A 57,671-nucleotide genomic window follows, 5' to 3' on the forward strand; every position below is an offset into this window, starting at 1 on the left:
AGCTACCTCGCAGGCCTCCACCTCCGCGCCTCAATGATCTGGATAGACGACCTCGTGCGACCACCCAACTGATCACAACATCACACAGGCCCTAGCCGCGACGACGGGTGCGGCGTGTCGCGAGCGTCAGGCCGCCGCCCAGGAGCAGGAGGCTCCCGGCCAGCTCGGCGAGCCGGGTGTCGGTGCCGGTGCCGGTGTTCGGCAGGTGCCCGTGTGCCTCCTTCGTGGTCACCGTGGTGGTGGACGGCGGGGAGGTCACCGGCGGGCCGGACGGCGGAGTACCCGTCGCCGTCGCCGTGTTGGTGACCTTCCCTCGGTCGATGTCCGCCTGGGTGACCGTGTAGGCGGCCGTGCAGGTGACCGACGCCCCGGGGGCGAGCGAGGCCGCACCCGCCGGGCAGGTCACCACCGGCGGCGTCCCGGCGCCCGAGAACGCCGTCTCGTTCACCGTCACGTTCGTCAGCGTCACGTTCCCGGTGTTCGTCACCAGGTACGCGTAGTCGACCGTCTGTCCGACCGCCGAAACCGTCGTCGGGGACGCCGACTTCGCGATGGTGAGCGCCGGCTCAGGGGTGTTCGGGACGGTGGTCGAGGACGGCGGGGAGGTGACCGGCGGGCCGGACGGCGGAGTACCGGTCGCCGTCGCGGTGTTGGTGATGCTGCCCGCGTTGATGTCCGCCTGCGTCACCGTGTACTCGGCCGTGCAGGTCAGCGACGCCCCGGGGGCGAGCGAGGCCGCAGCGGGCGGGCAGGAGACCACCGGCGGCGTACCGGCGCCCGAGAACGCCGTCTCGTTCACCGTCACGTCCGTCAGCGTCACGTTCCCGGTGTTCGTCACCAGGTACGCGTAGTGCAGCACCTGGCCCACCCCGGTCAGCGCCGTCGCGTCCACCGACTTGACGACGGTGAGCGCCGGTGCGGGCGTGACCGTGACGGTCACGGTGGACGGCGGGGAGGTGACCGGCGGGCCGGACGGCGGAGTACCGGTCGCCGTCGCCGTGTCGGTGATCTTCCCGCTCCGCAGGTCGCTCTGGGTGACCGTGTAGCTGGCCGTGCAGGTGACCGACGTGCCGGGGGCGAGCGAGGCCGCAGCCGGCGGGCAGCTCACCACCGGCGGCGTCCCGGAACCGGAGAACGCCGTCTCGTTCACGGTGACATTCGTCAGCGTCACGTTCCCGGTGTTCGTCACCAGGAAGCTGTAGTCCACGACCTGCCCGACCGCCGAAACCGTCGTCGGCGACGCCGACTTCACGATCGTGAGGGCCGGCTCGGGGGTGTTCGGGACGCTGGTCGAGGACGGCGGGGAGGTGACCGGCGGGCCGGACGGCGGCGTGCCCGTCGCCGTCGCGGTGTTGGTGATCTTCCCTCGGTCGATGTCCGCCTGGGTGACCGTGTAGCTGGCCGTGCAGGTGACCGACGCACCGGGGGCGAGCGAGGCCGCAGCGGGCGGGCAGCTCACCACCGGCGGCGTCCCGGAACCGGAGAACGCCGTCTCGTTCACCGTGACGTTCGCCAGCGTCACGTTCCCGGTGTTCGTCACCAGGTACATGTAGTGCAGCACCTGGCCCGCCGCCGTCAGCTCCGTCGCGTCGACCGACTTGACGATGGTGAGGGCCGGGTTGGCGGTGGCCGTGACGGTCACGGTGGACGGCGGGGAGGTCACCGGCGGGCCGGACGGCGGCGTACCCGTCGCGGTCGCGGTGTTGGTGATCTTTTCTCGGTCGATGTCCGCTTGGGTGACCGTGTAGGCGGCCGTGCAGGTGACCGACGCACCGGGGGCGAGCGAGGCCGCAGCGGGCGGGCAGCTCACCACCGGCGGCGTCCCGGTGCCCGAGAACGCCGTCTCGTTCACCGTCACGTCCGTCAGCGTCACGTTCCCGGTGTTCCTCACCAGGAAGCTGTAGTCCACGACCTGTCCGACCGCCGAAACCGTCGTCGGCGACGCCGACTTCGCGATGGTGAGCGCGGGCGTCGCCGGGACCGGGGTGTTCGTGAAGGTGCAGAGCACCATCGGGCTGTTCTTGTCCTCCACCGTCGCCGGGAACGGCAGGTTGAAGGTGGTCACGCCGCTGCCCGAGGCGACCGGGGCGTTGCCGTTGGCCGTGTCGACGCAGTCGTAGGTGGCGGTGTAGTCGGAGAGGCTTCCGGAGGCCGCCGTCTCGGTGAGGGTGTAGGTGGTGCCGGACAGCGCGATGACCGGGCCGGCCGGGGGCGACTGGACGCCCGTGCTGGTGCCGGTCGTGGTGGCGGTGTTGCCCTGGGTGACGCCACCGCCGGTGATCTCCAGCGTGAACTGGTCGTTGGACGTGGTCGACTCGGCGAACCGGCCGACGATGTCCTTCTGCAGGGTCAGGGTCGGGTTGGTGGAGCAGGCGCCGAGGTCCACGGAGAGGAAGGCGTTGTTGGTGTACGGCGTCGGACCGGCCGTGACCGCGCCGGTGTTCGGGTTGAGTCGCTCCAGGTAGGTGGTGGTCCCCGAGGTGAACTCGATGTAGAGGTTGCCGACGTTGTCGAAGGCCGCCCCGTTGAAGGACCTGTCCGTCGGGTTGTCCAGGGTGCTCAGCGTCGTGCTGGTCAGCGGCACACCGGTGGCCGACCCCGTGGTGGGGATCGGTGCGGAGACCCGGCCGATGGCGGCGTCGGTCCCGACGGAGGAGAGGATGTAGAGGTTGCCGCCCGCGTCGAAGGTGATGTCGCCGTTGGGGCCGGAGGTGCCGGTGACCGGCAGGTCGAACGTGCCGATCACGCCGGGGATCGCGGTGTTGGTGGTGGTGTTGAACCCGTAGAGGGTGGCCACGCCGGGCGTGGTCGCGGTACCGGGCTCGAAGCTGGCGTAGTAGTAGATGCCGTTGACCGGGTTCACCGCGCCGGCGACGAAGGAGTCGCTGGTGGGGCCGGCGGATCCGGTGTAGACGGTCCAGGCGCCGGTGGCCGCGTTGTAGCCGTACACGTTCACGGACCCGCTGACGGCCGGCGTCTGGTCGACCACGTAGGCGGCGGTGCCGCCGTCCGTGATGCCCAGGGCGTTGGTGAAGCCGGACCCGGCGGGGAGCGTGCTCACCGTCGTGGCGGTCACGCTGGCGCCGCCGACGGTGCCGGAGGCCAGGGCCAGCAGGGTGCCCGTACCGGCGCCCGAGGAGCCGCGCTGGACGGCGTAGATCGTGTTGCCGCTGCAGTCCAAGGGGGTGCCGGGTGCCCTGGGGGCGTGGCCGGCCGGGGCCGTGCCCGACGGGGGGACGCTCTCAGCGGACGCTGCGGCCGACGGGGGCTCGGGGGCGCTCGCGGCGGACGGCACCGCGGACGGCGAGGCGGACGGGGCCTGCGAGGCGTTGCCCTGGACGGGGGCGGCCTTCGCCGAGGCGGCGTCCGGGGCCTGCCACTCCAGCACCACGAGGCCGTTGCCGCCGTCACGTCCGTCGCGTCCGTCATGTCCGTCGCGGTCGCCGGGCTTCACCGGGGCGGCGGGGTGAGCGAAGCCGCCGAAGCCCGCCCCGGCGACGTACTGGCGCTCGGTCAGGTGGGAGACCAGGCCCGCCGGAACGTCGCCGCCCCCGGAGCCGACGGCCGCGCCGCCCGCGCTCGGGGAGGTGCCGCCGTCGGCCGCCAGCAGGGTGCGGGCCGAGGCGTGCGGCTCGTCGGCCAGGACGCTGGAGGCGCCGCCGCCGAGGGCCGTCCGAGCCGCCGGGGAGCTCGGGTCCTCGGAGTGCGCCCGCCCGCCCTGGCCGGGCACCACCGTCAGCCGCTGCCCCGGCGTCACGTCCAGCAGAGCCGTCGCGAAGGCGCCGGCGGCCCCCGGTCGGCTCCGGTGGTCGGCGCCGGCCGTTCCCGCGGGGCTGTCCGCTTCGGCGGCCGCGCCCGCACCCCAGGCCTTTGCCCGGACGGAGGTGACGCCGGGGGGAACGGTGAAGTCCTGGCCGCCACCGGTGTGGGTGAAGGCGAGGCAGTCGGTGTAGCCCGGGTCGGGCGGGCAGGCCTGGGCGGCGTGCGCGGCGGGGGCGGCCATCAGCGGGACGAGCGACAGCGGTGCCAGCGTCAGCGCCGCTGCCAGCGCTCCGGACCAGCCGCGCCGCTTCGACGCGGCACGGTTCGACGGACGAGCCGGGACGGTACTGCCCCGCACCCCGAAGGCCGGGGCCAGGCCCCGGCGACGTCTGACTTTGGGCATCGAGGACTCTCCAGGGTGTGCACGGGACTCTGGATGACGGAGTGAACACGCCATTGGGCGACGGGACGACTATGCCGTCTCCACCATCCGGGTCGGTCCGGCACGCTGGGGAGGTCATCCCGGCGGCCCACACGAACGGTCCGACCACCGCGCTCGACGCCCGTCGCGCGCCCCCTGCACGGGGTGCGACCGACCGCGACGACCTCGACCCGGGCCAGTGCAAAGTCTGTTGACGCATCGTCATATGAACTAACCGCGTCGAGCGGAGTCGTCCCACACCCGCGCCGGCGAGGGCGGTCCGGCCGGTGAACGCCACCGGACGCGGCGAGGCCGGTGCCATCCGGGAGCGGCGGCTCCCGGACAGCACCGGCCTCACGGTGCGGGAAGGGCTACCAACGGCGGCGCGGCGCCGGTGGGTTGAGCTTGGCGGCGAGCGCCGAGAGGAAGGTCGGAAGCTTGTCGACCATGGCCTTGGGGACCGGGGTGGTCTCGACGCTGCCGGTTCGCACGTCCTCGACGAGCAGCGTGTACGTGCCGTTCTCCTCGACGAGTTCGGCGGCGAAGAGCAGTGTCCTGGTGGAGGTTTCCATCGGGGTTCCTAGGCTTGGGTGTCGTTGAGCCAGGCGGTCCACGCCGCGGTGGCCCGCTGCTCGTCGGCGTCCTCGGCGAACAGGTGGTGGCCGAGCCAGATCGGCACGTTCCAGGTGCTGCCGTTGAAGAACCGGTAGAGCGCGTCCGGGCCGCGCAGGCCGACGAAGTCGGGGCTGAGCCAGTCCACGACCACCTCCTCCGGGCCGCCGTCCGTACCGGGGACGTCGAGTTGCAGGCGGTCGCCGACGGCCGCGTCGGCGGCGAGGCCGAGGCGCAGCCGCAGGGCGGCGAAGTCGGCCGGGTCGGCGGTGGGTTCGGGGCGCGGGGCCCTGACGTAGACGGCGGAGCGGCCGGCGAAGTGCCGCAGGTACTCGGCGAGGCCGTGCTGGTAGAAGTCGACGTGCTTCTCGGCCGCGTCCGACTTGGCGTCCCACATCCAGGCCTCGTCGACGACGCCCGTGTGCACCCAGTGGATGCCCATCCGCAGGTGGCTCGTTCCGCCGTCGGCGGGCTCGATGTGGTAGCTGAGCGTGTTGGAGAACCCGCCGTCCTGGGTCGCCCGGACGGCGAACCGCCGCGGCGGCTCCCACGCCACGACGGTGGAGTCGCCCCGGCTGGCCTTTCCGCCGACGCGCGGCTCGACCTCCATCGGGTACAGCCAGCCGAGGTTGCCGGCGCCGGTGGCGACCGCGTCCCAGACCTGTTCGGGCGTGGCGGGCAGGTCCTGTTCCCGGCGGACCTCGAACTCTCGGGCCATGATCGGTACTCCTTCGTCGTCGTTCATGGTCAGTGGTCGTCGTTCATGGTCAGTAGGTGACCGGGAGGGCGCTCAGCCGCCGTTGCAGCGGGTTGGGCCGCCAGTCCAGCGCCGCCTCGTCGGCCAGCCGCAGCCCGGGCAGCCGGCGCACCAGCGTGCCGATCGCCACCTCGGCCTGGAGCTTGGCCAGCGGGCCGCCGAGGCAGAAGTGCGGGCCGTGGCCGAAGGTCAGGTGCCGGTTGCCGGGGCGGGTGAGGTCGAGCCGGTCGGGGTCCTCGAAGCGGTCCGGGTCGCGGTTGGCCGCGGCGAGGAACAGGTACGCCAGTTCGCCCTCGCGCAGCTTCCGTCCGCCGATCTCCAGGTCCTCCGCGACGACCCGGACGATCGCCTGGGTCACCGTGTCGTAGCGGGCGAGCTCCTCGACGGCGCCGCGGATCAGCCCCGGATCCGCCCGCAGCCGGGCCAGTTGGTCCGGGTGGCGCAGCAGGGCGAGGACGCCGTTGTTGATCAGGTTGGCGGTGGTCTCGTCGCCGGCGGTGATCAGGACGAAGCAGGTGGACAGCAGTTCGGAGTCGGTGAGCCGCTCGTCCTGCGCCTGGGTGGCGACCAGGGCGCTGATCAGGTCGTCGCCCGGCGCGCGCCGGCGCTCCCGGATGAGCCCGGACAGGTACTCCTCGTACTGGTCGATCGCCGCCTCGGACTTGTCGATGTCCTCGGTGAGCCGGCCGAAGCGGCGGAACCAGCCCTTGACCCGCGGCCGGTCCTCCTCCGGGATGCCGAAGAGCTCGCAGACGACGGACATCGGCAGCGGGGCGGCGACCGCCTCGATCAGGTCCATGCTCCGCCCGGCCGCGACCGCCTCGTCGACGAGCCGGTCGACGATGCCCTGGACGCCGTCGCGCAGCGCTTCGACCCGGCGGGCGGTGAAGGCCCGGTTGGCCAGCTTGCGCAGTCGGCTGTGGTCCGGCGGGTCGGTGTTGGTCATCACCCGGCCGAGCCGGTCGGTGAGCCGGCTCAGGGCCTTCAGGTCGCCGCCGAGCGCGCTGTAGGCCCGGGTCATCCGGTCGCGGTCGTTGGACAGCCGCAGGTCGCCGAGAGCCGCCTCGATGTCGGCGTACCGGGTGAGGTACCAGATGCCCTGGTCGCTGCGGTGGACGGGGCTCTCGCGCCGCATGCGGGCGTAGAGGGGGTACGGGTCCCGCCGGGCCTCGGGGGTGAGCAGGTCCGCGGCGAAGTCGTGGGACGGGACGGGGTCGTGGGCCGGGGCGAGGCCCGCCGCGGGGCGGGCCTCGTCCGTGGTGTCGGTCGGGTTCACTACGGGCCGCGCTACTTCCGGGTGTCCATGGCGTCGGCGAGGCTCCTGGGCCGCATGTCGGTCCAGGACTTCTCGACGTACTCCAGGCAGGCGGCGTTGGTGTCGGGGCCGTGGACGACGGTCCAGCCCTCGGGGACGTCCGCGAACTGCGGCCAGAGCGAGTGCTGGTTCTCCTCGTTGACGAGCACGAGGAAGGTGCCGTCCTGGTCGTCGAAGGGGTTGGTCATGGGTCAGTCCTCCTGGTGGGAAAGGGTGGTGGTGCCGTCGGTGTCGCCGACGGCCTCGGTGATCCTGGCGGCCAGGACCGGTCCGATCTGGGCCAGCGAGCCGGCCTGGGTCATCCGGTCGTGCCGGGTGGTGATCTCGTGGGACTCGATCCGGCCGGTGACGTAGGGGCGCCAGGTCTCGGGCCCGGCGTTGTCCTCGGCGCGGTCGATCGTGGAGTTGAACAGCAGCAGGTCCCCGTCGAAGCCGCCGGGGACGAAGTCGACCGCCAGCTTCGAGTTGTTGATCATGATCTCGACGATCACCTCGACCTGCCGCTCGGTCAGGCCGGCCAGCGCGCTGCCCCGCCGGTTCAGCACCTCGGCGACCTCGGCGTAGGTGATCTCCCGGTCGCCCAGCTCGTCCGGGTCCACGTCGAGCACGCCGACGAGCACGTCCCGCACGGTGGGCACCGGAGCCACCTCGAACCGCACCTCCTTCACCGGGTAGGCGTCGAGGATCGCCAGCAGTGCGGTCCGTTCGCCGCGCGACTGCAGCTCGCAGGCGAGCGCGTGGGCGATCAGCCCGCCGGCGGACCAGCCGAGGAGCAGGTACGGGCCCTCCGGCTGGATCTTCTGGATCTGGTCGGCGTAGTCCGCCGCCATCTCCTCGTAGGACGTCGGCAGGGGTTCGGGCCGGCCGAGGCCGCGCGCCTGGATGGCGTAGACCGGGTGCTGCGGGCCGAGGTGGTTCAGCAGGCCGCTGTACGACCAGCTGATGCCGCCGCCGGGGTGGACGCAGAACAGCGGCGTCCCGGTCCCGGTCGAACGCAGCGGCAGCACCACGTCCAACGCGTCCTCGGGATTGTCCATGACCAGCCGCTCGGTGAGACCGGCCACGGTCGGCGCCTCGAACAGCATCCGCAGGCCCAACTCCAGGCCGAGGGTCTCGCGGACCCGGGAGGCCAGCCGGGCGGCCAGCAGCGAGTGCCCGCCCAGGTCGAAGAAGTTGTCGTCGATGCCCACCTGCTCCCGGCCGAGCACCTCGGCGACGAGGCCGCACAGCAGCTGCTCCTGCGGCGTCCGGGGGCCGCGCCCGGCGGTCGAGGACCCGTACTCGGGGGCCGGCAGGGCGGCCCGGTCGAGCTTGCCGTTGGCGGTCAGCGGCAGCGCGTCCACGGAGACGAACGCCGCCGGCACCATGTAGTCGGGCAGGTCGCGGCGCAGCCGGCCGGACAGCTCGCCCGCCTCGGGCGCCCCCTCCGGGGCGGGCACCAGGTAGGCGACCAGCCGCTTGTCCCCCGGCCGGTCCTCGCGGGCGACCACGGCCGCCTGGGCGACGCCCGGGCAGCCCGCCAGGACGGCCTCGATCTCGCCGGGCTCGATCCGCAGGCCGCGCAGCTTGACCTGGTGGTCGGCGCGTCCGGCGAAGTCCAGCGTGCCGTCGGTCCGCCAGGAGGCGAGGTCGCCGGTGCGGTACATCCGGCTGCCGGACGGCCCGTACGGGTCGGCGGTGAAGCGCTCCGCCGTCAGGCCGGCCCGTCCGAGGTAGCCGCGGGCCACGCCCGTCCCCGCGAGGTACAGCTCGCCGACCATGCCGGTCGGCACCGGGCGCAGCCGCTCGTCGAGCACGTAGGCGCGCATGTTCGCCATCGGCCGGCCGATCGGCACGGTCGCGGCGTGTTCGGGGAGGTCGTCCACCGGGTGCCGGGTGGCCAGGGTGGTGGCCTCGGTGGGCCCGTAGCCGTTGACCACCTCGATGCCGGGGCAGGCCTCCCGCACCCGGGCGACGGCGGCCGGGGAGACCACGTCGCCGCCGGTCCACACCTCGCGCACCCCGGCGAGCAGGCCCGGGCGCTCCTCGGCGACCAGGCGGAACAGTCCGGCCGTGAGCCACAGTCCGGTCACCCCGTGCGCGGTGATGGTGTGCTGGAGCAGGTCGAGGTCGAGCTGCTCCGGCGGCGCCACGACGACCCGGCCGCCGTTGAGCAGCGGCACCCACAGCTCGTAGGTGGAGAGGTCGAAGGCCGTCGGGGAGTGCATCAGCACCCGCGCGTGTCCGCCGCCCCGCCACTCGGGGGTGAGCGCGAGGCCCACCACGTCGCGGTGGGTGACGGCCACGCCCTTCGGCCGGCCGGTCGAGCCGGAGGTGTACATGATGTACGCCAACTGCTCTGGCACACAGGGGACTTCGACGTCGGACGGATCGGCGGCCGCGGACCGCTCCAGTGCGGTGAGCACCTCCCGGGTGAGCACCAGGGCGGCCCCGCTCTCCCGCAGGATCAGGTCGACCCGGGAGGAGGGGAAGCGCGGGTCGAGCGGCACGTAGGCGCCGCCAGCCTTGATGATCGCCAGGATCGCCACGACCAGCTCCGCCGAGCGGTCCAGCATGACCGCGACCGGCGTCTCCGGCCGTACGCCCTGGCGGATCAGCGCCCGCGCCAGGCGGGCGGCCCGCTGGTCGAGCTGCGCGTAGGTCAGCTCGGTGCCGCCCGCGACGACCGCGACCGCCTCCGGGGTGGCCCGCACCTGGCGGGCGAACAGCTCCGGCACCGCGGCCTCCGGCAGCTCGGCCGCGACGCCGGTGGACCCGGCGAGCAGTCGGCAGCGCTCCTCGGCGGGCATGATGTCGATCCGGCTGATCGGCCGGTCCGGGTCGGCGACCGCCGCGCGCAGCAGCCGGGCCAGGCGCTCGAACAGCAGCTCCACGGTGGGCGCGTCGAACAGGTCGGTGGCGTACTCCACCGCGCCGACCAGGCCGTCGGGGGCGCCGTCCGGGCCGAACCGCTCGGCCAGGCTGAAGGTCAGGTCGACCCGGGAGGTGCCGGTCGGCGCCGCCAGGTGGCCGGTCTCCAGCCCTGGCAGCGCGAACTCGCCGACCGGCGCGTTCTGCAGGGCCAGCATGATCTGGAACAGCGGGTGGTGGGCCAGCGACCGCGCGGGGTTGACCACCTCGACCAGGTACTCGAACGGCACGTCCTGGTGGTCGTACGCGCCGAGCGCCTTCTGCCGGACCCGGCCGAGCAGTTCGGCGAAGGTCGGGTCGCCGCCGGTGTCGGTGCGCAGCACCAGGGTGTTGACGAAGAACCCCACCAGCTCGTCCAGCGCCTGGTCGGTCCGGCCGGCGATCGGGCTGCCGACCGGGATGTCCGTGCCGGCGCCGAGCCGGGTGAGCAGGGCCGCGAGTCCGGCCTGGAGCACCATGAACATGCTGGCGCCGCGCGCGGCGGCCAGGTCCCGCAGGGCCTGGTGCAGTTCGGCGTCGAGCCGGACCGCGACCCCGTCGCCGCGCTGGGAGGCCACCGGCGGCCGCGGCCGGTCGGCGGGCAGCTGAAGTTGCTGCGGGACGCCGGCCAGCTCCTCCTTCCAGTAGGCCAGTTGCCGGGCGAACAGACTGTCCGGGTCGGCGGCGTCGCCGAGCAGGTCGCGCTGCCAGGCGCTGTAGTCGGCGTACTGCACCGGCAGCGGGGACCACTGCGGGGCCTCACCGCGGCAGCGGGCCGCGTAGGCCGCGGCGAGGTCACCGGAGAGCGGGCCCATCGACCAGCCGTCGGCGGCGATGTGGTGCACCACGACCAGCAGGGCGTGCCGGTCGGGGGCGAGCGCGTACAGCTCCGCCCGGACCGGCGGCTCCGCGGCCAGGTCGAAGCCGCACCCGGCCGTCTCCGCCAGGCGCCCGGCCAGGGCGCTCTCGTCGATCTCCACCACCGGCAGTGCGGGGCGCGCCTGCTCGGCGCTCAGCACGACCTGGTACGGCACGCCGTCCGTCTCGCGGAACACCGTCCGCAGGCTCTCGTGCCGGGCCACCACGTCCGCGAGCGCGGCGTGCAGGGCCGGGCGGTCCAGCTCGCCGGTCAGGCTGAGCGCGAGCGGCATGTTGTAGGTGGCGCTCGGCCCGTCCATCCGGTGCAGGAACCAGAGACGGCGCTGGGCGAAGGAGAGCGGCACCCGGTCGGGGCGGGCCTGGGCGGTCAGTGCGGGCCGAGCCGCTCCGGAGCCGTCCAGGCGGGCGGCCAGCCCGGCCACGGTGGGGGTCTCGAACAGCGTCCGGACCTCCAGCTCCGCGCCGAGGGTCGCCCGGACCCGGGAGGCCAGGCGGGTCGCCAGCAGGGAGTGCCCGCCCAGGTCGAAGAAGCCGTCGTCGACGCCGACCTGTGCCAGGCCGAGCACCTCGGCGAACAGCTCGGCGAGGAGCTGCTCCTGCGGGGTGCGCGGCGCCCGTCCGACCGCGACCGGGCCGAGGTCGGGGGCGGGCAGAGCACGGCGGTCGAGCTTGCCGTTGGCCGTCAGGGGCAGCGCCTCCAGCGCCACGAACGCCGAGGGGACCAGGTAGTCGGGCAGCCGGTCCCGCAGCCAGTCGCGGAGTTCGCCCAGGAGGGCGCTGGTGCCCCGGTTGCCGGTCGGGCGGTTGGTCAGCGAGGACAGCGGCGCACCCGTGGCCCGGGCCGGCCGGTACGCCTCGACCGGGGAGCCGTGGAGCGCCCGGGGGTCGGTGAAGACGACGTCCACGGCGTCCGCCGCGGCGGCCGACCAGGTGACGGCCGTCGAGCGGCCGAACTCCGAGCCGAGGGCATGGAAGTCCTCCGGGTCGGGGAGGCCGCCGTCCTCCGGGGCGTACAGGCGTTCCAGCAGCTCGGCGAGCGAGCCGTCGCCGTCCTGCACCGCCCGGGCCAGTGCGGCCTCCCGCGCCACCCGGCGGTTCGGCACCCCGGTGATCCGCAGCGCTCCGAGGGGCGACTGGCCGAGCAGCTCGCGCAGTTCGGCCGGTCCGGCGACCTGCCGGCCCCAGGCCAGTTCGACGGACCGCTCCGGGGCCGCCGGGGTGACCGGCGGCTTGTGCAGCGTCACGTCGTAGCGGTAGCGGGTCAGCTCGTTGTGGTGGCGGCCGCGCTTGACCTCCACGGCCGCCGTGCCGATGTCCGTGCCGTGCTCCCGCAGGGCGGTGAAGAAGTCCGGGTCGACCAGCAGCTCCTTCTCCACCCGCAGGGCCTGCTCCACCGTGCGACGCACCGACGTGAGGTCCGCGGCCTCGGCGACCCGGTGGAGCTGGACGGCGGTGGCCAGCGGGCGGAGCAGCCGCAGGTTGCGGACGTCGCCGACGAAGAGCGCGCCGCCGGGGGCGAGCAGCCCCATCAACTTCGCGATCACGTCGGCGAGGTAGTCGGCGGACGGGAAGTACTGCACCACCGAGTTGATCACGATGGTGTCGAACTCCCCGGCCGGGAGCCCGTCGGTGTCGTGCGCCGGGCGGGTCTGCAGGACGACCCGGTCGGCCAGCTCCTTCTGGTCGGCCACCTGGGCGGCCAGCGCGTCGATCGCGGTGGCGGAGAAGTCGGTCGCGAAGTACGTCTCGCAGTGCGGTGCGACCTGCGACAGGAGCAGGCCGGTGCCGACGCCGACCTCCAGCACCCGGCGGGGGCGCAGGGCCAGGATGCGGGCCACCGTGGCGTCCCGCCACTCCCGCATCTGCTCGACCGGGATCGGGCTGGCGTCGTAACTGCTGTTCCAGCCCACGAAGTTCTGGCCGAAGCCGGCGTCCTCGGGAACGATCGGCAGGGCGTCGTAGATGTCCTGCCACTCGCCCACGTGGTCCGCTTCCAGGGCGCTGTCGCGGGCCTCCTCCTGGCGGGGGACGACGTAGCCGACGAGGCGGTCGTCCTGGGCGAGGACGGCGGCCCGGGCGACGGCGGGGTGCTCGGCCAGGGCCGCCTCGACCTCGCCGGGCTCGACCCGGAAGCCGCGCACCTTCACCTGCTCGTCGGCGCGGCCGACGTATTCCAGCTGCTCGTCACCGAGCCAGCGGACCAGGTCGCCGGTGCGGTACATCCGGGCGCCCGGCTCGAACGGGCAGGCCACGAACCGTCCGGCGGTCAAGCCCGGCCGGTCCAGGTAACCCCGGGCCAGACCCGCGCCCGCAACGTAGAGCTCGCCGGGCACACCGGGCGGCACCGGCCGCAGCCGGTCGTCCAGCACGTACACCCGGGCGTTGGCGATCGGCCGGCCGATCGGCGGCACACCCGACCCCGCCGTCAGCGGGTCGCTCATGGTCGCGCAGACCGTGGTCTCCGTCGGACCGTACGCGTTGATCATCCGCCGGCCCGGCGCCCAGCGCGCCACCAGCTCCGGCGGGCACGCCTCCCCCGCCACCACCAGCGTCGACACCGCCACCGAACCCTCCGGCACGGCGGCCAGGACGGACGGCGGCACGGTCACATGGGTGACCGCGAGGCCCGGGTCGGCCAGCGCGGCGACCGGGTCCCCCGCCGGGGGCAGCACCAGGGCCGCGCCGCGCAGCAGCGCGGTGTAGATCTCCGACACCGACGCGTCGAAGCTCGGCGAGGCGAACTGCAGCACCCTGCTGCCGGGTTCGATCGCGAACCGCTCGATCTGGGCCGCGACCAGGCTCGCCACCCCGGCGTGGCTCACCACGACGCCCTTGGGCCGACCGGTCGAACCCGAGGTGTAGATCACGTACGCCGGGTGCCGGACGTCGAGAGCGACCTCCGGGTCGGTCTCCGGCCCGTCGCCCCCGGCCACCATGGCGGGGTCGTCGACCAGCAGCGCCGGGCGGGCGTCCGCCAGCATGAAGTCGATCCGCGCCCGCGGGTACGCCGGATCCACCGGCAGGTACGCCGCCCCGGCCTTCAGGACGCCCAGGACGGCGACCACGGCTTCCACCGAGCGCGGCAGGGCCACCGCCACCAGCTGCTCAGGCCCCACCCCCTGGGCGATCAGCGCGTGAGCGAACCTGTTGGCCCGGGCGTTCAATTGACGGTACGTCAGCTCGATGTCGCCCCGAACGAGGGCGACCGCGTCCGGCGTCGCCGACACCTGCGCCGCGAACGCCTCCGGCACCGGTACGGCGGCCACCTCACGGGCCGTCGCGTTGCCCCGCTCCAGCAGCCGGTGCCGCTCCTCGCCGTCGAGGAGGTCGACCGCGCCGATCGACCGGTCCGGGTCGGCGGTGACGGCCTCCAGCAGGAGCGTCCAGCGCCGTACCAGGGCCTCGACCGTCGAGCGGTCGAACAGGTCGGTGGCGTACTCCGCCGCGCCGACGATCCCGGCCGGGCTCCCGTCCGGACCGAACTGCTCGACGAGGCTCACCCCGAGGTCGAACTTGGCCGTTCCGGTGGCCACCGCGTAGGTGGCCACCTCCAGGCCCGGCAGCGAGAACCGGCCCATCGGGGCGTTCTGCACGGCCAGGATGGTCTGGAACAGCGGGTGGTGCGACAGCGACCGGGACGGGTTCAGCACCTCCACCAGGTGCTCGAACGGCACGTCCTGGTGGGCGTACGCCGACAGCGCCGCCTCCCGGACCCGGCCGAGCAGTTCGGTGAAGCTCGGATCACCACTGGTGTCCGTCCGCAGCACCAGGGTGTTCACGAAGAACCCGACCAGCTCGTCCAGCGCCTCGTCGGTCCGGCCCGCGATCGGCGAACCGATCGGGATGTCCGTGCCCGCGCCAAGCCGCGTGTACAGCGCCGCCAGCGCCGCCTGCAGCACCATGAACAGACTGGTGCCGGTGGTCCGCGCCAACTCGGTCAGCGCGGCGTGCAGTTCGGGGCTCAGCTCCAGGCCGACGTGGTCCCCGTGCCAGCCGGCGACGGCCGGCCGCGGCCGGTCGGCGGGCAGCTGGAGCAGCTCCGGGAGGTCGGACAGCTGGCGCTTCCAGTAGTCGAGCTGCTCGGCGAACCGGCTCTGCGGGTCGGCGGCGTCGCCGAGCAGGTCGCGCTGCCAGAGCGTGTAGTCGGCGTACTGCACCGGCAGCTCCGACCAACCGGGCGCGCGGCCCGCGCTCCGGGCGGCGTACGCCTCGGCGAGGTCGCGGGCCAGCGGGCCGATGGACCAGCCGTCACCGGCGATGTGGTGCATCACCAGCAGCAGCACGTGCTCGTCCGGCGCGACCGCGAACAGCTCCGCCCGCAGCGGCGGCTCCGCCGCCAGGTCGAAGGGCCGCCGGGCGAACTCGGCGAGCCGGCCGTGCAGTTCGTCCTGCGGGACCTCGGTCAGCCCGGCCCGGGGCCGGGCCTCGGCCGGGTCCAGGACCCGCTGGCACGGGACGCCGGCCACCTCCGGGAAGACCGTCCGCAGGCTCTCGTGCCGGGCCGCCACGTCGGCCAGCGCCTCGTCCAGCGCCGCCCGGTCGAGCGTCCCGGTCAGCTGGAGGGCCAGCGGGATGTGGTAGGTCGCGGCCGCGCCGTCCATCCGGTGCAGGAACCAGAGCCGGCGCTGGGCGAAGGACAGCGGCACGGCCTGCGGCCGCTCCCGTACGGCCAGCGTCGGGCGTGCACTGCCCGCCTCGGCCAGCGCCCCGGCCAGACCCGCCACCGTGGACGTCTGGAACAGCGCGCGCAGTCCCAGCTCCACGCCGAGCACCGAGCGCACCCTGGCGGCCAGCCGGGTGGCGAGCAGGGAGTGCCCGCCGAGGTCGAAGAAGTCCTCGTCGACCCCGACCTGCGGCCGGCCCAGCACCTCGGCGAACAGCTCGCAGAGGATCTGCTCCTGCGGAGTGCGCGGCGCCCGGCCCGCCGCCGTGGCCACGGACTCGGGCGCGGGCAGCGCCGCCCGGTCCAGCTTCCCGTTCGGCGTCAGCGGCAGCGCCTCCAGCAGCACGAACGCGGACGGCACCAGGTAGTCCGGCAGGCGCTCGCGCAGGTGCGCCGCCAGCTCCGCCGGACGGGCCGAAACGCCGGGCCTCGGAACCACGTAGCCGACGAGGCGCTCGTCCCGGGCCAGGACCGCCGACTGCGCGACGGCGGGGTGCCCGGCCAGGGCCGCCTCGATCTCGCCGAGTTCGATCCGGAAGCCGCGCACCTTCACCTGGTCGTCGGCGCGGCCGACGTACTCCAACTCCCCGTCGGCGCGCCGAAGCACCAGGTCTCCGGTGCGGTACATCCGCTCCCCCGGCTCGAACGGGCAGGCCACGAACCGCCCGGCCGTCAGCCCCGGCCGGTCCAGGTAACCCCGGGCCAGACCCGCACCGGCGACGTACAACTCCCCCTGCACACCCGGCGGCACCAGGCGCAACCGGTCGTCCAGCACGTAGACCCGGAAGCCCGCGACCGCACGGCCGATCGGCGGCGCACCCGCTCCCGGCGCCAGCGGGTCGCTCATCGTCGCGCAGACCGTGGTCTCGGTCGGGCCGTACGCGTTGATCATCCGCCGCCCCGGCGCCCACCGCGCCACCAGCTCCGGCGGGCACGCCTCCCCCGCCACCACCAGGGTGCCGGCCGTGACCTCGGCACCGTCCACGGCCGCCAGGGCCGAAGGCGGCAGGGTCACATGGGTGACGCCGAGCCGGCGGTCCGTCAGCGACTCCAGCGGGGCCTCGGCCGAGGCCAGGACGAGGGCGGCGCCGCTGAGCAGGGCGCTGCAGACGTCCCAGAACGACGCGTCGAAGCTGGGCGAGGCGAACTGCAGCACCCGACTGCCCGGCCCGACGCCGAGGCGCTCGACCTGCGCCGCTGCCAGGCCCGCCACACCGCCGTGGCTGACCACGACGCCCTTGGGGCGCCCGGTCGAACCCGAGGTGTAGATCACGTAGGCCGGGTGCCGGACGTCGAGAACGACCTCCGGGTCGCTCTCCGGCCCGTCGCCCTCAGCCACCGTGGCGGGGTCGTCGACCACCAGCACCGGCCGGGCGTCCGCCAGCATGAAGTCGATCCGCGCCCGCGGGTACGCCGGGTCCACCGGCAGGTACGCCGCTCCGGCCTTCAGCACACCGAGGACCGCCACCACCGACTCCACCGAGCGCGGCAGGGCCACCGCCACCAGCTGCTCCGGGCCCACGCCCCGGGCGATCAGCGCGTGAGCGAACCGGTTCGCCCGGGCGTTCAGCTCCCGGTACGTCAGCTCGGCCTCGCCGCAGACCAGCGCGACCGCGTCCGGCGCCGCCGCCACCCGTGCCGCGAACAGCTCCGGCAGGCTCGCCCCGGCCGCCCCGCCGTCGACGGCGGGCAGCAGCTCGTGCCGCTCCTCGGCCGACAGCAGGTCGACCGAGCCGATCGGCTGCTCGGGTGCGGCAGCGACCGCGGTCAGCAGGCGGGTCCAGCGGGCGACCAGGGCCTCGACCGTCGAGCGGTCGAACAGGTCGGTGCTGTACTCCACCGCACCGCTGAGCCCGGCTGGCGCGCCGTCGGGCCCGTGCTCCTCCGCGAACCCGAAGGTCAGGTCGAGCCGCGCGGTCCCGGTGAGGACGTTCACCCCGGAGACCCGGACGCCCGGCAGCTCGAAGTCGCCGCCCGGCGCGTTCTGGACGACCAGCCCGGTCTGGTACAGCGGGTGGTGGGAGAGCGACCGGGACGGGTTCAGCGCCTCCACCAGGTGCTCGAACGGCACGTCCTGGTGCGCGTACGCCGACAGCGCCGTCTCCCGGACCCGGCCGAGCAGTTCGGTGAAGCTCGGATCGCCGCTGGTGTCCGTCCGCAGCACCAGGGTGTTGATGAAGAACCCGACCAGCTCGTCGAGCGCCTCGTCGGTCCGGCCCGCGATCGGCGAGCCGATCGGGATGTCCGTGCCCGCGCCGAGCCGCGTGTACAGCGCCGCCAGCGCGGCCTGCAGCACCATGAACAGGGTCGCACCCGAGCGTCGCGCCAACTCCACGAGTGCCGCGTGCAGTTCGGCGTCGATCCGGACGTCCAGCAGGTCGCCGCCGTACGACATGGCGGCCGGGCGCGGCCGGTCCGCGGGCAGTGGGAGCTGCTCGGGCAGCCCGGCCAGCGCCTCCTTCCAGTAGGCGACCTGGCGTGCGAACAGGCTGTCGGCGTCGTGCTCGTCGCCGAGGATCTCGTGCTGCCACAGGGTGTAGTCGCCGTACGTCACCGGCAGCGGCGGCCAGTCCGGCGCCCCGCCGCCCTGGCGGGTGGTGTAGGCGGTGGCCAGGTCGCGGGCCAGCGGGCCCATGGACCAGCCGTCCCCGACGATGTGGTGCATCACCAGCAGCAGCACGTGCTCGTCCGGCGCGACCGCGAACAGCTCGGCCCGCAGCGGCACTTCCGAGGTCAGGTCGAAGCCGCGCACCGCGGCCTCGCGCAGCAGCGCGGGCACCTCCGCCTCGCCGGCCGCGCGGACGGTCAGCGGGACGGCGGCCTCGGTGCTGTCCAGCACGCGCTGGAACGGGATTCCGGCGGTCTGCGGGAACACCGTGCGCAGCGTCTCGTGCCGGGCCACCACGTCGGCGAGCGCGGCGCTCAGCGCGGCCCGGTCGAGGCGGCCGGAGAGCCGCAGGGCCAGCGGCATGTGGTACGTGGCGCTGGGCGCCCCGAACTGCTGGAGGAACCAGAGCCGGCGCTGGGCGAAGGACAGCGGCAGCGGTTCCTCCCGGCGCGGCCTGGGCACCAGGGCCTGCCGCGCGGTGCCGGCGTCGTGCAGCCCGGCGGCCAGCCCGGCGGGTGTCGGGGTCCGGAACAGGCTGCGCAGCTCCAGCTCGACCCCGAGGGTCGCCCGGACCCGGGACACCAGCCGGGTGGCGAGCAGGGAGTGCCCGCCCAGCGCGAAGAAGTCCTCGTCGACCCCGACCCGGGCCAGGCCCAGCACCTCGGCGAACAGCTCGCACAGGATCTGCTCCTGCGGCGTGCGCGGCGCCCGGCCCGTCTCCCTGGCCGTGGCCTCGGGCGCGGGCAGCGCCGCCCGGTCCAGCTTTCCGTTCGGCGTCAGCGGCAGCGCGTCGAGCAGCATGAACGCGGAGGGCACCAGGTAGTCCGGCACCCGGCCGCGCAGGTACGCCGTCAGCGCCGCCGCGGTCGCCCCGCTCCCGGCCGACGGGACGACGTACGCGACGATCCGGTCCTCCCGGGCGAGCACCGCGACCTGGGCGACGCCCGGGTGGGCGGTCAGCTCGGCCTCGATCTCGCCCGGTTCGACCCGGAAGCCGCGCACCTTCACCTGGTGGTCGACCCGGCCGGCGAACTCCAGCTCCCCGTCGGCCCGCCAGCGCACTAGGTCGCCGGTGCGGTACATCCGGCTGCCCGCCGGACCGTACGGGTCGGCGACGAAGCGCCCGGCGGTGAGCCCGGGCCGGTTCAGGTAGCCGCGGGCCAGGCCCGCCCCGGCCAGGTACAGCTCGCCCAGCACCCCGGGAGAGACCGGGCGCAGGGCCGAATCCAGCACGTAGACGCGGCAGTTGGCGATCGGACGGCCGATCGGCACCGGCAGCGGGCAGTCCGCCGGGTCGGCCGGCAGCGGGTAGGCGGTGATCACATGGGTCTCGGCGGGGCCGTAGTGGTTGTGCAGCACCCGGCCGGGCCGACGGCCCTGGAAGCGGCGCACCGCACCGCTCAGGCGCATCGCCTCACCGGCCTGGGCGACCAGCCGCAGGTGCGGCAGCTCCAGCCCGGCCTCCTCGGCGGCCTCGGCGAGCGCCTCGACCACCAGGTTGGGCGCGAACAGCTCCTCGACCCCGTGCCGGTCCAGCCAGTGGGCGAACAGCTCGGCGCTGCGGCGCTGTTCCTCCGTCGGCACCACCAGGGTCTTGCCGTACAGCAGCGCGGAGAGCACCTCCTGCACCGAGACGTCGAAGCTGATCGCGGTGAACTGCGCGGTGCGTGTGCCGGGTTCGCCGCCGACGGCCTCGTGGTGCCACTCCAGCAGGTTCAGCAGCCCGGCGGCGGGCATCACCACGGCCTTGGGCCGGCCGGTGGAGCCCGAGGTGTAGATGACGTAGGCCGGGTGCCGTGCGTCCACGGTGACGACGGGGTCGGTCTCCGGGTGGTCCCCGTCCGGTGTGACGGCCGCGAGGTCGTCGAGCACGACGGCCGGCCGGGCGTCCTCCAGCATGTACGCGATGCGGGCGGCCGGGTAGTCCGGGTCGACCGGCAGGTACGCCGCGCCCGTCTTGAGCACGGCGAGGACGGCGACCACCAGCTCGGCCGAGCGCGGCAGCCGCAGGGCGACGGTCTGCTCCGGCCCGACGCCCCGCGCGATCAGCGCGTGCGCCAGCCGATTGGCCCGGGCGTTCAGCTCGCCGTACGTCAGCACGGTGGACTCGAACACCACGGCCGGGGCCTCCGGGGTCGCCCGGACCCGCGCCTCGAACAGCGCGGGCAGGCTCTCGACGGGCACCGGGCGGGCGGTGTCGTTGCACGCGACCAGCAGCTCGTGCCGCTCCTCGGCGGTGAGGACGTCGATCCGGCTCAGCGGCCGGTCCGGCTCGGCGACCACCGCCGCCAGCAGCCGCAGCCACCGGGCGAGCAGCGTCTCCACCGTGGCGTGGTCGAACAGGTCGGTGCTGTACTCGACCCGCCCGGCGATGCCCTCGGCCGGCCCGCCGGTGCCGCCGTGCTCCAGCAGGTGGAAGCCGAGGTCGAACATCGCGGTAGGCGTGCGCACCAGGAGGATCTCGGAGTCCAGACCGTCCAGCGCGAACTCGATGCGGGGCACGTTCTGCAGCGCGAGCAGCACCTGGAAGAGCGGCTGGCGGGCGAGCGACCGGGCCGGGTTGAGGGCCTCGACGACGTGCTCGAAGGGCAGGTCCTGGTGGGCGTACGCGCCGAGCGCGCCCTCCCGGACCCGGGCCAGCAGCTCGGCGAAGGTCGGGTCGCCCGAGGTGTCGGTGCGCAGCACCAGGGTGTTGACGAAGAAGCCGACGAGGTCGTCCAGCGCCTGGTCGGTCCGGCCGGCGATCAGGCTGCCGACCGGGATGTCGGTGCCCGCGCCGAGCTTGTCCAGCAGCGAGGCCAGGGCGGCCTGCAGCACCATGTAGACGCTGGCGCCGTGCTCCCGGCCCAGCCGGACCAGTCCGGCGTGCAGTTCGGCGTCCAGTTCGACGTCGAGGTGTCCGCCGGCGTAGGAGGGGGTCGCGGGGCGGTGGCGGTCGGCGGGGAGCCGGAGCTGCTCCGGCAGGCCGGCCAGTGTCCGCGTCCAGTGGTCCGCCTGGCGGGCGAACAGGCTGTCCGGGTCCGCCGCGTCGCCGAGCAGGTCGCGCTGCCAGAGCGTGTAGTCGGCATACTGCACGGGCAGCGGCGCCCACCGCGGCTCCTCGCCCCGGCGGCGGGCGGCGTACGCGGTGGCCAGGTCGGCCGCCAGCGGGCCCAGCGACCAGCCGTCACCGGCGATGTGGTGCATCACCAGGAGCAGCACGTGCTCCTCCGCCGAGAGCTCGAACACCTCGGCGCGCAGCGGCGGTTCGGCCGCGAGGTCGAATCCGCGCGCCGCTGCCGCCGCCAGCCGTTCCGGCAGGGCCGGTTCGTCGACCGGGGTGACCGACAGCGTCGGGCGTGCCGCTCCGGCGGGCAGCACCTGCTGGTGGGGAACCCCGTCCACGGCCGGGAAGACGGTGCGCAGGGTCTCGTGCCGGGCACTGACGTCGCCCAGCGCCGCCTCCAGGGCCGCCAGGTCCAGCGGTCCCGAGAGCCGCCACGCGAGCGGCATGTTGTAGACGGAGTCGGCGCCCTCCAGCTGGCGCAGGAACCACAGCCTCCGCTGGGCGGACGACAGCGGCACCAGCGCGGGCCGCTCCGCCCGCTCCAAGGCGAGCCGGGCCCGGCCGGCCCCGCCGAGGCCGGCGGCCAGCCCGGCCACCGTCGGCGTCTCGAAGAGGGCGCGCAGCTCCAGTTCCACCCCGAGGGCGGCCCGCGCCCGGGCGACCAGCCGGGTGGCGAGCAGGGAGTGCCCGCCGAGGTCGAAGAAGTCGTCGTCGGCCCCGACCTCGGCCACGCCCAGCATCTCGGCGAACAGCTCCGCGAGGACCTGCTCCTGCGGGGTGCGCGGTGCGCGGCCGGTCGTCGGCGCGGTGTGGACGGGTGCGGGCAGCGCGCGCCGGTCCAGCTTGCCGGTGGCGGTCAGCGGCAGGCTCTCCAGGGCGACGAAGGCGGTCGGGACCATGTACTCCGGCAGTCGCTCGCGCAGGTGCGCCCGCAGCTCCTCCGGCCGGAGTTCCGCCCCGGTGACGGGCACCGGGTAGGCGACCAGCCGCGCGTCCCCGGCCCGGTCCTCCCGGACCGTCACGGCGACCTGGGCGACCTGCGGGTGCTCCGCCAACGCCGCCTCGACCTCGCCGAGTTCGATCCGGAAGCCGCGCACCTTCACCTGGTCGTCGGTCCGGCCGAGGAACTCCATGTTCCGGTCGGCGCCCCAGCGGACCAGGTCGCCGGTGCGGTACATGCGCGTGCCGGTCGGACCGAACGGGTCCGCCACGAAGCGTCCGGCGGTGAGGCCCGGCCGGTTCAGGTAGCCGCGGGCCAGGCCCGCCCCGGCGAGGTACAGCTCGCCCGCCACGCCCGCGGGCACCGGGCGCAGCGTGCTGTCGAGAACGTACAGCCGGAGGCCCCCGAGCGGCCGGCCGATCACCGGGCGCGGACTCGATCCCAGCGGTGCGACGACGGCGTCCACCGTGCATTCGGACGGCCCGTAGTAGTTCAGGCAGGACACGCCCTCGACGGCCCGCAGCCGCTCCCACAGTCGGTCCGGAACGGCCTCCCCGCCCATCGAGACCACCGAGGGACGGCGCTCCGGGTCGTCCAGGAGTCCCCGGGCGACGAGCTCGTGCAGGTAGGACGGGGTGGCGTTGACGTAGTCCAGCCCGGCGCGCCTGACGTAGTCGACGAAGGCGTCCGGGTCGGACCAGGTCGCCTCGTCCAGGACGTGCAGTTCGTGGCCCGCGTACAGGCTGGACAGCTGGTCGCAGGAGGCGTCGAAGGACACCGAGGTGGTCAGCCCGATGCGCAGCCGCTCCTTCGTCCCCCGGGGGAACAGCAGCGGACGCTGGCTGACGAAGAGGTTGAGCAGGCCGCCGTGGGTCGACAGCACGCCCTTGGGCCTGCCGGTGGAACCGGAGGTGTAGATCACGTAGGCCGGGTGCCCCGGGTCGATGGCGACCAGCGGGTCCGTCGCCGGGCAGTCGGCCACCAGGGCGGCCGTCGCCGGGTCGTCGAGCACCAGCCACCCGGCCGGACCGGCCTCCGGCAGCCCGTCCCGGGTCCGGGCGTCGGTCACCACCAGGACCGGGCCTGCGTCGTCCAGCATGTGCCCTATCCGCGCGGCCGGGTACTCGGGATCGACCGGGACATAGGCCGCCCCGGTCCGCAGCACGGCGAGGATCGCCACGACCAGTTCGGCCGACCTCGGCAGGGCGACCGCCACCAGCCGCTCCGGCCCGGCGCCCCGGGCGATCAGGGCGTGCGCCAGCCGGTTCGCCCGCGCGTCCAGCTCCTCGTACGTCAGCGAGACGTCCCCGCTCACCAGCGCCACCTGGTCCGGCGTCGCCCGCACCTGCGCCCGGAACAGCTCCGGCACGCTCGCGGCCGGGAGCTCCACCTCCGGTCCGGTGCCCAGGGCCGCCAGGTCGCCGTGCTCCTCGGCGGAGAGCAGGCCGTACCGGCTGAGCCGCCGCCGCGGGTCGGCGACCACGGCGCGGAGCAGCCGCTCCAGGCGCCCGAACATCGTCTCGACGGTGGCCGGGTCGTAGAGGTCGCCGGCGTACTCGACGAGCCCGTCGATCCCCTCCGGGGAACCGTCCGGCGCCTGCCGCTCGGACAGGGTGAAGATCAGGTCGAGCTTGGCGGTGGTCGTCGTCAACGGCATGTCGTCGACGTTCAGCCCGGGCGGCGCGAAGTCGGCCCGGGGCGCGTTCTGCAGCACCAGCATGACCTGGAACAGCGGGTGGTGCGCCAGCGAGCGCACCGGGTTGAGGGCCTCGACCAGGTGCTCGAACGGCAGGTCCTGGTGGGCGTACCCGGCCAGCGAGGTGTCCCGGACCCGGTCCAGCAGTTCGGCGAAGGTCGGATCGCCCGAGGTGTCGGTGCGGAAGACCAGGGTGTTGACGAAGTAGCCGACCAACTCGTCCAGCGCCTGGTCGGTCCGGCCGGCGACCGGGCTGCCGACCGGGATGTCGTCGCCCGCGCCGAGCTTGCTCAGCAGCGCCGCCAGGCCGGCCTGGAGGACCATGAAGAGACTGGTGCCGTGCTCGCGGGCGAGCGCGCGCAGCGCACGGTGCAGTTCGGCGTCCAGTCCGGCGTGCACGAAGCCGCCCCGGTGCGAGGCGACGGCCGGGCGGGGCCGGTCGGCGGGCAGCTGGATCCGCTCCGGGAGGCCGGCCAACTGCCCTGTCCAGTAGGCCGCCTGGCGGGCGAACGGGCTGTCCGGGTCGGTGGAGTCGCCGAGCAGCTCGTGCTGCCACAGGGTGTAGTCGGCGTACTGGACCGGCAGGCCCTCCCACCGCGGTGCCCCGCCGCGGCAGCGCGCCGCGTAGGCGGCGGTCAGGTCCTGCGTGAGCGGGCCCAGCGACCAGCCGTCACCCGCGATGTGGTGGAGCACCAGCTGGAACACGTGCTCGTCCGCCGCCAGTTCGAACAGCTCGACCCGCAGCGGCGCGTCGGCCGCCAGGTCGAACGGCCGGTCCTTCGCCGCCGCCATCAGGGTGGGCAGCCCGGCCTCCGTGGCTCGGCTCACGAGCAGCCGCGGGCGGGCCGCCACGACGTCCAGCACCCGCTGGTGCGGGACGCCGTCGACGGCCGGGAAGACGGTCCGCAGGCTCTCGTGCCGTCCGACCACGTCCGCGAGGGCGGCCTCCAGGGCCCGCCGGTCCAGCTCCCCGGACAGCCGCCAGGCCAGCGCGATGTGGTAGTTCGCGCCGGCGCCCTCCAGCTGGTGCAGGAACCAGAGCCGCCGCTGCGCGAAGGACAGCGGGACCGCCTCGGGGCGCTCGCGCCGCACCAGGGCGGTCTGCGCCGGTCCGGCCGCCACCAGGGCGGCGGCCAGGGCGGCCGGGGTCGGCGCCTCGAACAGGGTGCGCAGCGGCATCTCCACGCCGAGCGTCGCGCGGATCCGGGCAGCCAGGCGGGTGGCGAGCAGGGAGTGCCCGCCGAGGTCGAAGAAGCCGTCCTCGACGCCGGCCGACGCCACGCCCAGGACCTCGGCGAACAGCTCGCAGAGCACCTGCTCCTGCGGGGTGCGCGGGGCACGGCCGGAGGCCGCCGGGGCGAGGTCGGGGGCGGGCAGGGCCCGGTGGTCCAGCTTGCCGTTGGCGGTCAGCGGCAGCGCGTCCAGCGCGACGAACGCCGAGGGCACCATGTGCTCCGGCAGCCGCTCGGCGAGGTGCTCGCGCAGCTCGGCCGGGCGCGGTTCGGCGCCCGGGGCCGGCACCAGGTAGGCGACCAGCCGGGTGTCGTCGGCGCGGTCCTGCCGGGCGAGGACGGCGACCTGGGCGACGCCGGGGTGCGCGGCCAGCGCCGCCTCGATCTCGCCGAGTTCGATCCGGAAGCCGCGCACCTTCACCTGCTGGTCGGCCCGGCCGACATAGCTCAGGCCGCCGTCGGCGGCCCGGCGCACCACGTCACCGCTGCGGTACATCCGCGATCCGGCCGGTCCGAACGGGTCCGCGACGAACCGTCCGGCGGTGAGGCCGGGCCGGTTCAGGTAGCCGCGCGCCAGGCCGGGGCCCGCGACGTACAGCTCGCCGGGCACGCCCGGGGCCACCGGCCGCAGGCCGTCGTCGAGCACGTACGTCCGCAGGTCCGGGAGGGCCGCGCCGATCCCGCCGGCGCCGGTGCCGGACCGGTCGAGCGCGGCGTGGGTGACGTGCACGGTGGTCTCGGTGATGCCGTACATGTTGACCAGCCGCGGCGCGTCCTCCGGGTGCCGCTCGTACCAGCTCGCGAGCCGGGCGTGCTCCAGCGCCTCGCCGCCGAACACCACGGTGCGCAGGGCGAGTTCACGCGGCTGCTCGGCGTCCGCCTGCATCAGCTGGTAGAAGGCGGACGGCGTCTGGTTGAGGACGGTCACCCGCTCGCGGGCGAGGAGCTCCAGGAACCGGCCGGGCGAGCGGCTGGTCTCGTGGTCCACGACCACGAGGCGGCCGCCGTGCAGCAGCGGGCCCCACAGCTCCCAGACGGAGAAGTCGAAGGCGTAGGAGTGGAAGAGCGTCCAGACGTCCTCGGCGGTGAAGCCGAACAGCTCCTCCGTCGTCCGGAACAGGCGCACCACGTTGCGGTGCGGGACCACGACGCCCTTGGGGTTGCCGGTGGAGCCGGAGGTGTGGATGACGTAGGCGGCGTGGCCGGGGTCGACGGCGACCCCCGGGTCGGTGTCCGGCCGCCCGTCCAGGTCGGCGGAGTCCAGCAGCAGCCGGTCCAGGTGGTCCGCCCCCGGCAGCTCGCCGACAGCGCTCGTCGTGACGAGCAGCGCGGGCCGGGTGTCCTGGAGCAGGTAGGAGATCCGGGCCGCCGGATACGTCGGGTCCACCGGCACGTAGGCGCCGCCGGCCTTGAGCACCGCGAGGACGGCCACGACCAGGTCCGCCGAGCGCGGCAGGGCCAGGGCCACCAGCCGCTCCGGGCCCACGCCCCGCTCGATCAGCGCGTGCGCGAGCCGGTTGGCCCTGGCATTCAACTCGCCGTAGGAGAAGGTTGCTTCACCATCCGCGAGGGCGACGGCGGCCGGGTCGATCCGGACCTGCCGCTCGAAGAGCGCGGTCAGACTGCCTTCCGGCGCGTCCTCCTCCTCGGTACGGGCCGGGAGCAGCGCGCGGAGCTCCTCGGCGGACAGCACGTCCACCCGGCCGATCCGTCGGCCCGGGTCGGCGACGACGGCGCGCAGCAGCCGCAGCCACCGGTCGACGATGCCCGCCGCGGTGGCCTCGTCGAACAGGTCGGTGCTGTACTCCAGGACGCCCGAGAGGCCCTCGGGCTGCTCGGCCAGGATGAAGGTCAGGTCGCACTTGGCCGTCCCGGTGTGCACCAGGTCGGTCGTCACCCGCAGCCCGGGCAGGTCGACGGTGTCGAGCGGCGCGTTCTGCAGGGCGAGCATGGTCTGGAACAGCGGGTGGTGCGCCAGGGTCCGGGTCGGGTTCAGCGCCTCCACCAGGTGCTCGAACGGCACGTCCTGGTGGGCGTACGCGGCCAGCGCGTCGGAGCGCACCCGGCCCAGCAGCTCGGTGAAGGACGGGTCTCCGGACAGGTCGGTGCGCAGCACCAGGGTGTTGACGAAGAAGCCGACCAGGTCGTCCAGGGCCTCGTCGGTGCGGCCGGCGATCGGGGTGCCGATCGGGACGTCGCTGCCCGCGCCGAGCTTGCCGAGCAGGGCGGCCAGCCCGGCCTGGAGCACCATGAAGAGGCTGGCGCCGCCGTCGCGGGCGAGGTCGCGCAGGCCCTGGTGCAGCTCGGCGTCGATCCGCACCGGCAGGTGGGCGCCCCGGTAGGACATCACCGCCGGACGGGACCGGTCGAAGGGCAGCTCCACCTGCTCGGGCAGGTCCGCCAACCGCTCCCGCCAGTAGGCGAGCTGGCCGCTGAGCAGGCTGTCCGGGTCGGCGCCGTCACCGAGCAGCTCCCGCTGCCAGAGGGCGTAGTCGGCGTACTGGACGGGCAGCGGCGACCACTGCGGCTTCGCGCCCCCGGTACGGGCCGCGTAGGCGGTCCGCAGGTCCCGCAGGAGCGGCCCCGCCGACCAGCCGTCACCGGCGATGTGGTGCACGACCAGCAGCAGCACGTGCTCCTCGGCGCCGAGCCGGAACAGCTCGGCGCGCAGCGGCGGCTCCTCGGCGAGCTCGAAGCCGTACCGCGCCGCCTCTCCCAGCAGGTCCGGCAGCTCGCGCCCGCCGGCCTCGGTGACCCGCAGCCCCGGCCGGGCCTCGTCGGCCTCCAGCACCCGCTGGCACGGCACGCCGTCGACCACCGGGAAGACGGTGCGCAGGCTCTCGTGCCGCTCGACCAGGTCCGCCAGGGCGGCGTCCAGGGCCCGCTGGTCGAGGGTTCCGCCGAGCCGCAGCGCCAGCGGGATGTTGTACGTGGCGCTCGGGCCCTCCATGCGGTGCAGGAACCACAGCCGGCGCTGCGCGAAGGACAGCGGGACGGCCGCGGGCCGCTCGCGCCGCCCGAGCGCCGGGCGGGCCCGGCCCGCGACGTCCACCGCCGCGGCCAGTCCCGCCACCGTCGGCGCGTCGAACAGGTCGCGCAGCCCCAGCTCCACGCCCAGCACCGACCGGGCCCGGGCGACCAGCCGGGTGGCCAGCAGGGAGTGCCCGCCGAGGTCGAAGAAGTCGTCGTCGGCGCCGGCCTCCGGCACGCCGAGCACCTCGGCGAACAGCCCGGCGAGCAGCTGCTCGGTCGCGGTGCGCGGGGCCCGGCCCCGGTCCGCGGGCTGCCGGTCGGGCGCGGGGAGGGCCCGCCGGTCGAGCTTGCCGTTCGGCGTCAGGGGCAGGGCGTCCAGCAGCACGAAGGCCGAGGGCACCATGTGCTTGGGCAGCCGCTCCCGGAGGTGTTCGCGCAGGGCGGTGTCGGTGACCGTGGCGCCGGGCTCGGCGACGGCGTAGGCGACCAGCCGGGGCTCGTCCTCGGTGCGCACCACGGCGGCGGCCCCGGCGACCAGCGGGTGCTCGGCGAGCACGGCCTCGACCTCGCCGAGCTCCACCCGGAAGCCGCGGACCTTGACCTGGTCGTCGGTGCGCCCGAGGAACTCCAGCTGCCCCTCGGCGTTCCAGCGCACCAGGTCGCCGGTGCGGTACATGCGCGAGCCGGCCGGACCGTACGGATCGGCGACGAACCGCCCGGCGGTGAGGCCCGGCCGGTTCAGGTAGCCGCGGGCCAGGCCGGGCCCGGCGATGTACAGCTCGCCGGGCGTGCCGGCCGGCAGCGGCCGCAGGGCGCCGTCGAGCACGTGGAGCCGGACGTTGGTGGCGGGCCGGCCGATGACCGGGAACGGGCTCGACCCCACGGAGGCGACCACCGGGTTGACGGTGCACTCGGACGGTCCGTAGAGGTTGAGGCAGGACACCCCGTCCGCCGCCCGCAGGTCCGCCCACAGCCGCTCCGGGACGGCCTCGCCGCCGGCCGCGACCACCGCCGGGCGCCGGTTCCCGTCGGCCAGGAGCCCGTGGGCGACCAGGACCTGGAGGTAGGACGGGGTGGCTTCGACGTAGTCCAGCCCGTGGCGCGCCGCGTAGCCGACGAAGGCGTCGGGATCGGTCCAGGTCTCGTGGTCCAGGACGTGCAGCTCGTGGCCCGCGAACAGGGCGAGCAGCTGGTTCCACGAGGCGTCGAAGGACACCGACGTGGTCAGGGCCACCCGCCGCCGCGGCCGGTCGCCCGTCACCGGCGGGAGGTGGACCTGCCGGAGGTCGGTGAGCAGGTTGAGCAGGCCGCCGTGGGTCGGCGCCACGCCCTTGGGCCGGCCGGTGGAGCCGGAGGTGTGGATGACGTACGCCGGGTGGCCCGGGTCGACGGCCGCCATCGGGTCGGCCGCCGGCAGGCCGTTCACCAGGTCGGCCGTCTCCGGGTCGTCGAGCACCAGCCGGTCGACGGAGCCCTCCCCCGGCAGCCGCGCCGCGCTGAGGGTGTCGGTCACCACCAGGGCCGGGCCGGCGTCGTCGAGCAGGTGGGCGATCCGGGCGGCGGGGTACTCGGGATCGACCGGGACGTAGGCCGCGCCGGTCTTCAGCACCGCGAGGATCGCCACGACCAGTTCGGCCGACCTCGGCAGTGCCACCGCCACTAACCGCTCCGGCCCGGCGCCCCGGGCGATCAGGGCGTGCGCCAGCCGGTTCGCCCGCGCGTCCAGCTCCGCGTACGTCAGCGACGCTTCCGGCCCCACCACCGCGACGGCGTCCGGCGTGGCCCGCGCGTGCTTGCGGAACAGCTCCGGCAGGGTCTCGGCCGGGAGTTCCGCCGTCGGCCCGGTACCGAGGGCGGCCACCTCGCGGTGCTCCTCGGCGGTGAGCAGGTCGATCCGGCTCAGCGGCTCGTCCGGGTCGCAGTCCGCGACGGCGTCGAGCAGGGCGATCAGCCGCCGCTGGTGGGCGGCGAGATCGTCCGCGCCGTACGCCTCGGGCGAGCCGTGCAGCCTGAGCAGCGGCGGGTTGCCGTCCCGGTAGTCGAACACCCAGACGGCCAGGTCGCTGGTCGATCCCGACACGAAGTGGTGCACGGAGGCGGGGTGCCCGGCGAAGGTCGGCCGGGAGTTGAACGCCATGATGTTGACGATCAGCGGGAACGCCGTCCCGATGCTGCCGGGGGCCCCGAGGTCCCGCAGCAGGTCCTCGCTGCGGTACCGCTCGTGCGCGACGGCCGCCTCGACCTCCCGCGCCGCCTGGGCGACGAGGTCGCCCCACGGCATGTCCGGTCGTACGGTCAGCCGCAGGGGCACCACGTTGGACATCGTGCCGGGCACCGCCGTCAGGTCGCGGTCGGCGGACCGCCGGGCCGTGACGGGGAGGGCGAGCACCACGTCCCGCGTTCCGGTCAGCCGGTGCGCGTAGAGCGCCGCCGCCGCGACCACCAGGCGGGACCAGCGGACGCCGGTCCTCGCCGCCGCGGCGCGCAGCGCGTCCGGGCGCCGCAGTTCCCGCTCCTCGGCCAGCCGCAGCGCGCGGTCCGGGTCGGTCGGGGCCGTGCGGGTCAGCCGGGTCGGTTCCGGCCGGTCGGCGAATCGTTCCGTCCAGTAGTCGCGGTCGGCGGTGAAGTCCGCCGACGCGCGGTAGGCGGCGTCGCTGTCGACCAGGTCCCGCAGCGGGCCGAACGGGGACGGCGGCACCGGGCCGCCGTCGGCCAGCGCCGAGTACACCTCGCCGACCCGCCCGCGGACCATCGAGCTGCTGATCGCGTCCAGCACCACGTGGTGGTAGTTCAGGTACCAGAGGTACTCGGTCGGCGACAGCCTGACCAGCGCGTGGCCGAACAGCGGGTCGCGCGCGAGGTCCAGCGGGCGCAGCAGGTCCCGCTCCATCCACTCCAGGGCCGCCGCACGGGGTTCGGGCTCCCCGCTGAGGTCCAGGTGGGCCGGTGCCCAGTCCCAGGTCTCGCGGAGGACCTGGCGCGGGCCCTCGCCGTCGTCGACGAAGGTCACGTGCAGGGCGTCGACCTCGTCGACCACCCGGCGCAGCGCCGTCTCGAACAGCTCCGGGTCCACCGGCCCGTGGATCTCCAGGCACTCGCCGACGCGGTAGCCGGGGATCGGTGTGCGGGAGCGTTGTTCGGCGAGCCAGATCTCGCGCTGGGCCCCGGTCAGGGGAAGGACGTCGCCGTCGCGACGGGACATGGGAAGACCTCCGGAAGAGTGTGGGCGGGCAGGCGCGCAGGACGCGCCGACTGCGGTGGCGTCACGCTGTCGGCGGGCGGAGCGGCCTGGTGGGTGGCATCACGCTGTCGGCGAGCGGAGCGGCCTGGTCGGTGGCATCACGCTGTCGGCGAGCGGAGCGGCCTGGTCGGTGGCATCACGCTGTCGGCGAGCGGAGCGGCCTGGTGCGGTCAGGCGGCGAGTTCGCCGGCCTGGAGTCGCCAGAGGGATGCGTAGAGTCCGTGCCGGGCGATGAGTTCGTCGTGGGTGCCCTGTTCGGCCACGACGCCGCCCTTGTCCATGACGTAGATCCGGTCCGCGTGGCGGACGGTGGAGAGCCGGTGGGCGATCACGACCATCGTGCGGTCGGCCGAGAAGGCCCGGAGCGTGCGCTGGATGGCGGCCTCGGTCTCGTTGTCGACGGCCGAGGTGGCCTCGTCGAGGACGACGACCGGCGCGTCCTTGAGGATCGCCCGGGCCAGGGCGATCCGCTGCCGCTGGCCGCCGGAGAGGGCGGCGCCGCGTTCGCCGATCACCGTGTCGTAGCCGTCCGGCAGCGTCGCGATGAAGGTGTGGGCCTCGGCCATCGTGGCCGCCTCCACCAGGGCCTCGTCCGAGGCGCCGAAACTGCCGTAGCGGATGTTGTCGGCGATGGTTCCGTCGAAGAGGAAGGCGTCCTGGGCGACGAACCCGATCGCGTGGCGCAGGTCGCGCCGGCGCAGGTCGCGCACGTCCCGACCGTCGAGCAGCACGCTGCCGGACTCCGCGTCCTGGAAGCGCATCAGCAGCTTGGCGACGGTCGTCTTGCCGGAGCCGGTCGCGCCGACGAGGGCGGTGACCCGCCCGGCGGGGATGGTCAGCGAGAGGTCCTCCAGGACCGGCGGCCGTCCGGGGTAGGCGAAGGTCACGCCGTCGAGGACGATCTCGCCCTTCACCGTCGCGACGTCGAGCGCTTCCCCGGTGCCCTCGGTCTCGGCGGGCAGGGCCTCCAGCCGGTGGACCCGGTCGTAGGCGGCGAGCGTGCGCTGGTACTGGTCGACGATGCCGCCGAGCCGGTTCATCCGCAGCATCACCATCTGCGGCAGCCCGATCAGCGGGCTGAACACCTCGAACCGCAGGGTGCCGTCGAGCACCGAGCGGCCGCCGAGCAGCAGGGTGCCGGCCATCGAACTCGTCGTGCAGACCCGGACGACCTCGGCGTGCCGGATCGTGCCCCGGTCGGTCTGCCGGTTGCTCTCCTGGGCTTCCCCGCTGAGCCGGTCGATGCGCTCGGCCTCGTAGTCCTCGGTGCAGAAGCTCTTGACCGTGGCGCCGGCCTCCAAAGTGTTCACCAGCTGGCTGTGCAGCCTGGCCCGGCGCTCGCCGGAGACGGCGTAGTCGGTCGCGGCCCTGTCCTGGTAGCGGAGCGACAGCCAGGCGATGACCGGGATCGGCAGGAACGCGATCCAGGCGATCTGCGGGGCCAGCAGCAGGAACGCCGGCACCAACAGGGCCAGGCTGGTGCCCAGTTGCAGCACGTCGTTGGCCGAGGTGGCGAAGAAGCTGCCCAGCTGCCGGACGTCGTCGGTGAGCACGCCGGCGATCCGGCTGGTCCGCTCGCCTTCCAGCTGCCCCAGTTCGAGGTGCTGCACATGGGCGTAGGTGCGGCTCCGCCAGTCGTGCTCGATGTCCTGGCCGAGCCCGCGCCACTGGAGGTTCGAGGCGTACGAGAGGCCTGCCACGGCGGCGCAGGCGACGGTCACCAGCCCTGCCAGGCCCCAGAGTTGGGAGGTGGCGGTGGTCAGCCCGAAGCGGACCAGCGGCGCGGCCTCGCCCTTGATGAGGACCAGGGCGGTCCAGCCGAGGAAGGTGCCGAGCGCCATCTCCGAGACCTGGCAGGCGACCGAGAGCGCGGAGGCCCGGTAGAGGCGCCGGCGGTGCGGCCCGACGACCTCCCGCAGCGGGTGCCGGCCGGTGCCGGACCCGGACAGCTCCCTGGTCCGCTCGACCGCTCGGCGCCATGCCGTCCGGACGACGGCGGCCGTCGCGACGGCGACCCCGCCGAGCGCCACCAGCTGCCTGCTCAGCGCCGACCCGCGGATCAGCGCGATACCGGCCGCCGCCCCGCCGCCCACGGCGAGGACGGGGCGCAGGACGGGAACGCGGTCCGGCCGCGTCCCCGGTCCGGCGGCGGGCCGGGCCGCCGCCGGCGGGGCGGTCCTGACCGGACCCTCCGCGACCCGGGCGACCACCCGGCGCAGGATCCGGCCGACATCCGCAGCGGGCAGCAGCGATTCGTGCCGGACGAGGACCCCACCGGTGATCGGGTTCGCCTGCGCCTCGGTGATCCCGGGGACGCGACGCAGCGCTGCCGCGAGGACTTCGGCCGTCCTCGGCCGTCCGAGGACCAGCTTGACGTCCCAGCGCTGGCGGCCCGGAATGACCGAGCGCGGGCTCACGTCCGGATCCACGGAGCGGAATCCGGCCGCGGCACCCAGCAGAGATGGCATGTGTACGATCACCTGTTTGCAGAGGTCGCGAACGATCCGCCATCGGGCATGACGGAACACCGCGACGGAGCGGAATTCTGAACGGGCGGCCGATGCGGCCGGAAGGCCCTCGGCCGACCGCCGCGTGGACACGGCGCGCGAGTTCGGTCGCGGTGCGCGTCCAGGCGGCGGGTCAGGACATGATGGTGCGTCAGTGCGTCTTTCCGGCACCGGCGTTCGCGCGAATCTTCGGCGCCCTCGCCTCGGCGTCGCCCGGGGCGGTCGCCCCGGCCTTCTCTTCGAACGGGGCAGTGGCCTCCGCGGCGCGGTGGCCCTCACCGGAGGCGACCTGGGCCGCCACCACGTCGGCGGCCACCTCGGCCGCGAGGTCGTGGATGTTCTCGCCGGCCTCGTGGGCGGCCTTCTTCACCTCCATGACGATGCCGACGGACGTCTTGACGACACCGCGCACCAGTGGCTTGAGGAGGCGCTTGGCCAGCGGCGCGACGACGAGACCGATCAGGAACGGCGGAACTACGGGCGGCATGGTGTTCCCATCTCTCTACGCAGACGGATGACAGGGGATCCGGGCGCTTCGGACTCCGGAGCGCGCACAGCAGAACGGACGGACGTACCCGCCTCGCGGGATGACCGGTTCCCCTCGCGGATTTCCCGCGGAACCGAAACTCCTCGCCGATGGGGTCCACCGCCCGATCCTCCGTCACCGTAGTCGAGTCGAGCTCACCAAAACCAAATGCTCCCAAGGGGATTCACTCGTGCGAGTGCAATCTGAACATAACCCAGAACGATCGCTTGTATGTACGCCAAGCAATTTGTCAGATAGTAATATTTATTGATCGGCTACGACCTTCAGCTCCCGCGTGACCCGCCGGCGCAGGGCGGGGAACGGCAGCGCGCCACCTCCCAGCACCGCCTCGTGGAAGGCCCGCACGTCGAACCCGGCACCCCGGCCGGCCTCCGCCTCCGCCCGCAGCCGGACGAATTCCAGGTAGCCCGCGCGGTAGGAGAGCGCCTGCCCCGGCAGGTCCGTCGAGTACCGCAACAGGTCCGAGGCGATCTGGCCGTCCTCCTCCGTGGAGTTGGCGCGCATGAAGTCCCGCGCCCCCGCCAGGTCCATCGTCCCGAGGTTGAGCCCGGTGTCGACGACCAGCCGCTGCGCGGTGAACCGCTCCTGCGCGAGACGCCCGTACGCGTCCCACGGGTCCTCGTAGAGGCCCATCTCCCAGCCGAGCCCCGCCGCGTACTCGGCCCAGCCCTCGTTGAACGCGCCGAACTCCGCCGCCTCGCGGCGCAGTCGCGGCAGCGCGGCGTCCTCCGCCTGCCGGGCGAGGTGGAAGTGGTGCCCGGGCGCCAGCTCGTGGTAGATCAGGGAGGCCGAGCCGATCAGGGACCGCCGGTCCAGGTCCGAGCCGTTGTAGCGGTAGCGCCCGACCGCACTGGCCGCGGTCGGGGCCTCGTAGTACCCGAAGGTCATCCCCGGCTCCAGCGCCGGATCCAACCGGGCCAGCCCGTACGGGGCGGTCGGCAAGGTGGCGAACCACTGCGGCAGCCGCGGCTCCAGCCGGTCGAGGTGGCCGCGGAACCGGGCCTCGACCTCCTCGGGCGTCCGGGCGTACAACCGGGACTCGGTCCGCAGCCGCTCGTGGAACCCGGCCTCGGTGCCGTGGAAGCCGAGGGCCTCGCGCACCTCCCGCATCCGCTCGGCCAGTTCGCGGCACTGGTCGCGGCCGAGCTCGTGCAGCCGCTCGGGCCCGGTGTCGCTCCCGGTGTGGGTCCGGACGAAGTCCCGGTAGGCCTCCTCGCCGCCCTCGTAGTGCGCCCACCCGACGTCCCGCGGCGCCCCTCCCGGGTACGCCGGGTCGTCGACGCACCCGAGCAGCCGGTCGAAGGCCGGCGCCAACTCCGCCTCCACCAGCCGCCGGACACCGTCCCGGAGGCGTCCGCGCCCGGCCGGCCCGAGCCCACCGAGCCGGTCGTCCGCCACCGTGACCCGGCGCCCGGCGGAGGACCGCAGGCCCTCGACCGTGGCCCGCACCCCGGCCAGGGCCGGCGCCGGCACCCGGAAGCCGCGCGCGGCCTGGCCGACCACCTTGTCACCGATCGAGCCGACCACCCGCGCGAGGTCGTGCACCAGCGCCACGTACCGTTCACCGTCGGCTGGTTCGGCGAAGCGGAAGTCGCCCAGGACGGCATCGACGTACAGCGACAGCGGGAAGAGCCGGTACGGCGTGGCGGCGGGCGTCAGCCAGTACCACCGGTGGGCGCGCAACTCCTGTTCCGCCAGCGCCACGAGGACGGCCGCGGTGTCGGCATCGGCACCGGACAGCTCCGCGCCGTCGAGCGGCCGCATCCGCTCCAGCACGCCGGCCGCGAACCGCTCCCGCTCCTCGGACTCGGCGAGCGACGCCCCCGGCAGCGTCTCCACCGGGAGCCCCTGGCGGACCCGCAGCAACGGCTCCCGCTCCAGCAGGAACTCCCAGTAGCGGTCCGCCAGGTGGCCGACCTCACGGCCCGGATCGTTCGTCGTCATGTCGACACAGTGTGGCGATGGCGGACGGCCAGGTCACCCGGCCGACGGCCTACAGGCCCCGACACCCCTCGAAGGAGTGAATCGGAATCACCCCCCGCCGACATCCCGCGCCCGGCGTACGCACGGCTCCCGACAAGGTGGGAGAGGCGAACCCATTCAATCGAACACGCCGTTCCCCCACGTGAGTTGACTCGCCAGCGCCAAAGCCCGGTGGCACCATGACGCCATGCTCCGTCGCCCCCTGCCGGCCGCCCTCGCGGCCGCCCTGACCGCTGCGGCCCTCGCGCTCAGCGGCTGCGGCAGCACTGCCACGTCCTCGACGAGCACCCCCCTGGTGGACCGCGGGACCGTCCGGATCGCGGCGGCCGGCGAGACCCCGAGCTTCGACCCGTACTCCACCTTCGGTGCCTCCCAGGCCCGCTACGCCTACGACTCCCTGGTGAACGTCGCCCCCGACGGCACCCTGGTCACCGGCCTGGCCACGTCCTGGCAGGCCACCGCCACCTCCGCCGACTTCACCCTCCGCCCGGGCGTCACCTGCTCCGACGGCACACCCCTCACCGCCTCCGCCGTCGCCCGGTCCCTCAGCTACGCGGGCGACCCGGCCAACCAGCTCGCCGGCGCCCAGACCGTCCTGCCGAACGTGCCGTTCACCGCCACCGCCGACGACACGACCGGCACGGTGTCGGCGACCACCACCGCCCCCTTCCCGTTCCTCACCCGCAGCATCGGCCTGCTGCCGATCGTCTGCCCGGCCGGCCTCGACCACCCCCGGTCGCTGGACCGCACCACCCAGGGCACCGGCCCCTACGTGCTCACCCGCTACACCCCCGGCGGGCCCTACGAGTTCACCGTCCGCGACGGCTACACCTGGGGACCGGCCGGGGCGAGCACCGCGGAGCCCGGCCTCCCCGCGCACATCGTCATCTCCGTCGTCCCCCAGGCCTCCACGGCGGCGAACCTGCTGCTCACCGGGGGCGTCGACATCGCGAACGTGAACGGTCCCGACCGCGCCCGGCTCACCGGCCACGGCCTGGCCGTCACCGACGTGGCCACCGTGGTCGGGCTGACCTTCTTCAACCAGCGCCCCGGCCGGGCCCTCGCCGACCCGGCGCTGCGCCGCGCCCTGGTCTCCGCCCTCGACCGGCAGGGGCTCGCCAACGTCGCGGTCGGCGGCACCGGCCGCCCCGCCGGCGACTTCGGCGCCGAGGGCGCCGTCTGCCACGCCGACCTCGCCGACGCCAACCTGCCCGCCCAGGACGGCGCCGAGGCCCTGCGCGCGGCCGGCTGGACCCGCTCCGCCGGCGGCCCGCTGACCAAGGACGGCAGGGCGCTGCGGCTCCGCCTGATCACCAGCCCCGACCTCGGCCCGACCCTCTCCTCCGTCGCCGAGCTGATGGCCCGGCAGTGGACGGCGCTCGGCGCGCGGGTCGACCTGGTCAGCGAGAGCCTGCCCGCCCTCGTCAACGCCATGTACCAGAGCGCCGACTTCGACGTGGTGGTCGGCACCTCGCCGGGCTTCGCCCTGCCGGTCGGCTTCATCCCCTTCTTCTCCGGCCCCACCCCCGCCCAGGGCCTCAACTTCGCGGGCGTGCGCAACCCCGAGTACGACGCCCTGGTCGCCCAGGCCCTCCGGGAGACCGACACGACGGGCTGCGGCACCTGGAACCGGGCCGCCGCCGCGCTCTTCCGCGCGGCCGACGCCCTGCCGATCGCCGACGGCCGCAGCGGCGTGTACGGCCACCGCACCACGTTCACCACCACCTTCGGCGGCCAGCTCGTCCCCACCAGCATCCGCCTCCACCAGTGACCGGGGCCACCATGTCCGTACCCCGACTGCTGCGGCACCCCTGGACCGTGTTCCTCGGCCGCCGCACCGTCCGGCCGCTCCTCTCCCTCGCGGTCGTCCTCACCGCCTCGTTCGCGATGATCCGCCTCGTCCCCGGCGACCCGGTCCGCGCCGCGCTCGGCGTCGACGCCGCCCCCGCCCTGGTCGCCGCCCGCAGACACAGCCTCGGGCTCGACGCGCCGTTCCTGTCCCAGTACCGGCACTACCTCGGCGGCCTCCTGCACGGCGACCTCGGCACCTCGCTGACCACCGGGACACCGGTCGCGGAGCTGGTCCGCACCCGGCTGCCCGCCACCCTGGAGATCGCCGGGCTGGCCTTCCTGGTCACCCTCGCCGTCGCCCTGCCCGGCGGCCTGCTCGCCGCCGTCCGCACCCGCGACGGCCGCCGCCCGCGCACCGAGCTGGCGTTCACCGCCGTCACCGCCGGCCTGACCGGGGTGCCGGACTTCGTCCTGGCCGCCGGACTCACCGCGCTGCTGGCCGTCGGCCTCCAACTCCTCCCGGTGGCCGGTGCGGCGGGCGTCGAGTCCTTCGTCCTGCCCGTCCTCGCCCTCTCCCTCGCGCCCACCGCCGTCCTGCTGCGCATCGTCCGGGTGGAGGCGCTGAAGGTGCTGGACGAGGACTACCTGCGCACCGCCCGGAGCAAACGGCTGTCCCCCGCGCGGTACTACCTGCGGCACGCGGCACCGAACACGGCCACCGCCGCGCTCACCGTCGCCGGGAGCCTGCTGCCCGGCCTGATCGCCGGCACCGTGCTGGTCGAGAAGGTCTTCGCCTGGCCCGGCATCGGCTCCGCCCTGGCGCAGTCCGTGGTCGCCCAGGACTACCCGGTGGTCCAGGCGATGGTGCTGGTGCTGGGCACCACCGTGCTGCTCGCCGGCCTCCTGGTCGACGTGCTGCTCGCCGTGCTCGACCCCCGCTCGGCGATCAGGGAGATGTGACCATGAGCCTTCCGTCCGGCCTCCGGCGCTCGCCCATGGCCTGGGTCACCGCCGTCATGCTGGCCTCGCTCGTCCTGCTCGCGCTGGTCGAACCGCTGGTCTGGGGCGCGGCGGCCGACCGCCCGGACCCCTCGGCGGTGCTCCAGGGGCCGTCCGCGGGGCACCCGTTCGGCACCGACAACCTCGGCCGGGACCTGCTCGCCCGGGTCCTGGCGGCCACCCGGCCCTCCCTGCTGCTCGCGCTGGCGGCCGTCCTGCTCGGCGCGAGCGCGGGGGTCCTCCTCGGGGCCTCCACCGCCGTGCTCGGCCGGCGCGCCCGCCGGCTGACCGCCGGACTGGTCAACCTCCTGCTCGCCTTCCCGGCGCTCCTGGTCGCGATGTTCCTCGCGGTCGTGTTCGGCGCGGGCGCCGCCGGGGCGATGCTGGCCCTCGCGGCCGCGGGCGTCCCCGGCTTCGCCCGGCTCGCCCAGACCCTCGCCGCCGGGGTGGCGGGCACCGACCACCTGGCCGCGGCCCGGGTCCTCGGCCTGCGCCGCCTGCGGCTGCTGTGGCGGCACGTCCTGCCCAACATCGCCGAGCCGCTGCTCCTGGCCACCACCACGGCGGCGGGGACCTCCCTGGTCGCCCTCTCCGGGCTGAGCTTCCTCGGCCTGGGCGTCCAACCGCCCGGCTACGACTGGGGGCAGCTGCTCAACCAGGGGCTCGACCGCGTCTACGCCGAGCCGCTGCCCGCCCTCGCACCCGGTCTGGCCATCCTCTACGCGGCCCTGACCTTCCAACTGCTCGGCGAGGTCCTGGCCGGGAGCGTCGCCCGGCGCGGCCCGGCGCCGCGCACGCCCGTACCGACGCCCGCCGCGAGCGGCCACGCCGAGGACGGCCTGGTGCTCCAGGTCGAGGACCTCCACGTCGAACTCCCCACCCCTGACGGCGTGATCCGGCCGGTGCGCGGCGTCAGCCTCGCCCTGCGGCCGGGCGAGACCGTCGGGCTCGTCGGCGAGTCGGGGTCGGGCAAGTCGCTCACCGCGCTCGCCGTCGCCGACCTGCTGCCGTACGGCGCCCGGGCGCCCCGGCGCACCCTGCGGCTGCTCGGGGCCGACCTCGCCGCCCTGCCCCCGAAGGAACGGGACCGGCACCTCGCGACGGGCCTGGCGGTGATCTTCCAGAACCCGGCCTCGGCGCTCAACCCGTCCCTGCGGATCGCCACCCAGCTCACCGAGACCGTCCGGGCCCACCGGGGCGCGAGCCGTGCCCGGGCCGCCGCGGAGGCCGCCGACGCGCTGCGCCGGGTCGCCCTCTCCCCGGCACTGCTGCGCTCCCGCCCCCACCAGCTCTCCGGCGGCCAGCGCCAGCGCGTGATGATCGCCTCCGGGCTGATGGTGCGGCCCGGCCTGATCATCGCCGACGAGCCGACCACCGCGCTCGACGTCACCGTGCAGCGGCAGATCACCGGGCTGCTGTCCGAGATCCGGCGGGACACCGGCGCCGCCATCCTGTTCATCAGCCACGACGTCGCGCTCGTCGGGGAGTTCTGCGAACGCGTGCTGGTGATGTACGCGGGCACCATCGTCGAGGCCCTGCCCGCCGACCGCCTCGCCGACGGCGCCCGGCACCCCTACACCCGGGCCCTGGTCGCCTCGGTCCCGGAGCTCACCGCCGACCGCGACCGGCCGCTGCGGACCGTCGACGGCGCACCGCCCGACCCGCTGCTGCCCGCCCCGGGGTGCGCGTTCGAGCCCCGCTGCCCGCGCCGCCGGGACCACTGCGCCGAGCAGGCCCCGCCGCTGGAGGACCTCGACGCCGGCCACCGGGTCGCGTGCTGGTCCCCGGTACCGGTGGCGGCGGACCCGGAGACGGTGGCCGCGTCATGACCGAACTCCAGGTCACCGGCCTCACCGTCCGCCACCCCGGCCCGCGCGGCCCGGTCACCGCCGTGGACGGCGTCTCGCTGGAGGTCCCGTCCGGTACGACGCTCGGGCTCGTGGGCGAGTCCGGCTCCGGCAAGTCGAGCCTGGCCCGCGCGATCGTCGGCCTCACCCCCGTGCACGCCGGCCGGGTCCTGCTCGACGGCCGGGAGGCCCGCACCCGCACCGTCCGTGACCGCCGCCGGCTCGGCCGCCTGGTCCAGGTCGTCCTCCAGGACCCGGACACCGCGCTCGACCCGCGGATGACGGTCCGCCAGACGCTCGTCGAGGCGGCCACCGTCTTCCGCCGGCTCGACCGGCCCGCCCGCGCCGAGCGCGTCACCGAACTGCTCGGCCTCGTCGGCCTGGACCCGCGGCTCACCGACCGGCTGCCACGCCGGCTCTCCGGCGGGCAGCGCCAACGGGTCGCCATCGCCCGCGCCCTGGCCGTCGAACCCGGCCTGCTGATCGCCGACGAGATCACCTCGTCGCTCGACGTCTCGGTGCAGGCCTCCGTGCTCAACACGATCCGGGAACTCCAGCGGCGCCTCGGCCTGTCCATGCTGTTCATCGGCCACAACCTGCCGGCGGTCTGCCACGTCTCCGACGCGGTGGCGGTCATGCGGCACGGCCGGATCGTCGAGACCGCCCCCACCGCAACCCTCCTGCGCGCCCCGCGGCACCCGTACACTCGGACGCTACTCGCCGCCGTGCCGAGCCTGCGCACGCCGCCGCCCGGGGAGGGGCCGCCATGACCGACGTTCGACCGGACGCCGTGGTCGTCGGAGCCGGGGTGATCGGCGCCGCCGTCGCCCTCGAACTCGCGCGCGCCGGGCGGCAGGTGATCGTCGTGGACAAGGCGGGCGCCGTCGGCCACGGGTCCACCAGCGCCTCCAGCGCGATCATCCGCTTCAACTACTCCACCTTCGCGAGCGTCGCCACCGCCTGGGAGGCGCGGCACCTCTGGACGTCCTGGCCCGACCACCTGCGGCTCACCGGCCCCCGCCCGCTCGCCGCCTTCCACCGCACCGGCGCCGTGCTGCTCGACTCCCCCGAGGTCGAACCCTCCGAGACCGCCGCCCTGTTCGAGCGCGCCGGCGTCCCGTACGAGCGGTGGGACGCCCCGACGCTGCGCGAGCGCCTTCCCGGGATCGACCCCGGACGGTACTGGCCGCCGAAACCGGTGGACGACGACGCCTTCTTCGCCGACCCGTCCGGCGAACTCGGCGCCCTGTTCACCCCGGACGCCGGGTACGTCGACGACCCCCGGCTCGCCGCCCTGAACCTCGCCGACGCCGCGGTCGCGCTGGGCGCCCGACTCCTCCTCCACCACACCGTGGTGGCCGTCGACCGGCACGCAGACCGGGTCACGGGCGTCCGCCTGGCCGACGGCTCGCGGATCGCCGCACCGGTCGTGGTCAACGCCGCCGGCCCGTGGTCGGGCGGCCTCAACCGGCTGGCGGGCGTCGGCGCCGACTTCACGATCGGTGTGCGTCCGCTGCGCGAGGAGGTCCACCAGGTCCCCGCACCAAACGTCCGGACCGCCGACCCCTTCCCCCTGGTCGCCGACCTCGACGTCGGTACCTACGTCCGCACGGCCCCCGGCGGGCAGCTCCTGGTCGGCGGGACCGAGCCGGACTGCGACCCGCACGAATGGATCGACGACCCGGACGGGGCCGATCCCCGCCCCACCGCCCGGCGCTTCCGCACCCAGGTGACCCGGGCGGCACGCCGGTTCCCGGCGCTCCGGGTCCCCAACCGGCCCCTCGGCGCGGCGGGCGTGTACGACGTCGCCGACGACTGGACCCCGATCTACGACCGCACCGCCCTCGACGGCTACTACGTGGCGATGGGCACCAGCGGCAACCAGTTCAAGAACGCCCCGCTGGTGGGCCGCTACCTCGCCACCCTGATCGACCGCGTCGAGGCCGGGCACGACCACGACGGCGACCCGGTGCGCTTCCGCTGCGACCACACCGGCACCGTGGTCGACCTGGGCGCCTTCTCCCGCCGGCGCCCGGTCCGGACGGACTCCGCGCGGACGGTCATGGGCTGATCGCGGGCAGCTCGCGCACCAGGTCCCCGACCACGCCGACCACGAACTCGGGCGCCTCGTGCGGGAAGTCGTGGCCCGTCCCCGCCGGTGTGTACACCAGCCTCGACGCCGTCGACGCCGCCAGGTAGCGGACCCGGCTGCGGAGGTAGAAGCGGCTGATCCGCTCGGCCTCGACCGCGTCCCGGGCACCGGCCAGCACCGCCTCGCCGCCGATCAGGTCCCGCGGTACCACCAGCACCAGCGGCAGGTCCCCGAGGTCCCCGTCGTACACCACGGTGTCCCAGCCCACCTGTGCCAGCCCGGACGGCGACAGCTCGGCGAAGATCGACGCGGCGGCGCAGCACGGCCCGGTCCGGCCGCCGGGGCCCCGGTGCGCGCCGAACAGCTGCCGCACCGCCGTCAGCAGGACGCCCCGGCGCAGCGCCGCGAGCTGCCCGTTGGGCGGCGCGAAGGCGATGACCTCCAAGGGGGTCGGGTCCAGCAGGACGAGCCCCGCCACCAGGTCCGGCCGGCGCCTGGCCACGTTCGCGACCAGCAGCCCGCCGAAGGAGTGGCCGACGAACACGAAGGGTGCCCGCTCCCCCGCCGCCTCCAGCGCCGCCGGCAGCGCCGCCGCCTCGGCGGCCGTCGTCCGGGGGAACGGCCCGACGTCGCTCCAGCCCGTCCCCGGGCGGTCGACCAGCACCGACCGGGCCTGGGCCGACAGCATCGTGTGCAGTTCCCGGAGGTCCTCGCCGGGGGCGTGCCCGCCGGGCATCCAGACCACCGTCGGCCCCGCCCCGGCCCGCCCCTCGGCGAGGACGTGCATCCGATGACCGCCCACGTCCACCAACCGCCCCGGCGGCGGATGCGCCCGCGCCTCCCGGGCCACCAGCACCAGATGCCGAACGGCCCCGGCCGCCAGCAGCACCCCGACGGCCAGCGCCAGGCCGGCGAGCGCCACCGACCAGGCCGCCCCCACCGCGAGGAGGCCGCCGCCCGCCGCCGCCACCGCCAGCGCGACCGGCGCCCCGATCCAGTCCCGGCTCACCACCGCGAGCAGGGAGTTCGCCATTCGTCCGTCCCGTCGCATCGGCCCTCCGCGACAGCAGCGCGTCCGACAACTGCCCCCTGGCCTTCTCTTTCCCGCCCGCTCGTGCCCTCACCCTGATCAACTCCCCCACAGTCCGGCATTCCGGGTACCCGGGCGCACCCGGGGCCGGGCCGGTCGGCTGCCGGCCGGGCACCGCCGGACCGGTCCGATCCGTCCGGCCCCCTGGTCCCGGCTCCGTGACCGGCCGAAGATGGCGGCATGGGTGTCGACGGAGCGGGTGCCGGGCTGCTGGTGACGAACGTGCGCGTCTTCGACGGGACCGGAGCCGAGGCGGCGCCGGGGTACGTCCGGGTGGAGCGGGACAGGATCGCGGAGGTGGTGCTGGGCCGCCCCTTCCCGTCCGGTCCCCCGGGTGGCGCGACGGTGCTCGACGGCGGCGGCCGCACCCTCATCCCCGGGCTCACCGACGCCCACGTCCACCTGTTCGCGGCCGGCGGCACCATGGCGGAGCTCCAGCTCGCGCCGACCGGCACCGTCTACTACCAGGCCCTGGCCGCGGCCCGCTCCATGCTGATGCGCGGCTTCACCACGGTGCGGGACATGGCCGGCGACACCGAACCCCTGCGGCGGGTGCTGGACAGCGGGCTGTTCCCCGGCCCGCGGATCTACCCGAGCCAGGCGGCCGTCTCCCAGACCTCCGGCCACGGGGACTTCGGGACGGTCCACGACGCCCCCACCGCCCTGGGCGGGCCGCCGGCCCGGAGCGAGCAGCTCGGGTTCACCCGGGTGGCCGACGGGCCGGAACGGGTGCTCGCCGCGGTGCGCGAACAGCTCAGGAAGGGCGCCACCCAGATCAAGCTGATGGCCGGCGGCGGCGTCAGCTCGGAGTTCGACCCGCTGGACGTCCTGCAGTTCACCCCGGCCGAGCTGGAGGCCGCCGTCGCCGCGGCCTCCGACTGGGGCACCTACGTGACGGTGCACGTCTACACCTCCGAAGGCGTCCGCCGCGCGGTGCGGGCCGGGGTGCGGTGTGTCGAACACGGGCACCTCCTCGACGAGGACACCGTCCGCCACCTCGCGGAGCAGGGCGTCTGGCTGAGCACCCAGCCGTTCGAGGTCGACGACCACCACTACGCCTCCCCGGACAGCGCCCGCAAGAACCGCGAGGTCTGCGAAGGCGTCGCCCGCACCATCGGCTGGGCGGTGCGGCACGGCGTGCGGCTGGCCTTCGGCACCGACCTGGTCTTCGACCCCGGGAAGGCGCACCGGCAGAACGAGATGCTCGTCCGGCTCGGCGACCACCTCGGCCCGGTCGAGGCCCTGCGGACGGCCACCTCCGGCAACGCCGAGCTGTTCCGCCTGTCCGGCCGCCGGGACCCCTACCGTGCCGCACCGCTCGGCGTCATCGCGCCGGGCGCCTGGGCCGACCTCCTGGTCGTCGACGGCGACCCGACCACCGACCTGTCCGTGCTCGCCGACCCCGAACGGAACCTGCGACTGATCGTCAAGGACGGCGTCGTCCACAGGAACGCACTCGGTTGACCCCCTCGCTGTGGCCGGTCAGGCGTGCCGGAGGCAGAGGGTTCCCCACTGGAATCCCGCACCGATCCCCGACAGCACATAGGTGTCCCCCGGGAGCAGGGCGCCTTCGGCCATCGTGGCATGGAGCGCGGTGAACAGCCCGGCCGACCCGGTGTTGCCCAGCCGCTCGACCGTGACGGGCACCCGCTCGCGGGGAACGCCCAGGGCGGTCATGGTCTCGGTGAGGATGTTCAGGTTGGCCTGGTGCAGGAAGAAGTGCCGGATCCGGTCGACCGGCACACCGGCCCGGTGCGCGGCGCTCGCGATGCTCTCGGGCAGGCGGGTGGTGGCGGTGTTCCAGACGGCGCGGCCGTCCATCCGCAGGTAGTGCTCCCCGGCGGCGACGGTGGCCGCGGTGGTGGGCAGCCGGGAGCCCCCGGCGGGGATCTGGACGCCGTAGGAGAGCTGGGAGCCCAGGTCGTAGGAGAGCAGGCCCGCTCCGGCCTCGTCGGTGCGGGTGAGCACCACGGCCGCCGCGGCGTCTCCGAAGAACACCCCGGCGGTGCGGTCGGTCGGATCGGTGACCCTGGAGGCGCAGTCGGCCGCGAGCAGCAGGACGGTGCTGATGGAGGGGTTCTGCAGGAGGTGGGCGGCGATCAGCACGGCCTGGACGCCGGAGGCACAGGCCGCCTGGGTGACGTCCAGGGACAGGGCGCGGTGGGCGCCAAGGGCGTCCTTGACGATCAACGCGGTCGACAGGAGCGGCTGGTCCCCGGTGTAGGAGGCGACGACGACCGCGTCCAGCTGGGCAGGCCCGACCCCGGCGGCCTCCAGGGCCGGGTGGGCCGCGGCGACGCACATGTCGGAGGTCGCCAGGTCCGGGGCCAGCCGCCGGCGCTCACGGATACCGGTGCGGCTGGTGATCCACTCGTCACTGGTGTCCAGGGTGCGGGTGAGCTGCTCGTTGGTCACGACGGTCGGCGGAAGGTGCACCCCCGTCCCGGCGACGGCGAACGGCACGGGCAGCCCGGCGCCGGTCTGGTGGTGCAGCGTCTGCTCCACGGTGACGGTCACAGCAGGGTGCTCCGCCCGGATTCGATCGGTCCGCCGCGAGAGGCTCCCATGGTTCTTTTCCTTCCCCTGCCGGTCCGTCATTTTTCAGTACCGTCGCATCGTTCCACGAAACATCGAGGCCAGATGTCTCGTGGTAATCCGTAAGCGTGACGAAGCCGCCGACCAATTGACATCCAGTCGCCGTGATGTGCTATCGACCGGATTCCTGAAATGGATCCGCGCAGGAAAGATGAATACGCCGCTCTCGCAAACTGACCGTCCACTCCGAAAAGTCGTACGAAAAGAGCGCGGATGACCGATCCAACGGCGTATCGGGGGTCGCCGGCGGTGAGGACGTCGAACTGCGGGGCTCGACGGCGGCCCGGGCATCATCGCCGCCGGTGGCTGCGGCGAGTCGCGAATCTCGATGGCGTTGCGGCGCTGGTGCCGCCAGGGTGTCCCCGTGCTGACACTGACTGTGAGGCCTTCTCCACCGAGTACGGCGTCCCGCTCGGTGTCGCCGACACCATGACGATGGCGGACGGGCTCAACCTCGTGTTCGTCCCGCGAGAGTTCCAGCCGGCCGCTGACAGCTTCGACGAACGTTTTCACTTCGTCGGCCCCTCGATGGGCAGTCGCGAGCAGACCGAGCACTGGTCGCCGCCCGACCCCGACGCGCCACTGCTGTATGTCTCACTGGGCACCGTCTTCAACGGTCGCCCGGAGTTCTACCGCGCCTGCATCGACGCCATCGCCGACGGGCCCTGGCAGCCGGCGATGACCGTGGGCGATACGGATGCCGCCGTACTCGGCGCCATCCCGAGCCGGGTGGACATCCGGTCGCGGTTCCCGCAACTGGCGGTACTCCGCCATGCCACCGCCTTCGTATCGCACGCCGGGATGAACTCCGTTATGGAGACGCTGCATTACGAGGTCGGCCTCGTCGCCGTCCCGCGGACACCCGAGCAGGCTGCCAACGGCGACCGCCTGACCTCCGGGACACCGGCGTTCACGAGGACGGCCGTCCCGGAGCATCGGTGGCGGCCGGTCCGGCACCAGGCCGGTCCGTCACCAGGTGGCGGGCAGGTGCAGGGGGCTGCGGGTGGAGGTGCCGAGCCGCCATTCGATCCCGGTGGTCGGCAGGGTGAGGCGCAGGCCGGGCAGGCGGGCGGCGAGACGGTGGAGGGCGATCCGCATCTGGAGGCGGGCCAGCCACGCGCCGGGGCAGAAGTGGGGACCGGCGCCGAAGGCCAGGGTGCCGGCTTCCAGCGGGTCGAACAGCCGGCTGAGGGAATCGGGTGGGAAGACGCCGGGGTCCCGGCTGGCGGTGGTGCGGTCGGCCGCGACGATGTCGCCGGCGCCGATGGTCACGCCGCCCAGCTCGACCTCCTCGGCGGTACGAAGGAGGCTTCCGGGGCGTTCCCTGTTGGCCCCCAGGGGGATGGTGTGCAGCAGCCGCTCCGCCGCCAGGGCGGCCGCCGCCTCGTCCGAGCCGATGCGCCTCCAGGCGTCGGGGCGTTCGGCGAGCAGGTAGAGCACCGCGTTGGCCAGCGTGGTCATGCTGGTCTCGTGTCCGGCCACCATCAACCCGCACACCAGGTTGACCAGTTGGCGCTCGGACACCTCACCCTCGCGGTCCGCGGCCCGGACGATGGCGCTGACCAGGTCGTCGCCGGGTGCGCGTCGGCGGTCGGCGAGCAGCCCGGCCACGTACGCGGTGAACTCCCGCATCGCGCGGCTGACTTCGGCGGGGTCGCGGTCGGCGGTGGCGAAGGCGAGTTCGGTCCAGTCCCGGACGCGTCCGAGGTCCTCGCCGGGGAGGTCCATCATCCTGGCGATCACCGCGCCCGGCAGCGGCCTGGTGTACCCGGTGACCAGATCGGCCGGGGCGCCGAGCCGCACGAGGTCGTCCAGCAGCCGGTCGACCACGGAGGTCACCCACGGACGCGACCGCTCGATCGCGCCGGGGGTGAACGCCCGTTGGAAGACGCGGCGCATCCGGTGGTGCTCGATCCCGTCCTTGTGGAACATCGAGTCCCGGTCGCTGCCCAGATTGGGCGTGTCACTCAGCGGCGGCGCGTCCGGGGCGAACAGCAGCGACCGCTTGAACCGGGCGTCCACGAGAGCCCGGCGGACGTCGTCGTAGCGCGTGACCAGCCAGATCGGAGTGCCGTTCGGCAGCTGCTCACGGCGCGGCGGCCCCACGGACGGCAGCTCCATGCGGTGCATCGGGACCAGCCGTGCTCCGGGGACAGTGATTGTGAGGTTCTCGGTCTGGGGCAACGGTTCCCCCTGGGATCGTCGGATGGCTGCGGTGCGGTCGGCAGGCACCGGCGGCTCTCGGGCGGGTCACCGCCCGCCGTCGGCGTCGGACGGACGGGCACGGTGGTTCGCGGACGTCATGGTGGCGAAGCGGCAGCCGGGGCGCCAACCGGCCCGCGCAGGGTTCACCCGTCCGGCGGCAGGCGGCCGGGCGTCCCGCCCCCGATCCGACGGTTCCCCTACCCCTGTCCACCTACCGCCGGCCGCTCGCCGCGAGCGGGCGGGAGCGCAGCAGGGCGCGGGTCGGCAGGGCCGTCGCGGCGAGGCAGAGGACCACGGCCGCGGCGGCCAGCGGCAGGGCGGTGCCGGGCGGGACGTACGGCGGGGCGTCGGCGAGGCCCCGGGCGATCGGGACCAGGGTGATCCAGGCGATCAGGCCGCCGAGCAGCAGCCCGGTCACGGCCACCAGCAGGGCCTCCCAGCGCATCATGCCGCGTATCTGGCGGCGGGTGGCGCCGGTGAGGCGGAGCAGGGCCACCTCGCGGCCGCGGTCCAGGACGGTCATCACCAGGGTGTTGGCGGCGGTGATCGCGGCGAAGCCGCCGAGGACGGCCGCCATCACGGAGTTCGCCCAGTCGCCGGCCTCGCGCCTGCGGTCGGTCTGCGCGACGTACCCGGCGCGGTCGGCCACCGTGAGCCCGACGACCGTGGCGGCCCCGGTGGTGGAGGCCTCGGCGGGGAGCTTCGCCAGCCGGGCGGCGACGTCCGCGCGGTCGGCTCCGGGTGCGTCCGCGACGAGCACCTGGCTGTCGTAGGCGACGGCGGCGTGTGCGGCGACGGCGGCCCGGGGCAGGATCAACTGCCCGAAGCCGAGGCCGCGTTCGTAGGTGGCGACGACCGTCAGCTGTGTCTGGGTGCCGTCGCCGAGCCAGAAGGAGGCGCGGTCGCCGACGCTGTGGCCGAGCCTGTCGGCGAGGGCCGCGTCGAGGGCGACGGTGTCCGTGCCCCGGGCGAGGTCGGCGAGCGAGCCGCTGCGCACGCCCAGGTCGAGGACCCGGGGCAGCCTCGTCGGATCGCCGGACACGCCGAGGGCGTTGGCGGAGCGGAGCTTCCCGTCGGAGCGGTAGACGGCTCCGGTGCGCAGCACGCCCACGGCGGCTTCGACGCCGGGCACCTCGGCGGCCCGTTCGGCGGTGGCGGCGGGCAGGCCGCGACCGGTGGAGCCGAGCACGTGGTCGGCGACGACCCCGGCACGCAGCTGTTCGCCGGTGGCGTGCCCGACGCTGCTCTGGATGAACAGCATGGTGCCGCAGAAGGCGCTGACCATCACGATGGGTGTGATCGCGGAGGTCAGCCGGCGGGCGTCGGCCCGGGCGTTGTCGGCGGCCAGCGATCCGGCGGTGCCGCCCGCGCCCGCCCGCAGCGGCAGGCCGAGCACCCCGGCGGCGACCCGGGCCACCCAGGGGCCGAGCAGGGCGGTGGCCACCAGGAAGCACATGACCACGCCGAGCGCGGTGTTGGCGGCGTTCTCACCGCTCAGGCCGGCGGCGACGGCGGCCAGCACGACGCCGCCCACGACGGCCGCCAGGCCGAGGAGGGCCCGCACCACGCCCGCCCGTCCGGCCGGCACCGAGGCCTCTCCGAGTGCCTGGCCGGGGCGCAGGCGGGAGGGACGGTGCGCGGCGAGGTAGCCGGCGGCCAGCGCGGCCAGCGAGCAGGTGGCGACGGCGACGAGCGCGGGGACCGGTCCGACGTCCAGTTCGACGCCCTCGGGGACGGCGCCGCGGGAGACCAGTCCGTCGAACCACCAGCGGGCCAGCGCCACGCCCGGGACGAGGCCGAGCAGGCCGGCGAGGGGTGCCACCAGCATCGCCTCGGTGGCGACCGTGCGGCGGATCTGGCGGGGGGTCGCGCCGACGGCGCGCAGCAGGGCGAACTCGCGGGCCCGCTGACCGACGGCCAGAGCGACGGTGGACACCACCACGAAGACGACAGCAGCGTCCGGCTCTGCCCGAGCCCAGGCTGTTCGACGGAGCCGCGGTCCTCGCCGGTGACCACCCTGATCCCGGTGGGCGACGCCCCGGAGGCCTGCGGGCCGGCGGTGTCGCGCAGGGCCTCGCGGAGCCGGCGGGCGAGGTCCTTGGCGCCGACGCCCTCGCTCGGCTGGACGGCGATGGCGTCCACCCGGCCGGGGTGACCGGAGAGCTGCCCGGCCACCGCGTCGGCGAACCAGGCCGTCGGGCCGGCGTTCTGCGGCGCGGCCAGGCCGGAGATCCGGTAGGTGCCGCTGCCGCCGGGTGCGACCAGGGTGAGGCTCGCGCCGGGTGCCAGCCGGGCGTCCCGTGCGGTGGCGGCGTCCAGGACCACCTCGTCCGGGCCGGGGGCGCGGCCCTCGACCAGGGTGTCCGCACCGCCGGCGATGCCGAGCGCCGCGTACCCGCGCCCGGTCAGGCCGGCTGCGGCCGGACCCGGCTGGATCGGGAAGGCGGTGTCGGGACGGGCCGCCGCGACACCGGGCAGGGCAGCGATGCGCTGGGCCAGGGCCGCGTCCACCCGGGGCCGGTCGGGCACCGGCCGGTCGACGGCCTTCTCCTTCTTGTTGACCTTGCGGACGATCCCGATGTCCGGACCGGCCGCGACGACGACCGGCGCCTGCGCGTAGCGCACCGGGGGCACGCTCGCGGTGATGCCGGTCTGCAACAGGGTGCCGCAACCCATGATGACCGCGGCGCCGAACAGCAGGGCGACGAAGGTCCCCGCGAAGGAAGGCGGCCGGAAGCGCACCGAGGCGCGCGCGAGTCCGTTGCTCATGCCGCCGCCCCCGACGGGGCGGTGGAGCTGCCGCGGCCCGGCGCGAGGTCGACCCCGCGCACCGCGTGCACCGTCTCGCCGCCGCGCCGCACCGCGCGCGGTCCGATCGCGGGGCGGGCGGGGGCGTGAGGCTCGGGCGGTTCGTACTCCTGGCGGTGGTGGCGGGCTGCCATGGTGCTGCCATCCCTCGTGGATCGTGTCCGTCAGCGACGGGGTCCAGGCTAGGAACGGCGGGTGGGCACGAACCATGGTGGCGACCGGCGTGCGCGGGGTGGGGATAACCCCACCCGACGCGCGCAGGCCTCGGGCGGGCCGGACCGGCTCCAGCGGGCCTTGCCGCCCGGCCACGGCTCAGCCGCAGTGCTCGAAGCTGTAGCCGGTGTCACCGGTGCCGGAGAACTCGTTGTACTTCAGCCCCCCGATGAAGTCGATGCAGGCCCCCTTGGCGTACGCGTAGACCGGGCCCGCGTACTGGGTGTAGTTGCTGCCGACACCGTCCTTGATCCAGGTGCTGTCGCGGGAGCGCCGTATCTCGACGAAGATCTCGTGCTGGCCGCTGACGACCGCGTCGTTCCCGCGGGCGATCACGCAGTTGTACCCGTTTCCGCTGTTGTAGTAGACGTCGATGAAGCCGACCACCGCGGCCACGTTGTGGATGTCGTTGATCTCCCAGCTCCGCTTGAAGTCGTACGCGCTCCCGCACTTGTTGACCCGGGCGGAGGCGTGGGCCGCGCCGGCGGAGAGGCCGACGAAGCCTCCGGCGAGGACCGTGGCCGCGAGGACCGTCGCGAGACGCTTCCTGATCATCGAGAACTCCTTCGAGTGCCGGGGTTCGCGGACCGCTTCCGCGATCCGCGCGGAACTGCCGGCGGCGGGTGGTGCGTTGCTGGATCGCGTCGCCGCCGGGTGGTACGTCGGGCGGCCGACCGCCCCCGTTGTCGTCGGTCGGCCGCCCGGTCGCGGCGCTCGGGGTTCGTGGTGCGGACTCCCCGGCGCCCGTCAGAGGGCGGCGCCCGGCCCGCTCGAACGGGCCCTGCCGCCCGGCGATGGTTCAGCCGCAGTGCTTGGAACCGTAGCCCGAACCCCCTTGCCCCGTGAACTCGTTGTACTTCAGCCCACCGACGAAGTCGATGCAGGCCCCCTTGGCATACGCGTAGACCGGGCCCGCGTACTGGGTGTAGTTGCTGCCGAGGCCGTTCTCGATCCAGCCGTCCGTTCCGGAGCGCCGTATCGCGACGTAGATCTCGTGCTGGCCGGTGACGGCCGCGTCGCGTCCGCGGGCGATCGCACAGTTGTACCCGTTCCCGCTGTTGTAGTAGATGTCGATGAAGCCGACCACCGGAGCCGCGCTGGAGTTGTCGGTGATGTCCCAGCTCCACTTGAAGTCGTACGCACTCCCGCACTTGTTGACCCGGGCGGAGGCGTGGGCCGCGCCGGCGGAGAGGCCGACGAAACCTCCGGCGAGGACGGTGGCCGCGAGGACCGTCGCGAGCTGCTTCCTGATCATCGAGAGCTCCTTCGAGTGCGGTGGTTGCCGAGGTCCGGGGCCGTCGGGTGACCGCCGCCGCGGGACGGCGCAGCCCCGGCTCCGGCACCGGAGGTCCCGGCCGGCGTGTCCCGTCGCAGGCAGGCTCCGACAAGTTGTCCGAAGACCCGGTGGAGTTCCCACAGTGCGGGCGTATTTGATTGTCCATCTACAAGACTCGGCCGCGGCCCAGGTGAACAGCGGACAACCCGGATTGACCACGGACACGGCAGGGGGCAGGGAATGGGGAGCGCCGGACGCCCACAGGGGCGGTTCAAGGGCGAGACCGAGCAGGCGAACGACCTGGCCGGGCTGGTGCGGGAGGTGACCTCCGGGCTCACCGTCCGCGAACTCGCGCGCCGGTACCCGGCCGGCAGGACCAGCTGGAGCGAGTACCGCTCCGCGGAGAAGGACATCCCGTGGCACCTGCTCCGGCAGCTGATCCACGACCGCGTGACGGACCCCCGGGCCCAGGCGGTGCTCCTGGCCCGGGCCGGTCAGCTGCACGAACGGGCCGGGCTGGCGGCCAGGGGGCTCCCGTCGCCCGCGGCAGGGCGGTCGGACGCGCGGCAGGCGCTGGATCTGGCCAGGCAGGCGCAACGGCAGGCCGAGGCCGGCGTGGCGGAGGCGGAGGAACTGATCCGCGTGCTGATCGCCATCGTGGCCGAGCTGCGGGGTGAACTGGGCTCCGCCGGAGCGGACGGGACGTCCCCCCTCGCGCCGCTGCCGCCCGGCGGGGGCGATGCGGGGCAGCGGCGGGCCCGGTTGCTGGAGGCGACGCGCTGCCTGGACGAGGTGCGCCGCATCCGGGAGAGCGCGTACGACGCTCGGCGGACCGCGGAGCAGGAGCAACGCGCCATGGGGCTCCTGGTCGACCAGGAGCAGTCGCCGGCCGGGGCCGACGGTGGCCGACAGCCGGGTGCGGAGCCCGCGGTGGCCGACGGGGTGCCGGCGCACCTGCCCGTGCTCCGGCGCCTGCACACGGACCTCCTCGCGGTACGCACGGCCCTGGCCGGCCGGTACCTGGAGGTGGCCCGGATGGCCCCGGCGACGACCGCCGCCGTGGTTGTCCGCGGTGAGCTGGTCCCGGTCACGGACAATCGCCCGACCGGCCTCTTCCCGCCGGGCCTGGCGTTCGACGACCTGCCGCCCGTCGATCCGCCCTACCCCACCGAGCCCGCCGGGGCACCGGGGCGTCGGACCGTCAGGACGGGCGCGGCCGTCGGCGCGGCGGCGGTCCTGGCCGGAGCCCTGGTGCTGGCGGGCGTGCTGGTGGGCGTACAGCTGCGCCCGGTGCCCGCCTCCTCCGGCGCGCTCCCCCTGGCGGCCGGTACCGACGCCGCGCCGACGCCCGGCACGAGCGCCGAACCGTCCGCGCCACCGGCGGGCAGCCCGTCGGCGCGGCCCCCCGGCGACGGACCGGCCACGGCGTCGACCGCGCCCCCACCGGACGGCGGGCCGGCTCCGGCGGCGGGGGTTCGGAGCGCAGCGGCACAGCCCGGTCCGACGGTTCCCGGCGAGCCGCCCCGTGCCCTGTCGGAAGCCACCGGCCCTCCGGCCTCGACCGGGGGCGACCGACCCGCGCCGCCCCCGGTGCCCACCGCCGCCGCGTCCGCCTCCGCGTCCATGTTCCCGGCACCGGGGCGCCTCGGCGGCACCCCGCTCGTCCCGCCGACGGGATCGGTGGCGATCAGGAACAACAACAGCCTGCAGTGCATCGCCACGCCCGGCGGGAGCCGGGAGGAGGGCGCGCAGGTCCAGCAGTATCCCTGCGGGGACTTCCCCGACCACTTCTGGCAGACCCAGCAGGCCTACACGGACGCCGACGGCGACACCTACTACCGGATCGTCAGCTACAACAGCGCCCTCTGTCTCTCCGTCCAGGACTCCAGCACCGAGGCCACCGCCCAGGTCGTCCAGTCGGCGTGCCGGAACCACCCCGGGCAGGCCTGGAAGATCGAGAACTGGCCGCACGGCATCCGCTTCGTCAACGGCAACAGCCGCCAGTGCCTCGCCGTCTCCCACGGCAGCAACGCCCCGCAGGCCCCGCTGATGCAGTACCCGTGCGGCGACTACCCGGACCACCACTGGGGCTACGGCTCACGCCGCTGAAGCTCGTTCCAGAGGCCGGGAACGGGGACTTCCCGGCACGAGCAGGGTGTCGCGGGCTGGCCCGGATGCCGTGGCGCGACGGGCGCACGCCATGCGCCGGCGTGGACGCAGACCGCCCACAGGGAGGGGGTCGCCGGATAGCGGTCGCGTACCGCCCGGACGCCGGAGTCCGCGGTGCTGCGGGCGGAGAGGTACGCCAATCCCGGCCAGGGGCGGGCCCGTTGGGCAGTGCTGATCGCGGCTGTCGGCCGGCCGCCGGCGAGGCGGCCGGCCGCCGGTGCCTCGCCGCGGCGGGGCGGCGGCCGGCCTGCTAGACCGCGGCGGTCAGGGCCACTTCACCTCGGAGAGGTGCTCCTCTACGCGGAGGATGTCGGCGTCGGTCAGGGCGAAGCACGCGCGGACGTAGGGATAAGGGGCCGGCCCGAGATGGAACGCGTCGGCCGGGATGGTGGCGATGCCGGCGGCACTCAGGATCGTCTCCGCGACCTCGCCGCTGTCGCCGCCCAGCGGAGTCCCGTCCACCAGGAGGTAGTAGGCGCCTTCCGGGTCGTTGGTCGCGAGGCCCGCGTCGCGGAACGCCGCGGCGATCCGGTCGCGCTTGCGGCGGTAGTCCTGGCGCGTCCGCGCGTAGAAGGAGTCCGGCAGGGTGAACGCCCGTGCGGCGATCTGCTGCAGCGGGGTGGGGGCGCACACCGAGAGCGCGTCGGCGGCGATGCGCAACGGCGCGATCAGCTCCGGGGGTCCGGCGGCGTAGCCGAGCCGCCATCCGGGGATGCTGTAGGTCTTGGAGAGGCCGGAAACCGTGATCGTGCGGTCGCGCAGCAGGTCGAACGACGCCGGCGAGCGGTGCGGTTCGTCCCCGTAGTAGAGGTGCTCGTAGATCTCGTCGGTGATCACCAGCAGGTCCCGGTCCGCTGCGAAGCGCGCCACCTCCTCGATCTCGTCCGGTGGCATCCGGTGGCCCGACGGATTGCCGGGTGTGCACAGCACGATCGCCCTGGTGCGGTCCGTCGTGGCCGCCTCCAGGGCCGCCCTGTCGATCCGGAACCCGGGGGCGTCCGTCCTGACCGGCTGGGGAACGACCCCGTGGATCTCCGCCACGGTGCGGTGGTAGCCGTAGAAGGGTTCGGGCAGGAGCAGGCCGTCTCCCGGGTCGAGGTGGGCCAGTACCGCCGCGTTGTACGCGCCGGTGGCGCCGATGGTGGCCACCACCCCGTGCTCCGGGTCGACGTGGACTCCGTTGTACTCCGCCAGCTTCCGCGCGACGGCCTGCCGGAGGACGGCGTCTCCGTGGGCGGGGCTGTAGGAGTGGTCGGCGGACGCGAAGTGTGCGGTCGCGTGGTCGAGCAGGTCGTCCGGGGGCGGCGTGCGGGACAGGCCCTGGCCGAGGTTGATGCCGCCGACGGCGACGCACCGCTCGGTCATGGCCCTGATGGTCGACTGCCGGAACCCGTCGAGCCTCCGCGCGTGCGGCTTCATCGGTGCCTCCTCCCGTGTTCGGGCCGGTCGTGGGATCGGTGGGTGTTCACCCGGTGGGTGTTCATGCGCTGACTGTTCATGCGGTGGGTGTTCATGCGGTGACTGTTCATGCGGCGGTCCATCCGCCGTCCGCCTCGATGACGGCTCCGTGGACGTAGCTGGACGCCTCCGAGGCCAGGTACAGCACGGTCCCGACGAGCTCCTCGGGCCTGCCCCAACGGCCGGCGGGTACCCGGGTGAGCAGGCCCGCACTGCGCTGCGCGTCCGTGCGCAGACCGGCGGTCAGGTCCGTCTCGAAGTAGCCGGCGGCGATCGCGTTCACGTGGACGCCCCGCCCGGCCCACTCCGCCGCACAGGACCGGGTGAGCTGTACCAGCGCGCCCTTGCTCGCCGCGTAGGCGACGACGTTGCGGCCACCGCTGTGGGCCAGGACCGATGCGATGTTGACGATCTTTCCGCTGCCCTGCCGGAGCATGGCCCTCCCGGCGGCGCGTGACACGAGGAACGCGCCGGTCAGGTTGGTGTCGATGACGCGCTGCCAGGTCTCGGCCGGGTAGTCCTCGGCCGGGAACCTGTCGATGATGCCGGCGTTGTTGACGACGATGTCGAGTCCGCCGTGTTCGCGCACCGCACGGGAGAGGACGTCCTCGACCTCTGCTTCCCGCGTCACGTCCAGCCCGACACCGACGGCGGATCCTCCGTCGACGGCCAGTTTGCCGGCGACCGCGTCTGCTGCTTCGCTGCTGCGCCCGGCGACGATCACTCTGGCACCGGCGCGGGCCAGGCCGGCCGCGATGGCCTGGCCCAGCCCGCGGGTGGCCCCAGTGATCAGGGCCACCTTGCCTGTGACGTCGAACAGGTGCAGCGGACTGGTGTCATCCATGTCCGCCACCACAGTCCTCTCCGTTCTCTCCGTCCGGGTGTTACGCCGTCAGCTCGGACTCGATGGTGGTGCTGTGGTACCAGGGGTTTCCGGCGGATTCGGAGATGAGGTCGCGCGACCGCGTCTCGTGGTGCCGGCCGAGGCGGAGTGCCGCGTGCTGCACCACGTTGAGGGCGGTGAAGTACTTCCGGAGGAAGTCCCCCTCCGAAAGGT

At 74.5% G+C, this 57,671-nt stretch carries 26 protein-coding genes and 1 pseudogene (1 of these 27 running past the window's edge); 8 read left to right on the top strand and 19 right to left on the bottom strand.

What is annotated here, in order from left to right:
* Window positions 1-91: 91 nt before the first annotated feature.
* The 9 genes from ACFVXH_RS37415 to ACFVXH_RS37455 all read right to left on the bottom strand — a co-directional run bounded on the left by ACFVXH_RS37415 (window position 92) and on the right by ACFVXH_RS37455 (window position 36,032).
* Entirely contained in the window at window positions 92-4,165 is a 4,074-nt protein-coding gene (locus ACFVXH_RS37415) for an LPXTG cell wall anchor domain-containing protein (protein WP_387830587.1), read from the bottom strand.
* Window positions 4,166-4,554: 389 nt separating this feature from the next.
* Window positions 4,555-4,755 (bottom strand): hypothetical protein, encoded by a 201-nt coding sequence (locus tag ACFVXH_RS37420; protein ID WP_049649157.1) that lies wholly within the window; start codon window positions 4,753-4,755, stop codon window positions 4,555-4,557.
* Window positions 4,756-4,763: 8 nt separating this feature from the next.
* Entirely contained in the window at window positions 4,764-5,513 is a 750-nt protein-coding gene (locus ACFVXH_RS37425) for an SRPBCC domain-containing protein (RefSeq protein WP_387830589.1), read from the bottom strand.
* A 49-nt stretch (window positions 5,514-5,562) separates the two neighbouring features.
* Complete coding sequence (locus ACFVXH_RS37430) at window positions 5,563-6,828, bottom strand: cytochrome P450 (RefSeq protein WP_387830591.1); 1,266 nt, start codon at window positions 6,826-6,828, stop codon at window positions 5,563-5,565.
* An 11-nt stretch (window positions 6,829-6,839) separates the two neighbouring features.
* Entirely contained in the window at window positions 6,840-7,055 is a 216-nt protein-coding gene (locus ACFVXH_RS37435) for an MbtH family protein (protein ID WP_049649155.1), read from the bottom strand.
* A 3-nt stretch (window positions 7,056-7,058) separates the two neighbouring features.
* Window positions 7,059-30,995, bottom strand: a complete 23,937-nt coding sequence (locus ACFVXH_RS37440; RefSeq protein ID WP_387830593.1) for a non-ribosomal peptide synthase/polyketide synthase — start codon at window positions 30,993-30,995, stop codon at window positions 7,059-7,061.
* 209 nt (window positions 30,996-31,204) lie between these two features.
* Window positions 31,205-33,502, bottom strand: coding sequence for an ATP-binding cassette domain-containing protein (locus ACFVXH_RS37445; RefSeq protein ID WP_387830595.1), 2,298 nt, complete (start codon window positions 33,500-33,502; stop codon window positions 31,205-31,207).
* A 190-nt stretch (window positions 33,503-33,692) separates the two neighbouring features.
* On the bottom strand, window positions 33,693-34,028 hold the full coding sequence (locus ACFVXH_RS37450) for a DUF5132 domain-containing protein (RefSeq protein ID WP_387830597.1): 336 nt from the start codon (window positions 34,026-34,028) through the stop codon (window positions 33,693-33,695).
* A 303-nt stretch (window positions 34,029-34,331) separates the two neighbouring features.
* Window positions 34,332-36,032 (bottom strand): DUF885 domain-containing protein, encoded by a 1,701-nt coding sequence (locus ACFVXH_RS37455; RefSeq protein ID WP_387830599.1) that lies wholly within the window; start codon window positions 36,030-36,032, stop codon window positions 34,332-34,334.
* Window positions 36,033-36,258: 226 nt separating this feature from the next.
* On the opposite strand from ACFVXH_RS37455, the gene ACFVXH_RS37460 reads away from it, so the two are divergent.
* Genes ACFVXH_RS37460 through ACFVXH_RS37480 form a run of 5 tightly spaced genes read left to right on the top strand, consistent with a single transcriptional unit; the run spans window position 36,259 to window position 42,779 of the window.
* Window positions 36,259-37,842: an ABC transporter substrate-binding protein gene (locus tag ACFVXH_RS37460; RefSeq protein WP_387830601.1), complete on the top strand. Its 1,584-nt coding sequence runs from the start codon at window positions 36,259-36,261 to the stop codon at window positions 37,840-37,842.
* A gap of 11 nt (window positions 37,843-37,853) precedes the next feature.
* Window positions 37,854-38,822: an ABC transporter permease gene (locus tag ACFVXH_RS37465; protein ID WP_387830603.1), complete on the top strand. Its 969-nt coding sequence runs from the start codon at window positions 37,854-37,856 to the stop codon at window positions 38,820-38,822.
* 2 nt (window positions 38,823-38,824) lie between these two features.
* Window positions 38,825-40,690 carry a dipeptide/oligopeptide/nickel ABC transporter permease/ATP-binding protein gene (locus ACFVXH_RS37470; RefSeq protein ID WP_387830605.1) on the top strand — a complete coding sequence of 622 codons (1,866 nt, stop codon included), beginning with the start codon at window positions 38,825-38,827 and terminating at the stop codon, window positions 40,688-40,690.
* Window positions 40,687-41,478 carry an ABC transporter ATP-binding protein gene (locus ACFVXH_RS37475; RefSeq protein ID WP_387830607.1) on the top strand — a complete coding sequence of 264 codons (792 nt, stop codon included), beginning with the start codon at window positions 40,687-40,689 and terminating at the stop codon, window positions 41,476-41,478. The genes ACFVXH_RS37470 and ACFVXH_RS37475 overlap by 4 nt, the downstream gene beginning before the upstream one ends.
* Window positions 41,475-42,779 (top strand): NAD(P)/FAD-dependent oxidoreductase, encoded by a 1,305-nt coding sequence (locus ACFVXH_RS37480; protein WP_387830609.1) that lies wholly within the window; start codon window positions 41,475-41,477, stop codon window positions 42,777-42,779. The genes ACFVXH_RS37475 and ACFVXH_RS37480 overlap by 4 nt, the downstream gene beginning before the upstream one ends.
* Here the strand turns inward: ACFVXH_RS37480 and ACFVXH_RS37485 are convergent.
* Entirely contained in the window at window positions 42,769-43,833 is a 1,065-nt protein-coding gene (locus ACFVXH_RS37485) for an alpha/beta fold hydrolase (protein WP_387830611.1), read from the bottom strand. The genes ACFVXH_RS37480 and ACFVXH_RS37485 overlap by 11 nt on opposite strands.
* Window positions 43,834-44,070: 237 nt before the next feature.
* On the opposite strand from ACFVXH_RS37485, the gene ACFVXH_RS37490 reads away from it, so the two are divergent.
* Complete coding sequence (locus ACFVXH_RS37490; RefSeq protein WP_387830613.1) at window positions 44,071-45,354, top strand: amidohydrolase family protein; 1,284 nt, start codon at window positions 44,071-44,073, stop codon at window positions 45,352-45,354.
* Between the two features lie 18 nt (window positions 45,355-45,372).
* On the opposite strand, the gene ACFVXH_RS37495 is transcribed toward ACFVXH_RS37490, so the two are convergent.
* Entirely contained in the window at window positions 45,373-46,407 is a 1,035-nt protein-coding gene (locus ACFVXH_RS37495) for a 3-oxoacyl-ACP synthase III family protein (RefSeq protein WP_387830615.1), read from the bottom strand.
* 606 nt (window positions 46,408-47,013) lie between these two features.
* Here ACFVXH_RS37495 and ACFVXH_RS37500 point away from each other — a divergent pair.
* Window positions 47,014-47,367: pseudogene (locus tag ACFVXH_RS37500) on the top strand (glycosyl transferase); the annotation flags it as partial.
* Between the two features lie 87 nt (window positions 47,368-47,454).
* On the opposite strand, the gene ACFVXH_RS37505 reads toward ACFVXH_RS37500, so the two are convergent.
* The 5 genes from ACFVXH_RS37505 to ACFVXH_RS37525 all read right to left on the bottom strand — a co-directional run bounded on the left by ACFVXH_RS37505 (window position 47,455) and on the right by ACFVXH_RS37525 (window position 52,966).
* Window positions 47,455-48,606 (bottom strand): cytochrome P450, encoded by a 1,152-nt coding sequence (locus tag ACFVXH_RS37505; protein WP_387830617.1) that lies wholly within the window; start codon window positions 48,604-48,606, stop codon window positions 47,455-47,457.
* 295 nt (window positions 48,607-48,901) lie between these two features.
* Window positions 48,902-50,626 carry an FtsX-like permease family protein gene (locus tag ACFVXH_RS37510; RefSeq protein ID WP_387830619.1) on the bottom strand — a complete coding sequence of 575 codons (1,725 nt, stop codon included), beginning with the start codon at window positions 50,624-50,626 and terminating at the stop codon, window positions 48,902-48,904.
* Between the two features lie 829 nt (window positions 50,627-51,455).
* The gene (locus ACFVXH_RS37515) at window positions 51,456-51,632 is read right to left on the bottom strand and encodes a hypothetical protein (RefSeq protein ID WP_387830621.1); all 177 of its coding nucleotides are present in this window, start codon (window positions 51,630-51,632) and stop codon (window positions 51,456-51,458) included.
* Between the two features lie 178 nt (window positions 51,633-51,810).
* The gene (locus ACFVXH_RS37520; protein WP_387830623.1) at window positions 51,811-52,266 is read right to left on the bottom strand and encodes a hypothetical protein; all 456 of its coding nucleotides are present in this window, start codon (window positions 52,264-52,266) and stop codon (window positions 51,811-51,813) included.
* Window positions 52,267-52,510: 244 nt separating this feature from the next.
* Entirely contained in the window at window positions 52,511-52,966 is a 456-nt protein-coding gene (locus ACFVXH_RS37525; protein WP_387830625.1) for a hypothetical protein, read from the bottom strand.
* 261 nt (window positions 52,967-53,227) lie between these two features.
* Here ACFVXH_RS37525 and ACFVXH_RS37530 point away from each other — a divergent pair, with 261 nt between their 5' ends.
* The gene (locus ACFVXH_RS37530; protein ID WP_387830627.1) at window positions 53,228-55,096 is read left to right on the top strand and encodes an RICIN domain-containing protein; all 1,869 of its coding nucleotides are present in this window, start codon (window positions 53,228-53,230) and stop codon (window positions 55,094-55,096) included.
* 324 nt (window positions 55,097-55,420) lie between these two features.
* On the opposite strand, the gene ACFVXH_RS37535 is transcribed toward ACFVXH_RS37530, so the two are convergent.
* The 3 genes from ACFVXH_RS37535 to ACFVXH_RS37545 all read right to left on the bottom strand — a co-directional run.
* Window positions 55,421-56,575: a pyridoxal phosphate-dependent aminotransferase gene (locus ACFVXH_RS37535; RefSeq protein WP_380741068.1), complete on the bottom strand. Its 1,155-nt coding sequence runs from the start codon at window positions 56,573-56,575 to the stop codon at window positions 55,421-55,423.
* A gap of 106 nt (window positions 56,576-56,681) precedes the next feature.
* Complete coding sequence (locus tag ACFVXH_RS37540; RefSeq protein WP_049659034.1) at window positions 56,682-57,458, bottom strand: SDR family NAD(P)-dependent oxidoreductase; 777 nt, start codon at window positions 57,456-57,458, stop codon at window positions 56,682-56,684.
* 40 nt (window positions 57,459-57,498) lie between these two features.
* Window positions 57,499-57,671, bottom strand: partial view of an SIS domain-containing protein gene (locus tag ACFVXH_RS37545; RefSeq protein ID WP_049659031.1) — the end only. It continues 928 nt past the right edge of the window; 173 of the gene's 1,101 nt are visible here — the last part of the coding sequence; the start codon falls outside the window, past its right edge; it ends in the stop codon at window positions 57,499-57,501.

This window comes from Kitasatospora sp. NPDC058184 (genome assembly GCF_042883725.1).
Classification (GTDB): Bacteria; Actinomycetota; Actinomycetes; order Streptomycetales; family Streptomycetaceae; genus Kitasatospora.

Excerpts from the sequence above, each read along its gene's own strand:
- ACFVXH_RS37515 (WP_387830621.1), bottom strand. The coding sequence starts at position 51,632 with ATGGCAGCCCGCCACCACCGCCAGGAGTACGAACCGCCCGAGCCTCAC.
- ACFVXH_RS37485 (WP_387830611.1), bottom strand. The coding sequence starts at position 43,833 with ATGGCGAACTCCCTGCTCGCGGTGGTGAGCCGGGACTGGATCGGGGCG.
- ACFVXH_RS37445 (WP_387830595.1), bottom strand. The coding sequence starts at position 33,502 with ATGCCATCTCTGCTGGGTGCCGCGGCCGGATTCCGCTCCGTGGATCCG.
- ACFVXH_RS37450 (WP_387830597.1), bottom strand. The coding sequence starts at position 34,028 with ATGCCGCCCGTAGTTCCGCCGTTCCTGATCGGTCTCGTCGTCGCGCCG.
- ACFVXH_RS37520 (WP_387830623.1), bottom strand. The coding sequence starts at position 52,266 with ATGATCAGGAAGCGTCTCGCGACGGTCCTCGCGGCCACGGTCCTCGCC.
- ACFVXH_RS37420 (WP_049649157.1), bottom strand. The coding sequence starts at position 4,755 with ATGGAAACCTCCACCAGGACACTGCTCTTCGCCGCCGAACTCGTCGAG.
- ACFVXH_RS37490 (WP_387830613.1), top strand. The coding sequence starts at position 44,071 with ATGGGTGTCGACGGAGCGGGTGCCGGGCTGCTGGTGACGAACGTGCGC.
- ACFVXH_RS37505 (WP_387830617.1), bottom strand. The coding sequence starts at position 48,606 with ATGGAGCTGCCGTCCGTGGGGCCGCCGCGCCGTGAGCAGCTGCCGAAC.
- ACFVXH_RS37525 (WP_387830625.1), bottom strand. The coding sequence starts at position 52,966 with ATGATCAGGAAGCAGCTCGCGACGGTCCTCGCGGCCACCGTCCTCGCC.
- ACFVXH_RS37415 (WP_387830587.1), bottom strand. The coding sequence starts at position 4,165 with ATGCCCAAAGTCAGACGTCGCCGGGGCCTGGCCCCGGCCTTCGGGGTG.
- ACFVXH_RS37475 (WP_387830607.1), top strand. The coding sequence starts at position 40,687 with ATGACCGAACTCCAGGTCACCGGCCTCACCGTCCGCCACCCCGGCCCG.
- ACFVXH_RS37425 (WP_387830589.1), bottom strand. The coding sequence starts at position 5,513 with ATGGCCCGAGAGTTCGAGGTCCGCCGGGAACAGGACCTGCCCGCCACG.
- ACFVXH_RS37455 (WP_387830599.1), bottom strand. The coding sequence starts at position 36,032 with ATGACGACGAACGATCCGGGCCGTGAGGTCGGCCACCTGGCGGACCGC.
- ACFVXH_RS37435 (WP_049649155.1), bottom strand. The coding sequence starts at position 7,055 with ATGACCAACCCCTTCGACGACCAGGACGGCACCTTCCTCGTGCTCGTC.
- ACFVXH_RS37540 (WP_049659034.1), bottom strand. The coding sequence starts at position 57,458 with ATGGATGACACCAGTCCGCTGCACCTGTTCGACGTCACAGGCAAGGTG.
- ACFVXH_RS37535 (WP_380741068.1), bottom strand. The coding sequence starts at position 56,575 with ATGAAGCCGCACGCGCGGAGGCTCGACGGGTTCCGGCAGTCGACCATC.
- ACFVXH_RS37440 (WP_387830593.1), bottom strand. The coding sequence starts at position 30,995 with ATGTCCCGTCGCGACGGCGACGTCCTTCCCCTGACCGGGGCCCAGCGC.
- ACFVXH_RS37465 (WP_387830603.1), top strand. The coding sequence starts at position 37,854 with ATGTCCGTACCCCGACTGCTGCGGCACCCCTGGACCGTGTTCCTCGGC.
- ACFVXH_RS37460 (WP_387830601.1), top strand. The coding sequence starts at position 36,259 with ATGCTCCGTCGCCCCCTGCCGGCCGCCCTCGCGGCCGCCCTGACCGCT.
- ACFVXH_RS37470 (WP_387830605.1), top strand. The coding sequence starts at position 38,825 with ATGAGCCTTCCGTCCGGCCTCCGGCGCTCGCCCATGGCCTGGGTCACC.
- ACFVXH_RS37530 (WP_387830627.1), top strand. The coding sequence starts at position 53,228 with ATGGGGAGCGCCGGACGCCCACAGGGGCGGTTCAAGGGCGAGACCGAG.
- ACFVXH_RS37480 (WP_387830609.1), top strand. The coding sequence starts at position 41,475 with ATGACCGACGTTCGACCGGACGCCGTGGTCGTCGGAGCCGGGGTGATC.